The sequence below is a fragment of the Bradyrhizobium sp. Ken01 genome, assembly GCF_055807355.1.
Genome location: NZ_JBVVPC010000006.1, coordinates 1 through 55,184, shown reverse-complemented (window position 1 = coordinate 55,184; position 55,184 = coordinate 1). Strand labels below are relative to the sequence as shown.

Sequence of the window (55,184 nt, the reverse complement as noted above, 5' to 3'; positions counted from 1 at the left end):
TCACCCGGCGGAAGAAGGAGGCGAGCGGATCAAAGCCGCACGAATGGCCCGATCAGCCTGCCAAGCAGGCCGTTCATGCGCAGGTCGCCCGTCATTGCGACGAGGCAAACACATGGGCCCTCGTTGCCCACCACAGGCCGATGATCGATCTCGTCGTCGCCATAGTCGAAATCACCCGGACCGAACCGGCCGCCCTCGTGGCTGAAGCTGCCCTCGAGCACGAGGGTCAGTTCAGTTCCGGTGTGCGTGTGTTCGAGCATGCGGCTCCCCGGCGCGGAGCGAAGCAGAAATGCCCGCGCCGTCCCCGATCCTGACAACTCGATCGGTCGCATGCTCAGACCTGGAGCGATGCGCCTGCGCTTCCCGATGCGGTAGTTTCGCAGCGCCGCCGGAACATCCTGCTCGCTGCCGCCAGCGACCTCGGCAGTCGGCGTCGCTCGTCTTTCAGGAGCGTTGTGAATGCGCGACATCACCTGCTCGAACGCATCCGATGCGATCGGCACCGGCTCGACATCTTCAAGCGCCAGGCCGCCAAGTTGCTCGATGGCCTGCACGAACCGGCCGCACCGTGCGCAACCCGCAACGTGCACCCCCACCACCAATTGATGGGCTTCCTCCAACCTGCCGGCCGCAAAGTCGGCCAAAAGATCTTCCGGTGGATGATGGCTGATCGTCATGCTTCTTCGTCCAATATGTCTCTCAGGCGGTTCATCGCCAGCCTGATCCGCGACTTCACCGTTCCAAGCGGAATGCCGAGCAGGCTTGCGATTTCCGGGTGCGGCTTCTCCTCGATGAACGACAACCTCACCACCATGGATTGCTCCATCGAGAGCTGCTTGACCGCCGAATTGATCCGCGCGGCATCCTGCACGCGAGACATGACGGCATCCGCGGGTTCGGCGGGATCCGGCGTCTCGGGAAGCTCAGAGGTGCCCCGCAGGCGGTCTGCCCGCGCCCTGCTGCGGAACAAATCGATTCGCAAATTGCGCGCGATGGTGAATATCCATGCCGCGGCCCCGGCCGTCGCAGGATCGAACTGGCCTGCCTTCCGCCAGACGGCGATCAGGGTATTTTGAGCAATCTCCTCCGCCTCGTCTGAACTGCATCCGGCCTTCAGCATCAGTCCCTTTATGCGTGGCGCGAAGTGCCCGAACAGGCGCTTGAAGGCCTCCCGGTCTCCGGTCGAGGCGACGCGTCCGATCAGATCAGCCCAGTCCACCTTCGTGTTCGGCCCTTTGCTCGTGCCAGTCGACAGCCGCGCTTCAATCCTCCGGGGAAAACCGGCCTTCGCCCGGATTGGCGCATCTAAAGCTCGGATAGCAGCGATCATAGCGCCTCGACAAGCGACCTGTGGGTCTGGAAACGAACGGGGACAGGTCCTGGATCACCGCGGAATGATCATTGCGACAGGTTCCGGGGCCGTCCGCGCGCAGGTCCGCCGACCGCGCCGCCGTCTTGCCCCCGCGATGCGGCGTCGGCAGGCCGTGTCAAGTTGCATGGTTCCTCTCCAATGCAACCTGGATCAGGGCGTGATATCCTGGCCCTCGGGACGGGATTGACCGTCCCCATCTGGAAGGACATGGCCATGACGTTGTCATCATGCTTCGTTACGCGTCCCGCTGTCGCCATCTCATCGGTTGCACTGCTCCTGTGCGCCCTCGGCGGCACCGCGATGTCGCAACCGACGCCGACCACGACCGCCGCCGACACCCAGCTTCCCGGCGTCATGGTTGATGCGCCGAAGCATGTGGCGCGGCCACACCGGCCAGCGCATCACGCGACAGCTCGCGGGACCGGATCGCGCACGTCAGCCGCTTCGACGGCGTCACTGGCGCCGACCTCGGACGCCACGAAGCTTGCCAAGCTCGCCGCCGCCACGGGCAGCTGCGTCGGCGGTTGTCAATCGAGCTTCAAGGCGGGCGACAAGCCCTGGGTCGGTTGCAACGTTTCGGGTGGCGTCTATTCGTTCACGTGCCGCAACGTCGGCAACTACAAGACCTACGACGAGTGCAAGGAAGCGGGACGCGTCACCGGTTGGCGGTCCGGCGAAACCTCGGCATATTGCAGCAGCCTTGCATTGAAGTAGCAGCGCGGATGGCCTCTCCTCCGATTGCACGAGGCAAGTCGCAAGCGCGTCGACAATCAGCCCGTAATTGACGACACATATCATTCCAGCCGGTCAGTGTAGCCTGTTATCAGGTGGCTCGCTCATGGATCGTCTGCGCGTGGCGCCTATGTCCATTCGCGATTGTGAGGCTTGAGAACGAGCCACGCCCGCGCTCTCGTGCTATTGCTGCCTCCGCAATGACGCGAGGACACCCATGCTCCCCCTTCCAGCCGATATCTTCACCGAGCCCGAGGATGTCTCGCCCGACGGCCTTGCCAATCTCGGCCCGCTCCGCCGTCTCGCAGGCAGCTGGCAGGCCGACAAGGGTATCGACATCAATCCGAAGGCGCAGGGGCCGGAGCGGCGGACGTTCATCGAGCGCATCCGGATGGACCCGATCGATCCGCAGGCCAACGGGCCGCAGCTGCTCTACGGGCTGCGCTATCACATCCACATCAACACGCCCGAGGAAGACATCACCTTCCACGACCAGGTCGGCTACTGGTTGTGGGAGCCCGCGACCGGGTTGATCATGCAGACGCTGGCGATCCCGCGCGGGCAGGTGCTGCTGGCGTCGGGCAAGGCCGGGCCGGACGACAAAGCGATCTCCGTCACCGCCAAGCGTGGGGATACCGCTTACGGGATCTGCTCGACTGATTTTCTGGAACAAGCGTTCCGCACCGACGCTTACCGCTGCGACATCACCTTCAACGACGACGGCAGTTGGACCTATCTGATCCAGACCGAGTTGTTCGTGCGCGGCGCGCCGTTCAACCATCGCGACACCAACACGCTGAAACTCGTCGCGCCGCCAAAGCTCAATCCCCTCGCGGTGATCGTGAACGATCGCGCCACGGGGAATGAGAAGGGCAATGAGCCGGCCGCCTGAGCGCGGCCCGGAGATACGCATGAAGCCTTACGTCATCTGTCTGATGCATTCGAGTCTGGACGGCCGCACCCATCCGAGCCGCTGGCGCCCGAAGGGGGCAGGGACGGACTGGTTCGAGAAGATCCACGACGAGCTCGGCGGTGATGCCTGGGCGATCGGCCGCGTCACCGGCTCGGAGTTCGCCAAGGGCGAGCCCTATCCCACGACGGCGGACGCGAAATTTCCGCGCGAAAACTGGTTCGCGCGACGTGATGCGAAAACCTATGGCGTCGTCCTGGATGCGAAAGGCAAGATCGGCTGGGGCCGCTCCGATATCGGCGGCGATCCGATCGTCGTCGTGCTGACCGAGAGTGTCCCCGATTCGCATCTCGCGGGGCTCCGCGGCGAGGGCGTGTCCTATATCTTTGCCGGCAAGTCCGAGATCGACCTCGCGCTGACGCTGGACATTCTCAATCGCGAACTCGGCGTGAAGCGCCTGCTGGTGGAGGGCGGGGGCGTCGCCAACGGCGCGTTCCTGCGTGCCGGCCTGATCGACGAGTTCAACCTGATCCTCAGTCCCGCGATCGACGGAGCCAAGGGCGCGCCCTTCGTGTTCGATTCCACGGACTCCGACGGCGACCGGCGTGCACCGCTGAGCGCGATGAGGCTGGAGAGCACGCGGGATCTCGGCGGCGGCGTCCTGCTGCTGCGCTATCTGATCCAGAACGATCCGCAGGCCGTGGGCAAGTAGCAGCACCGAGATGTCGGCAACATCAGAGCATATCGTCATCGTCGGTGCCGGCGCGGCCGGCCTGATGGCGGCGCGCGAGCTGGCGCGCGCGGGCAGGACCGTGACGATCCTGGAGGCGCGCGAGCGCTGCGGCGGCCGCATCCATCCGCTGCCTGCTTCGGAGTTCGCCTACCGCGCCGACGGCGGCGCCGAATTCGTGCACGGCGAGGCGCCGGTCACGCGCGCGTTGCTGCGTGAGGCCGGGCTGTCCCTTCAGGAGATCGAGGGCGAGCGATGGGGCTTCGACGGCGCTGACATCGTGCGCGAGGATCGCCACGATCCGCATGAGGCTGAGCTGCACGCCGTGGTTCGGGAATTGAACGACGACCTCACGGTCGCCGATTTCCTGCGCCGGCATTTTGCCGGGGATGAGCACGCGCGGCTGCGCCATGCGATCGAGCGAATGGTCGAGGGCTACGATGCGGCCGATCCCGAGCGCGCCTCCACGCTGGCGCTGCGCGAGGAATGGATGGCTGGCGGGCACTCACCGCAGGCGCGGGTCAAGGGCGGCTATGGTGGGATGATCGACTTCCTGGCAGTCGAGTGCCGCAAGCTTGGCGTGAGTTTTCGCTTCGGCTGCGTGGTATCGGCGGTCGAGGAGGAGGGCGGTGCGACCGCCGTTCGCTGTGTCGGCGGCGACGTGCATGGCTGCGATCGCGTGATCCTCACTGTTCCGCTGCCGTTGCTGCGCGAGATCAGGCTGCCGAGCCACGCGCGCGCGAAGGCGGCGGCGGCCGACGACATCGGCTTCGGCAACGTGATAAAAATCCTGCTGCGCTTCAGGCGGCCATGGTGGCGCGAGCGCAAGGAAGAGCTCGCGGACATGAGCTTCCTTTTGTCCGACCAGGCCATTCCCGTATGGTGGACGCAATATCCGAACCGGCATCTCGTGCTGACCGGATGGTTCGGCGGCCCGCGCACGGCAGCGCTGTCGCGCCTCGACCCGCAAGGGCTGATCGATGCCGGGCTCGATTCGCTTGCGACCGTCTTCGGCCTGTCGCGTGAGGACCTCGCGCGCGAGCTCGTCGCGGCCGTTGCGACAAACTGGGCGCACGATCCCTACGCCCGCGGCGCCTATTCCTGGGCAACGCCGCGAACGCGCGAGGCGCAGACGATCCTCGCACGCGCCGATGGTCCGGTGCTGTTCTCCGGCGAGGCGCTCTATCGCGGAGCCGATATGGGCACGGTCGAGGCGGCGCTGGCGAGCGGTCAGCAGACGGCGGGGATGATCTTGCGAGGATAGGCTGGCGCGCAAAGAAAGGCCCGCATTTCGCGAGCCTTTCGCGTTGCTGCCTTTCGTCTTACCAGCGGCTGCCGCCGAAGCCGAACGTCACGCTCGGACCGCCGCCGCCATAATATCCGTACGGTCCGCCGCCGTAATAGCCGTGGTGCCGCGGATAGTAGCCGTAGCTCCGGTAGTGCGGACGATGAAATCCGTAATGGTGGTGAGGACGCCAGTGATGGCGATGTCCGTGATGGTGGTGCCTGTGCTGCGCGCTGATATCGGTCGACTGGGCCGCTGGCGCGTTGTGTTTCGCGCTTGAATGATTGGCCGCGTTCGCCGCCGACCCGCCGGCAAGCGCCGCAGCACCGACGGTCATCGCGACAAAGAGATACTTCATGTCATCACTCCAGTTGAATGTCGTGTGACAACACATGGTCATCCGGCACGTTCCGGCCAGTGCGGGCGTCGAAACGACGCAGTTTCATGGGCGTCCGGTTCGCGCGGCTACGTGCGTCTCGTGAGATCTATTGTCGCATCACGGGCGTGGCCGTAACTCCGCCATCACTCTGCCGCGAATGATGCAATCACGTCATCGGTGGTGACGATGCGCGCGAATTCGCCGTTGAGGTTCGACAGCGTCATCGCATGGATCTCCTCCGCAGAATGCCTGTCGCCATCCGGCCCGACCCGCTCGAACGTCCAGGTCGCGTCGCGCACCAGCCGTGCGTCGAAGCCGAGATTGCCGGCCATCCGCGTCGTCGTCTCGACGCAATGATTGGTGGTGGCGCCGCAAATGACGAGAGTGCCGATGTCGCCCGCGCGCAGGCGCCTTTCCAGATCGGTGCCGATGAAGGCGCTGTTGACGCGCTTGACGATCACGATCTCGCCCGGCCGCTCGCATGCCTCGTCCCTGACGGCATATCCGGAGCTCGTTGGCAGAAATGAGGAGGACGGCTTGGTGCCCTCATGACGAATGTGAAAGATTGGCGCGCCGCTGGTTCTGAACGCCGTCAGGAGATCGGCAATACGTGCCACTGCATCCGGGTTATTGCGCCGCTTGCCCGCCGCCTCCCATTCGTCGAACGCACGCTGGACGTCGACGACGATGAGGGCGGGAAGCGCGAGTGACATGAGGGGCGGCTTTCAGACTTACTTGCAGACTTACCTGCAGCGCCGACTATGCGAGGCGACAGTGACGACACGCAATGTCAATTTTCCCTCGTTTCGCGACGTGATTGCAGGCTACGCGCTCTCCCCCTCACGGATGCGGATCGGGAAAGCCGTGGCGTTCGGAGAGCGCGGCCAGGATGGCGTCCTTGTCAGCAATGAACGCGCGGCCCTGATAGCTGCCGGTCTGGTGCGGCGAGGTCGCTCCAACCGCCAGCACGAGCAGCGGTAACGACTGGTTCTCCTCGCCGGCCAGCGGGATCACGGCTTGCCGCGGGCGTGGCCACGGGATGCGCTCGATGTCGAGCTTGCCGGCGAGCTGCGGAAACGAGACCAGCACGCCCTCGATCAGCGCGCAATGCCAGCAATAGAAGCGGCGTCCAGGAAAAGTCGGGTCCTCGAACCCGGGACGCAGCAAAAACAGGCGGTCGCGCGTCATGGGTCGCTCCGAGGTATGGTGACCATCATATCGATGGTTGACGTCTGGCGGCAGAAGGCCTCGACTCACGATCGCGCGGCGGCCAGCGGCAGGCTGATATGAAAGACGGCGCCTCCGGTCGGCGCGTTCTCGGCCCAGATCCGCCCGCCGTGTGCCTCGACGATCGTGCGCGTGATCGAGAGGCCGATTCCCATGCCCTGCGTCTTGGTTGTGAAAAACGGCTTGAAGATTTCGGTTATCTTTTCTGTGCAGATGCCGTCGCCGGCATCTGCGATCGAGATCATGGCCTGATTGCCCGCTAGGCTGGTTCGACCGACGATGCGTCGCCGATCCTCCGGCAGATCGGCCACCGCTTCGATGGCATTCATGACCAGGTTCAGAATAGCCTGCTGGAGCTGCACTTTGTCGGCAGTTACGTGAATATCCGAGGCCGATCGGTCCGTCGCGAGCGCAACGTCGTAAGTCAGGGCTTGAACGGAGAGGAACCTAAACACGTCGCCGACCGCCGCGTTGAGGTCGAGCTCGCTCCGCTCTGTGCGGGCCCTCTTCAGAAATGAGCGCACCTGAACGACGATCTCGTTGGCGCGCTTATCGTCTCGGCGAATGTCACCCAGTATATCCCTGATCACGCCAAGGTCGGGTGCCGGTATCTGCAACAGCTGCTCGGCGGTCTCTGCATTGATCAGAATGGCGGCGAGCGGCTGGCTCAGCTCATGCGCGATTGTGACAGACATCTCGCCCGCGGTGGCAAGGCGATTCATGTGGGCAAGCTCCGACATGCGTTGGCGCGCTTCGACCTCCGCCAGGAATCGCAGCCTGCGCTCGCGCAGGAGGATGACGATCATCGTCGCCTGCACCAGCACCAAGCCGACACTGATCATGACGCGCCAGTAATACTGCTCCCAGAAGCTCGGTTCTCGGAAACGCACCTCGCTGCCCGGAGGCAGATGAGCTTCGTCCACATTCCAGAGCTTGAGCTGTCTCCAGTCGAAGATCGGCTTCACGTTGTCCCCGGCAACGGGCGGGATGCTCGACGGCGATTCGCCGCCGAGAATCCGCATTGCCAATTGGCCGGCTTCCCGTCCGATGGTTTCGGGCAGCAGCAGGAAGCCGCCAACTCCCGTCCGCCCGAGAAATGTATCGGAGGTGATGATGATCGGGCGGTTCGCGTGCTCGGCGACACGCGCAAGCGCCGCAGCCGGCAAATAGTGGGTACCTTCGCCGTCGGAATACATTGCCGAGGTCAGGATTGCAGAGCCAGGGGGCAAGGAGCCGACCCGTTCGCGCACTTCCCGCAGCACCATCCCGGACAGATCGACAATCTCGAGATCCGGCATCGCGGCCGCGAATTCCTGCTTCCAGTGGCCGTATGTCAGCGGATTTTTCCATGCATCGCCAACAAGGACGACGCCAGTCAGGTCGGGAACGACCGCGCGTGCCGCAGTCAGTAACTGCGCCGGAGACACCTTGGCAAAGATTGCGGTCGTGTCGGGTAGAAACAGCGCGCGCGTCTCGGGCAGATCGGGCACGAAGCCGTAAACCACGGGTGCCGCGGGCCAGATGTCGTGCTTGCGCCCCTGAAGGAATTTCGCCGACGCGACGCCGATGGAGACGATGACGTCGATCGACCGGTGCGCGTATTTGGTCTTGAGATGACCGACCAGACTCTCCTCGTAGTCCGGTCCCGGGAAACGGGCGAGATCGAGGCTTTCGCCGTAGATCACGGTATGGATCTGTCCATTTTCCTTCGCAGCCGTGCGGATACCGGCAAAAATCTCCGAATAGAACGGCGAACGAAAGTCGGCGTCTTCCAGCACCAGGATCGAGCGCTGCCCCGGACTGTCGGCCGCGGGGCATTCATGTGCCAGGGTTGCGAACAGGCAGACGATCAGGAGCCGCTTGATCGCCTTGACCATCCGCATTGCTGGACTCTGTGCCTGCCTGTGTTTGCAACGGGCGCCTCCTCGATGAGGACGCATCCGAGCATACCTGCCGGTTCCGAAGTTTCAATGAAAGGATTTGATCCGGCTGTGCCGCGCAGGCGGCGGTTCACCTCGCCCGCATGCGGAGCGAACAAGGTCCGCTATTTGAACGGATCCTGGATCGACGGAGCCGACTGCCTGATACGACGCACGCTCACGGGCGTGCCGTCGGAAACGAACAGCAGTTCGTAGCGGCGGCCCTCGCTGTCGGTGGCGGAGCAGGTGACGTCAGTCACCTTTCTGGCGGCGAAATTGCCGGTCTGGCGGCAGAGGCCTGTGGAGGTCTGCTCGGCCGGCACCGGCAACCCGTCGACCTTGGGGCGGTCCTTGGAATTGAGCAGCATGCGGTCGATCGGCAGCTCGTAGGAGTTGTCGTCGGCGCGCTTGCCGTTCTCGCCGGAGAACGACACGACGTGATTCTCGTCGGCGGGATCGTCGACCGCGACCGCGAAATTGACCCGGCCCTTGTCACCATGGGCATAGGCGACCGTCTTGCAGGCAAAGGTGCGGCCCGCGACCTTCAGCGTCTTGCAGTGGCCGGACATCAGCGCCAGCAGGTCGACGAAGGCGTTTGCGGCCTGAGGGTTGTTCACGGGAATCGACAAGGAAGACTCGGCAAAACAAGGGCTTGCCAAGGCGATGAGGGCGGCGGTGAGGACTGGTCGGCAGAGGCGCATCGGAAGGTTCACATGCCAGGGAACCACGGGAAAGTTCCGTCCGACAACCGTCGAACCGTAAATTGGTTGCGATCCCGTTTGTTCTGTCTGATTCGTCTGAAATACCACCGCGCCACCCCAACGGCGATTCGCCCATATCGCCCAACCCGTTCCCGGCCGGCACTTGCCGCCCGGCCGGTGTTTTTTTCGTGGCGGAGCTAGCCCATCGTCGCCTTCCAGCGCGTATCGCGCAGGGAGGGACGGCGGTGCAGGCGGGCATCGAGTAACGCGCGGGCGCGGGGCAGGTCGCCGCTGCGCATGAGGGCGACGACAAAAGTGTCCTCGATCAGTTCGCGTTGGGCGTGACTGCCGCCGAGACGCACGACCTCGCCGAGGACCGGCGCGAGCATTTGCACGCATGCCGCGTAATCCTCGTCCGCAAAGGTTGCCAGCGCGCGGCAGACCGCCGGCACCACGGGACCGGCCGGGAGCTTGCCGTCGGCGAGCCGCTGCTCGATCACGGCAAGACGCGCGGCGAGCGCCTCGCGATTTTGCGTCGCGGCCGCGAACAGCGCCATGTGGACGTCGGCGAAGGGCAGGCTCGATTTCGGAAACAGTTTTTGCGCGGCGGCATCGCCTTCGACCCAGAGCGCTTTCGGCACGGCGTGGCCGTAAGCCGACAGGCGCCAGAGCAGTGACGCGCCGTCGGTGACGACATTGAGCGGCGGCGCCTGTGTCGCCTTTGGCTGCAGCACATCGGCATAGATCGCAAGCGCCCGCGCGGCATCGCCATGCTCCAGTGCGCCGAGCGCCTGATGCCAGCGGATATGGCCGTACAAGATCCCGGCGCGGTCGTAAGAGGGGATCCAGTCGTCGACGAGCCGGTCGGCCGCTTCGATCGAACCGTCCTCGAACATCGCATGCAGCACGGCGTGCGCGGCATGGGCATTCTGCCGGCGCAGATCGAAGCCGCGCTCGGTGACGCCGCGGCCGCGACTGACATTGCCGTTCTCGGTCATCGCCCAGCCGTACATGGTGAGGAACCACCAATCCTCGCCATAGCGATGCGCGACGCGCTCGCACAGCTGCTGCCGCGCACGGTCGTGATCGGCCATACCGGAGAACGCGAACAGGCCGAACGCGCCGAGCGGCAGCGACAGCACTAGTGCGTCGCGCGGCCACGCCTCGACGTGCTTCATAGTCGCCGCGATTGCCTCGGGCAGCCGGCCCTCGATTGCGAGCACCAACGTCTCGACATGCGAACGCTCGCGTTCCGTGCCGCGGTTCGCCACGAGCTCGCGCGCGCGGGCTGCCTTCTGCCGTGCCAGATCGCCTTGCTGATAGAAGCCATGCAGGCGGGCGCGGGCGATATGGGCCAGCGCAAAATCCTGATCGGCCGCAATCGCGCGCTCCAGAGTCTCCGCCGTGCCGGTCCAGCCGGCGAGCATGAGGTCGACGCCCTCGCGATAGGCGGATGCCGCCTCGGGCGAAGAGGTGGAGATCGACAGGCCATAGCGATCTTCGAAGGCCATTCTTGTCTCCGGCTCAGGCGGTCCGCGCGCGACGTCCTTCAATCGGATAGGCCGGGTCGTTGTAGCCCGGCGTCGAGGGATGACCTGGCACGACCAGTCTGTCTATCAGCGCCTCGTCTTCCATAGTGAAGCGATAGTCGAGCGCGCCGGTGTAGCCGTCCCATTGCTCTTCGGTGCGCGGACCGGCAACGATCGAGGAGACAAAGGCGGAGTTCAGCACCCAGGCGACCGCGAACTGGCCTGCGGTGATGCCCTTTTTCTCGGCGTGGGTCTTGATCTCCTGCGCGAGCTGGAGCGATTCCGGCCGCCATTCGGTCTGCATCATGCGCGTGTCATTGCGGCCTGCGCGCGTCTCCTTGTCGGGAGCCGCGTCGGGCTTGTATTTGCCGGTCAGCACGCCGCGCGCCAGCGGGCTGTAGGGCACGATGCCGAGGCCGTAGTAGGAGCAGGCCGGAAAGTGCTCGACTTCAGGCATGCGATTCATGGCGTTGTAATAGGGTTGGCTCACCGCGGGCCGGTCGATTCCGAGCCGGTCGCAGATGTTGCAGATTTCGGCGACGCGCCAGGCGCGGTAGTTCGAGACGCCGAAATAGCGCACCTTGCCGGCGCGGATCAGGTCGCCCATCGCGCGCACCGTCTCCTCCAGCGGCGTCGCATGGTCTTCCTTGTGCAGATAATAGATGTCGATGTGATCGGTGCCGAGCCGCTTCAGGCTCTCATCCGCCGCCTCCAATACCCAGCGCCGCGACAGGCCGACACGGTTGGGATCCTCGCCCATGGGGTTCGCAAGTTTCGTCGCGAGCACCCAGGCGTGACGGTTGTTGCCGATGGCGCGTCCCACGACTTCTTCAGATGCACCCTTCGAATAGGCGTCGGCGGTGTCGATGAAGTTGATGCCGGCCTCGTGCGCCTTCGCGATGATGCGCTTTGAGGTGGCCTCATCGGTCGGCCCGCCGAACATCATCGTGCCCAAGCAGATCGGCGACACTTTCAGGCCGCTGCGGCCGAGTTGGCGATATTGCATGGGTCATTTCCTCAACGCTTGTTGACGCGCCAGCATAGCCGTCTCACTCCGTCATTGCGAGCGCAGCGAAGCAATCCCTGAGCGTCGTCCCGGCCTGGTGCGCAATTGCGCACTAGGCCGGGACGACGGCGGAATTTGTGGAGCGCAGTGAACGCAGCACCGCTACCCCGGCCCCTTCAAGATCTTGAACACACCATTGGCCATCACCACGCAGCGGCCGTCCACGCTGACCTCCGTGCTCATGAAGATCAGGCTGCGCGTCGAGCGCACCACGCGCGGGCGTGAAATCAGGATGTCGCCGATCTGGCCGGCTTCGACGAAATGAGTGTCGAGCTGCACCGTCGCCATGAACTCCTTGCCGGAGACGTAGCGGGCGGTCATGCCGCAGGTACGGTCCGCGAACGTCATCATCACGCCGCCCTGGACCATGCCGCGGCGGTTGTGGTGCTTGTCCTCGGTTGCAAGTGCGAATTCGTATTGGCCGTCGACCTTGCGCTCCCACAATGGGCCGATCAGGTGCATGAAGCCCGTGGTCTCCAGGATGGTCCAGCCGTCTGCTTTCAGCCTTGCGGCTGCCTTGTTGGTCATGTCGTCCATTCCTGAGCGCGTCGTGCGATCTCATTTCATCGGGGCCGGACGTGGTGTAGTCAAGCATCATGAGACCGTTCGACGATGCCACACGGCGGAATATCGCGGCTGCCTGCGCGGCCTTCACGCGGTTGCCGGAGGACGAGGTGCCAGCGGTGTTGAAGCGCGCCGCGGTGGCAATTGCGCTGACCGCGGCCAGCGAGGGCGATGACACGGCGTTGCTGCTCACGCTGCGCGCATCGCATCTGCGCGCCCATCGAGGTCAATGGGCCTTGCCCGGCGGACGCTGCGATGCCGGCGAGACGCCGGTCGAGGCGGCGCTACGCGAACTCGACGAGGAGCTTGGCCTTCACCTGACCGGCGTGGAGGTGCTCGGCACGCTCGATGATTATCCGACCCGCTCCGGCTATCTGATCACCCCGGTCGTGGTCTGGGCCGCCGATAGTGCCGCGATCAAACCGAACCCGGACGAGGTCGCCTCCGTTCATCGCATCGCGCTTGCGACGGTCGAGCGCGAAGATGCGTTCGATTTCGTCGCGATCCCCGAGAGCACGCGCCGTGTGATCCGCTTCCATCATCAGTCGAGCCTGATCCACGCACCGACGGCGGCGTTGATCTACCAGTTCCGCGAAGTGCTGGCAGGACGGCACACCCGCGTCAGCGAGCTGGAACAGCCGGTGTTCGCCTGGAAGTGACGGGAGGGGCGAAAACGAGGTAAACGACGTGTTAACGTGACGGTTACCGGATGCCTGCTAAGAGGGCAGCATGCATCAATCGATTCGAAATGCCGTGAGACTGGTTCCACTCGCGCTCGTCCTGCTCGCGCCTGCCGCGCGCGGTGGCGAATCCGACGCGCTGTCGCCAGCCGTCCGCAATGCCAAAGCCCAGATGTTGTCGCAGTTTTTCGCGCAAGGCGGCGCATCGCCCGCCGTGCTCGAATATCGCCGCAAGCTGCAGGAGTATCAGGCCGCGCGTGCTGCGTTCGACGAGGAAGCCGGCGCCTATTGGAGCCAGATCTCCGAGAAGCGGAAAGGTCGCAACGCCAAGCGGCGCGGTGGCCAGCAGGTCACGCTCGACGATTACGTGCTGGAGCATCCACCGCTCTATAACGGGCCGAAACGGCCGGTGAATCCGGAGCCGGAGGAAACCCCGGACCGCCCGACGAAAAAGCAGATCCCCGTGGTCGCCGATCTGCTGCGCGCGGTGCAGGAACTCTATCAGTTCACGCCGCAGCGGCCGTCCAGCGAAGTCGAGTTCAAGCGCGTCTATGCACGCTACGCGCTGGCCTCGGGGCTGACGCGCGAGCAGGCGGTGCGGGTCTATGCGTTCGAGACCGGCGGCACCGGCAGTTACGACGTGCAGGCGGGAATCGAGCATGGCGGCAAGCGCGCCATTTCGACTGCGATGGGTTACAACCAGCTGCTGACGACCAACAGCGTCGAGCTGCTGGCCGAGCAAGGCCATGAATTCATCCGCGCGCTCTCCGACAAGGTCGCGAGGGCCTCGGGCCCCGCGCGCCAGACGCTTGAGCACAAGCTTACCGTCCTGAAGAAGATGGTGGCGCATGCCAAATCGGTGCCCGACACCTGGTCGGAGCATGAGAAGATCGGCAACACCGCGCAGGGCTGGGCCATGCATGCCATGGTGCTCGACATCGATATCGGGCCGATGCTGCAGACTCACAAGCTGCTGACGTCGGTGCTGTTCGCGCGTGCCAAGGGCTATAGCCGCCCGCTCAGCGCGGCCGAGCTCGAGATGATGAACCTCACCGGCGACGGCACCGGCCTCGACATGGTGACGATGCCGCAGGCGATGCGCGAGCAGGTGCCGACCTCGAACTTCTTCCAGCGCGGCGGCTACGAGCGTAACCCGGTCGCGATCCGCCACAACACGGTGGCGAAGCTGCTGGCGGTGACGGATACGAGGATGGACAGCAACAGCAACAACGCCGGCGCGCGGGAGCTGGCGGGAGCGTTTTAGACATTCGCCCTGCCACATCTTCCACTGTCATGCCCCGGCTTGACCGGGGCATCCAGTACGCTGCGGCCTCTCGATTCAAGCACGCGATCTGTGGAATACTGGATCGTCCGCTTGCGCGGACGATGACGCCGAGCGCGCCGCGGCGCTCTCGCCCAGCTGACCGCCGCCCCTACTGATCCGACCCGAACCTGAACTTGCCGTCGCCTTCCAGGTACGGGCCGCTGCGCATGTAGAGCTGACCGTTGTGGCCGAGGAAGAACAGCGTGCCCTTCGGCACCTTCTTGGCGCCTTTCAGAAGTTCGCCGGCATTGCTGGTGCCCATCTTGTAGGAAAAGGTCTTGCCGTCCTTGTCATAGGCGTAGCCGGTGTCGGGCTTGAGCTCCCAAGGTGTTGCAGCGGTCTGCGCCAATGCGGGCGCAGCGAACGCGACGAGCACGGCCGTAACCAAAAAAGTCTTTGTTGAAAATGCCATTACCCTATCCTCCCCATCGAGGCTCCCGGTTCGAACAAATCACGAACGGCGCTTCCAGGTCAATTTGCGAAAGCGCCGCAGCGCTTCACGTCTTGCCGAGCAGTTTGTGATTTTCCCTTCGTCCCCGCGCGACTATGTTCCGCTTTCCGTCTAGAACGCAATTCGACAAAAACATTGGGTAGGGGATGATTCGAATGAACCTCGTCATGAAAGCTTGCTGGGCCGCCGGCCTGATGCTGACGGCGCTCGCGCCGGCCGCCCGGGCCGATGATTACCAGCTCAGCCACAACCAGAGGATTTCGTGCAGCCGCGGCCTTGCCCCGGGCAAGCTGAACACCGCGACCTGCAAGTCCTACACCTATCTCTTCAACACCAAGACCTCGGAATATTTCCGCTGCCAGGTCTCGCTGGCGCTGACCCGCGACAACAAGGAAGTCATCAACGTCCAGACCGACGGCGCCTGCACCAAGAAGCCGCGCATTTTCGACACCGACGGCCATTACGATTTCGACGCCACCGAGACCGAGCCGCCGAACACCAATTCGTTCTTCGGCCCCGGCGGCTACTCCGTCTGGGCTGCCGACGTCGGCGCGCAGAAGGTGCGCGGCTGCATCATCATCTCCTCCGGCCTCGGCTCCGACATCTCCAAATGCCTGGACATGACCTTCCAGTGAGGGGCTGACCGACCTGGCTGCGCCACCTCGCCACACCCTGCCGAGTTCCCCAAAAATCGAGCCAGGACAGCCATTTACCGCAGTCCTGTTTTGACTTTTGGATGGGTTGACCCGCACCCCTCATCCGGCCAACTTCCCGGCCGGTTTGGGGAGTGGAAAGATCATGAAACGGACGATTTTCGGCGTGACCGCGGCTCTTGCTCTGGCGGCGTCGGCACCTTGCGCGCAGGCGCAATCCTTCATCAACGTGCTGACCGGCGGCACCTCCGGCGTCTACTATCCGCTCGGGGTCGCGATCGGGAAGATCTACGGTGACAAGATTCCGAACGTGAAGACGCAGGTGCAGGCCACCAAGGCGTCGGTCGAGAATCTGATCCTGCTCCAACAAGGGCGCGGCGAGCTGGCGTTCACGCTGGGCGACTCGCTGAAAGCGGCCTGGGACGGCGAAGAGGAGGCGGGCTTCAAGTCCAAGCTCGACAAGCTCAGGACCATCGGCGCGATCTATCCGAACTACATCCAGATCGTGGCGACCGCCGAGAGCGGCATCAAGACGCTGGCGGACCTCAAGGGCAAGAGCCTGTCGGTCGGCGCGCCGAAATCGGGCACGGAGCTCAATTCGCGCGCGATCCTGGCGGCGGCCGGCATGAGCTACAAGGATCTCGGCAAGGTCGAGTATCTGCCGTTTGCCGAATCCGTCGATCTCATGAAGAACCGCCAGCTCGGCGCGACCTTGCAATCGGCCGGCCTCGGCGTGGCCTCGCTGAAGGATCTGTCGACCTCGAGCCCGATCACGGTGGTATCGGTGCCGAAGGAGACCGTCGACAAGATCGGACTGCCCTTTGTCGCGGCGACCATTCCCGCCAACACCTATACCGGGCAGGACAAGGACGTGCCGACCGCGGCCGTGGTCAACTATCTCGTCACCAGCTCGGCGGTGTCCGACGATCTCGCCTACCAGATGACAAAACTGGTCTACGAGTCGCTGCCCGAGCTCGCCAACGCGCATGCGGCCGGCAAGGAGATCAAGCTCGAGACGGCCGCCAGCGGCAGCCCGGTTCCGCTGCACCCCGGCGCGATCCGCTATTACAAGGAAAAAGGGCTGATCAAGTAATCAGCTTTCGTTATCGGGCGTCATGGCCGGGCTTGTCCCGGCCATCCACGTTCCAGGAGCAGGCGAGAAAGTCCGTGGATGCCCGGGACAAGCCCGGGCATGACGGTCTGGAGGCGTCGTGCAATGTTATAAGCGCTGGACGGTTGGGGTCATATCGATGTTGCAGGCAGAAGGCAGCGAAGCGCCCATCAAGGTCGAGTTCGACAATTTCGAGCACGGTTTCCCGGAAGGCTTTGGCCCGGGCTGGTGGGGCACGCTCGCGTACTGGATCGGCATCGCCTTCGCGACCTTCCAGCTTTATGTGGCGGCCTTCAACTATCTGCCGAGCCAGGTGGTGCGCGGCGTCCATGTCGGCTTCCTCATTCTCCTTACTTTCGGTCTGATCGGCAATTTCACCGCCAAAAGCGATTTCGGCCGCGCGATCGGCTGGCTGATCGGCGGCGCCGGCTTTCTGTGCGGGCTCTATCAATGGATCTTCTATGCGGATCTGATCGCACGTGACGGCGATCCGACGCGCCTCGATCTCGTGGTCGGCACGCTGCTTGCCGTCCTGATCTTCGAGGGCACGCGGCGGCTGATGGGCGCGGCGCTCCCGCTGATGTGCGGCGCCTGTCTCGTCTACTGGTTCTTCGGGCAGTATCTGCCATCGCCGCTCAACCATCGCGGTTACGATTTCGACCAGATCATTACGCATCTCTCCTTCGGCACCGAAGGCTTTTACGGCGTGCCGATCTACGTCTCGGCGACCTATATCTTCCTGTTCATCCTGTTCGGCTCGTTCCTGGAGCGCGCCGGCATGATCCAGCTCTTCACCGACGTTTCTCTTGGATTGTTCGGCAGGACCCGCGGCGGCCCCGCCAAGGTCGCGGTGTTCGCCTCGGGCATGATGGGCACGATCTCGGGCTCCGGCGTCGCCAACGTCGTCACCGTCGGCCAGTTCACGATTCCGCTGATGATCAGGTTCGGCTATCGCCGCGCGTTCGCGGCCGGCGTCGAGGCCACGGCCTCGATGGGCGGGCAGATCATGCCGCCGGTGATGGGCGCGGTCGCCTTCATCATGGCGGAGACGCTCGGCGTCCAATATTCGGAGATCGTGAAAGCGGCCGCGATTCCTGCGATGCTCTATTTCGCCTCCGCCTTCTGGATGGTGCATCTGGAGGCCGGCAAGCACGGGCTCACCGGCATGAAGAAGTCGGACACCCCGAGCGCCTGGAAGGCGCTGGTGAAGGGTTGGTACCTGGTGCTGCCGCTCGCGGCCCTCGTCTACATGCTGTTCGAAGGCTTTACGCCGCTCTATGCCGGCAGCATGGGCCTCGCGCTCACAGTGGGGTTGATCCTCGGCACCGCTATCACGACGGGCGCGTCTTCGATTGCCGTCCGCTATGTCTTCTGGATCGGGCTCGCGCTCGTCGTCGCTGCGCTCTCGCGCGACGGCCTTCAGATCGTGCCGGTCGCCTGTGTCGTCGTCGCGTTGATCGTGATCACTGCGTTCGTGCGCGGCGGATTTTCCGCCCTGCGCGCCTGCCGCGATGCGCTGGCCGAAAGCGCGAAATCCGCCATCACCGTCGGCATGGCCTGCGCTATCGTTGGCGTCATCATCGGCATGATGTCGCAGACCGGCGTCGGCACCATCTTCGGCGGCTGGGTGATCGGCCTCGGCGAGAAGAGCCTGTTCCTGGCGCTGATCATGACCATGCTGCTGTCGATCCTGCTCGGCACCGGCATCCCGACCATCCCGACCTACATCATCACGGCCGCGCTCGCGGCGCCCGCGCTGGCGAAACTCGGCGTGCCCCTGATCGCGAGCCATATGTTCGCGTTCTATTACGGCATCATGGCCGACCTCTCGCCGCCGGTCGCACTGGCGGCGTTAGCCGCGGCACCGATTGCGAAGGAGAATCCTGACAAGATCGGCTGGGAGGCGATGCGCATCGCGCTCGCCGGCTACGTCATCCCCTTCATTTTCGTCTATTCGCCGGCGCTGATGCTGCAGGCCGGCGACCCCATGGCCGCCAAGCTCGGCTTCTACGGCGCGGTGGCGCTGGCGGCCTTGAAGGCGCTGGTGGCGATCGCCCTGTTCGGCATGGTCGCGATCGGATTCCTGTTCACGCGCCTGACGTTCCTCGAACGTTTGGTCGCGCTCGGTGCCGCGGTCTGCCTGCTCGGCGATTTTCCGTTCAGCGACACCGCAGGCTTCCTGCTTGCCGCGGCGATCGTGCTGTGGCAGTGGCGGCGGCGTCCGCCGGCGCCGGTCGAGGCGGTGTGAGCCTCTGCTTCGTCACAGCCTCAGGCGTGAAGGCGCTGGCGCTGTCCGCGTTCACGCTGGTGTGGACGCATTCGATCGCGAAGGTCGACTGGCAGGAAGACTGGCGCGTCACCCCGGCCGGGCTCGAACTGGTGCAGGCGCGCGTGAAGGGCACCGGCCCCGGCATGGAGCCGCCGCCCGAGGCGCGCCTCGTCGACGGCTGGTTTCAATGGAGGCCCGCGCGCGCGCCGATGCCGGAGGTCGTGCTGGGCAATTCGGGCGCGGCTGGCGAATGGCGGCTCTGCCATGACGGCAAGTGCCGGACGTTGTCCGAGATTGTCGGTCATCCCATTGGTGCTAACGTCACAAAGATGAGTGTCTGCAAAGATCCGTAGCCTGGATGGAGCGAAGCGTAGTCCGGGGCCGCCGTTCCCGGATTACGCTTCGCTCCATCCAGGCTACAAGAAAAACACGGGAGAAACGCGATGGATCGGCTCAAGGGCAAGGTTGCGATGGTGGTGGGCGCCGGCTCGATCGGACCCGGTTGGGGCAACGGAAAGGCCACGGCGGTCACCTTTGCGCGCGAGGGCGCGCAGGTGTTTTGCGTCGATCGCAACGGCGCGGCCGCCGAGGAGACCGCGAAGATCATCACCGGCGAAGGCGGCCAGGCGAGCGCGTTCACTGCTGACGTATCTCGCGCGAGCGAGGTCGAAGCGATGGTCGCGGCGTGCCTGCAGGCCTACGGCCGCATCGACGTCCTCGACAACAATGTCGGCATCGCCGAGATGGGCAGCGTGGTCGAAGTGACCGAGGAGAGCTGGGACCGGGTCTTCAGCGTCAACCTTAAGAGCGCCTATTTCGCCATGAAGCACGTCATACCCGTGATGGTGAAGCAGGGCGGCGGCTCCATCATCAACATCTCCTCGATCGCCTCGATCCGCCACATGGGCATCTCCTACGTCACCTACGGCACTTCGAAGGCGGCGATGAACCAGATGACGCGCACCACCGCGATCGAATTCGCGCGCCACCATGTCCGCGTCAACGCGATCCTGCCCGGCCTGATGAAGACGCCAATGGTGGAGCACTCCGCCGGCCTCGCCGCCAGCTACGCCAAGGGCGACGTCGAAGCGATGTGGCGCGCGCGCGATGCGCAAGTGCCGATGGGTCACATGGGCGACGCCTTCGACGTCGCCAATGCCGCGCTGTTCCTGGCCTCGGACGAAGCGAAATATGTGACGGGGATCGAGCTCGTGGTGGACGGCGGAATTACGTGCAAGGCGGGGGCGTAGCTCCTTGCTCGTCGCCCTGGCGTAAGCCAGGGCCCATTACCACAAGGCTAGGTTTGGGCGAAGACTGCCGACTCAAGCCTATGTCAACAATTCGCATTCGGGGTAATGGGTCCTGGCTTTCGCCAGGACGACATTATTGCGCCAGTGCCAGAATCCCGCCGGCGAACGAATGCCATGCTGCCGTTTTGCTGATCGGCCAGTTCAGCACCTTCGCCGCCAGCATCGCGAGCGTGCCGGTGATGTAGACCGGGTGCACGCGGCCTTCGGTGCGCCAGTCGGGGATGGCGGATTTAACCCCCTGCGCTCAATTCTGCGCGATCGAGCTCTTCCTCGATCCGATGGAAGGCATCGTCGCCGATCACTTCCCTGGCGCGCAGCTCGAAGATCGATTTGCGCGCGGCCGCGATGCCACGGCGGCGTAGCGGATCGGCGGGCAGTTCGCCGTTGGTGATGCCGCCATGGGGGTCGTCGTCGGCCTGCATCAGGATGGCGCGATATTCGAGCCGCAGGATTTCCGCTTCCTCCGACGGATCGTCCTCGATCGCATCGAGCGCGGCGCGATAGGCGACGGCGCGGGCGCGCGCGACCTCGATGCCGACGGGATCGTCGTCCTTGAGGCCGAACGCCAGGATCAGCGGCCGCAGCGTCAGGCCCTGCACGACCAGCGTGCCGAGCACGACCGCGAACGCCGAGAAGACGATGAAGTCACGATGCGGAAAGTTTTCCGGCAAGGCAAAGGCGGTGGCGAGCGTGACGAGGCCGCGCATGCCACACCAGGAGATGATGAGGCCGCCCTTGGCCGAGGCGACCTGCTTCGGGTCCTTGGGGTGATAGATCCCGTGCGCCACCAGCGTGCGCAGCGTCGTCCGGTAGAACGTGATCCAGGCCAGCCGGACCAGGACCACGGTGAGCAGGATCCAGGCCGCGGCCGCGCAATATTCCCAGCGCACGTCCGCGTTCAGCCGCGTCCAGATCGGCCGCATCTGCATGCCGATCAGCATGAAGGCGAGCACGTTGAGCACGAACACCATGGTCTCCCACACCGCATAGGAAGGTACCCGCAGCCGCGCAGGCATGCGTGCCCCCGCCGTGCGCGCGATGGTGATGGCGTAGACCACAATGGTGAGGATGCCGGAGAGGCCGAGATGCTCGGCGGCAATCCAGACCATGAAGGTGGTGGCGAACTGTACGATGATCGCGCTCGGCGCTTCCTTCACGCGTTCCATGAACAGCGGGATGATGCGGCCAGCGACCAGCCCCGCGACGACGCTGCCGACCAGCGCCAGCGCCATGGTCGGCGCGACCTGATTCCATGTCAGATGTTCCGTGGCGACCGCGCCAACGGCGATGCGATAGATCAAAAGCGCGGTCGCATCGTTGAGCAGGCTCTCGCCTTCCAGGACCTTGACCATGCGGTAGGGCAGTTTCACCTGGCTCAGGATCGCGACTGCGGCGGCCGCGTCCGGCGGGGCGACGATGGCGCCGAGCGCAACCGCGGCGGCCCAGGGCATGTCAGGCATCAGCCGGTGCGCTGTGTAGGCCACAGCGGCCGTGGTCAGGCCGACGGCGGCGACCACCAGAGTGGAGACCGGAACCCAATTGTTGCGGAGATCGCGCAGCGAGGTGTCGAATGCGGCATCGAGCAGGACCGGTGCGACAAAAAGAGCCAGTGCCAGGTCGGGCTCCAGCGTCCAGGACGGGCTCGAGGGCACAAACGCGATCAGCGCGCCCCCGATCGCGAGAAAGGTCGGATAGGGGACCTTGATCCGCCGCGCCAGCGCCGATAATCCAACGGCGCCGAGCAGAAGCACGATGATCCATTCGAATGTCGACACGTTGATCCCCGAAACCGATTTGAGCGGCGCCACAAGCTAGCACCAATCCGGCCGTATGATGGATAGTGCGGCTGCAAGGCAAGACCTCAACCCGGACCTTAACTCAAGATTGAAACCCAAGATTTGCCGACTGTGACGAGCATGCGTTTTCTCATTCAATGGTCCGGCGCCGCGGTGATCATCGCGCTCTCGTTCGTCGTGGCTCATGCCGCGACCGGCGGCGAACCGGCCGCGGTCCCGCAGGTCGACATCGCGCCGTGCCTCGCGGCTGCCGCAGCCGACGACATCGACAAGGCCGCCCCGGCCTGCTCCGCCGTGATCGACAACGAGAAGACGGCGAAGGCTGACCTGATCAAGGCGCTGATCGCGCGTGGCGCGCTTTTTGCCCGGCGCGATCAGCTCGATCGTGCGATCGCCGACGACAGCCGCGCCCTGGAGCTCGATTCCGGTCTCGCCGATATCTTCAACGCGCGGGGCGAGCTCTGGCTGAGGAAGGGCGACAAGCCCAAGGCGGTGCAGGATTTCGGCGCGGCATTGAAGATCGATCCGAACCACGAGAAGGCCAAGGCCAATCACAAGACGATGGCGCGCGAGATCGAGCGGATCGGCGCGCAGATGGCGGTCGCGGGCAAGCCCAGCTTCATTTGCAAGAGTGCGCGCCGCCCCGTCGAGAAGGCGATTTGTGCCAACCGCGAGCTCGCCGACCTCGACCGTGAGATTTTTGCTTCCCATGCCCGCGCGCTGCGTGAAGTCCGCAATGCAGGCGAAGCGAAGGCGCTGCAGCGCGAGCAGGACGATTTCATCGCCCGCCGCAACGCCGGGTTCGGCCGGCCCGGCTACGATCTGAAGAAGGCGATGCAGGAGCGGCTGCAGCGGCTGAACGGGGTAGACGGGTATTGAGGCTTTAAGGCCTCGGCAACGTCATGGCCGGGCCTGCGCCCTGACTGGCTCAATTTGAACCCGTCGCCTCCCCGCCGCGACAATGGAGAAAGCCCTCGTTCCGGAGCCCTATGCCATGTGCGGCACGCATCCTTCCGCGCAAATGCTCTTGTTTGCAAAAATCTCGCTTCGCTCGCTCCTGCTCAGCGCGGCAATGAGCGTCGTCCTCGTCGCCCCTGCTTCGGCCGGCGTCGATTGCGTGATGGGCAGCAAGGCCGCACCGGCTGAGCTGATCCCGGCCTGCAGCGCCACCATTGACCAGGCCTCAAATCCATCCTCCGATCGCGCCGCGGCATTGCTGGTGCGCGCCGACGCCAATGCGCGGACTTCGGGCGGCCTCACGCAGGCGCTGCGAGATATCGATCGCGCCATTGCGCTCGATGACAAGAACGCAAAAGCCTGGCGCCTGCGGGGCGATCTCCTCCGGGAGGCCGGCGGCGATCTCAACCGCGCCGCGGCGGACCTCAGCAAGGCCATCGAGCTCGATCCGCAGGATTCGGAATCCTATGAGCTGCGCGGCGTCGTCTACACCAACCAGCGCCGGCTCGATCGCGCGCTTGCCGATTACGACCAGGCGATCAAGCTGAAGCCTGACAATGCACAGGCCTGGTCAGACCGCGGCGTGACCTATTATCTCGGCGGCGAAAACGAGAAGGCGATCCGCGATCTCAGCGAGGCGTTGCGGCTCGATCCGAACCGGCCGCGCAGCTACACCAATCGCGGCGCCGCCTACAAGAAGCTCGGCCAACTCGACAAATCGGTTGCCGACGACGGCGAGGCGATCAGGCTCGATCCGAAGGTGCCTGAATATTACGACAATCGCGGGCTGTCGCTGGCCGCGATGGGCGAGTACGACAAGGCGATTGCCGATTACGATCAGGCGCTCCGGCTGGCACCGCGGCCGAACTTCTTCACCAACCGCGGCGATTCCTACCACCTCAAGGGCGAGCTTGGCGCGGCGCTGAGCGATTACGAGGCCGCACTGAAACTCGATCCGAATTTCGCGCAGACCTACAATAACCGCGCCGTGCTCTACAAGAAGATGGGCGAGCGCAAGAAGGCGCTGGCCGACTACGAGACCGCGCTGCGGCTCGATCCCGGCAATGACAACGCCGCCGCCGGCCGCCGCGCTATGATCGCGGAGATTGCGAAATTCGGCGGCGAGCCGCTGCGGCCGCTCGCTGCGAATTCCGGCAATGGCCCGTCGTTCGATTGTGCCACTGCGAAGCGCGAGGTCGAGAAGGTGATTTGTGCCGATCCGCAACTGGGTGTGCTCGATCGTCAGATCGCCGAGACCTACGAGCGCGTGCTGAAATCGGCAGGGTCCCGCTCGGCCGGCGACCTCCGTCGCACCCAGCGCGACTTCCTCGCCACCCGCAATACGAGCTTCGGCCGCCCCGGCTATGATCTGAGGAAGGTCATGCAGGACCGCCTGCAGCGGCTGAACGCGATGGATAGCTGAGCATTGTTCTTTTCAGCTTGAACCGCGGCCCGTTCCCGGGACAATAACCCTCAAACAAGGCTGGTCCTTGATCCCTGTCATGGCGGGACGTTTGTCCTGCCACAAGGTCAGGGCCAGGCGAATAAAGGGAACGGGAGCGCGGGAATGAACGTCCGAGGAAACGTCCAAGGAAACATCGACGGAAAGAGCCTCTATCACGAGGTTTATGCGCGCTCGCTGGCCGACCCTGAGGGCTTTTGGGCCGAGGCGGCCAAGGAGATCGATTGGATCGAGCCACCGAAAAAGATCTTCGATCCCTTGCAGGGCGTCTACGGCCGCTGGTTCAGCGGTGGCGTCGTCAACACCTGCTACAACGCGCTCGACCGCCACGTCGAACGCGGCCGCGCCGACCAGATCGCGCTGATCCATGATTCGCCACTGGCAAATAGCGTCACCAAATTCACCTACGCCGAACTGCTGGCCGAAGTGCAGGCGCTCGCCGCCATCATGCAGGATTTTGGTGTCGCCAAGGGCGATCGCGTCATCCTCTATATGCCGATGGTACCGGAGGCCGTCGTCGCCATGCTCGCCTGCGCGCGCATTGGCGCGGTGCACTCCGTGGTGTTCGGCGGCTTTGCCGCGAAAGAGCTCGCCACCCGCATCGACGATGCGCAGCCAAAGTTGATCCTGTCGGCGAGCTGCGGCATCGAGCCCGGCCGGATCGTGCAGTACAAGCCGCTGCTCGACGAGGCGATCAGGCTTGCGGGCGCAAAGCCGAAGGCCTGCATCGTGCTGCAACGTCCGCAGTTCGTCTGCGCCCTCACGCCCGGCCGCGACTATGATTGGGCGGGCCTGCGCCGCAAGGCGATGAACGACGGCAAGCAGGCGCCTTGCGTGCCCGTCGCCGCTACCGATCCGCTCTACATCCTCTATACGTCAGGCACGACCGGCATTCCCAAGGGCGTCGTGCGCGATAATGGCGGCCATCTCGTCGCGGTGAAATGGTCCATGTTCAACCTTTATGGCATCAAGCCGGGCGAGGTCTGGTGGTGCGGCTCCGACATCGGCTGGGTGGTCGGCCACAGCTACATCGTCTACGGCCCGCTGCTGCACGGCGCGACCTCGATCATGTATGAGGGCAAGCCGGTCGGCACGCCCGATGCAGGCGCGTTCTGGCGCGTGATCAGCGAGCACAAGGCGGTCGCCTTCTTCACTGCGCCGACCGCGTTCCGCGCGATCCGGAAAGAAGATCCGGAAGGAAAATTCATCCGGCAGTACGACCTGTCGACGTTCCGCACGCTGTTCCTGGCCGGCGAGCGCGCCGATCCGCCGACGGTGGAATGGGCGGAGCAGCAGTTGAAAGTTCCGGTGATCGACCATTGGTGGCAGACCGAGACCGGCTGGTGCATCGCCGGAAATCCGGTTGGCTTAGGTCAGCTGCCGGTGAAGCACGGGTCGCCGACGGTGCCGATGCCGGGTTACCAGATCGACGTGGTCGACGAAGCGGCAAAGCCGGTCGGTCCGAACACCATGGGCTCGATCGTCATCAAGCTTCCGATGCCGCCGGGCTGCCTGCCGACGCTGTGGAATCAGGACGAACGTTTCAAAGAAGCCTATCTCACCGAATTCCCCGGCTACTACAAAACTTCGGATGCCGGCTACAAGGACGAAGACGGCTATGTCTTCGTCATGGGCCGCACCGACGACATCATCAATGTCGCCGGCCATCGGCTCTCCACTGGCGGCATGGAGGAGATCCTGGCTTCGCATCCCGATGTCGCCGAATGCGCTGTGCTTGGTGTCAAGGACGCGATCAAGGGCGAGGTCCCCTGCGGCTTCCTGGTGCTCAAGGCCGGCGTGAAGCGCGCTCCCGCCGAGATCGAGAAGGAGATCATTGCGCTGGTGCGCGACAAGCTCGGTCCCGTTGCCGCGTTCAAGCTCGCCATCACCGTCGGCCGCCTGCCCAAGACGCGCTCCGGAAAGATCTTGCGCGGCACCATCAAGAAGATCGCAGATGGTGAAGCCTGGACCATGCCGGCGACGATCGAGGACCCCAAGGTGCTCGACGAGATCGGCGATGCGCTGAAGGGGCGGGTGTGAAGTTTGCAATGGGGCTTGAATAGGCCGCATTTTTCCGCTCAATCCTCATCCTGAGGAGCGCGCCTGGCGCGCGTCTCGAAGGATGAAAGGCCCCGCTGTTGCCGCTTGGCCTGCATGGTTCGAGACGCCCGCTGCGCGGGCTCCTCACCATGAGGATGAAAGGCCTGCCATGAATTCGAAGCCGTTTCTAGCGATTGCATTTGCGGGCCTCATTCTCTCCGCCTGCTCCGCGCGCTACCAGACGCCGGTGGCGATGGGCGGCGATGATGACGACGCGGTCTGCCAGAGCCGGGGTTATGCGGCTGGCTCCCCGGAATACGTGGCCTGCCGCAAGGACCGCGACGTCCAGCGCAGCGCTGCGACCACCCGCGCCGACCGCCGCCAGCGCGACCTCGGCGAATACATGCTGAACCATCCGGACCGGCCATGATGTAAGCTGCGGCATTATCCTGCCGCGACACATCTGCAACGCCGCAGCCAAATCGCAATCGCATTTGTCCTGATTTGATCGGCATCAAATCCTTCACCATCGCCTTTCTGCTCTGACGCTGATGTCGCGCAACGAAGCGCGCATGTGGCTGAAGGGGAATGCAATGGACGGTATGATAAGAAACGTGGCGCGGCTCGCGGCGCTAGGTGCGGCGCTGGCGGGGGCTCTTGCCTCGGCACAGGCCGCCGATTTGCCGATCTATAAAAAGACGCCGCCGCCGGTAGAAGCCTTCAATCCCTGGATGGTACGTTTGCGGGTACTAGGCGTGTTGCCGGATGCCGGCGGCTCGACCGTCAATGTCGCCGGCGTTCCGTCGCTGTCGTCGCCGAATTCGGGCCTCTCGATCAGCGATCAGGTCGTGCCTGAGCTCGACATCAGCTATTTCTTCACCAGGAACATCGCGGCCGAGCTGATCCTCGGCGTGACCCGGCATTCGATCAGCGGCACCGGCTCGCTCGCAAATCTGCCGATCGGCAAGACCACGCTGCTGCCGCCGACGCTGACCCTGCAATATCACTTCGACAATTTCGGCGCGTTCAAACCATATGTAGGCGCCGGCGTGAACTACACCGTGTTCTTCAACAATGCCGCAGCCAACACGCCGGCCGCGATCGTCGGTCCGCCCGCGATCGTCGCCACCGCCACGAGCCTGCATGTCAGCAACGCCTTCGGTGGCGCGGTGCAGTTCGGCTTCGACTACATGCTCGATCGGCACTGGGGCCTCAACGTCGACGTCAAGAAGCTCTGGTTGCGGCCGGACTATTCGGCGACGGTCAGTGGTCTGCCGGTTACCGGCACCGCGTATATCGACCCGTGGCTGGTCGGCGGTGGTGTGACGTATAAGTTCTGAAGTTTGGCGGGAGCACGCTGCCGCGCGACCGCGGACAGTCACAAACAAAAACGCGGCGGGTTGGCCCGCCGCGTTCGCATGCGATGATGAACGGGGAGCGAAGGATTACTCCTCCTCCTGGTCCTGCTTCTTGCCGCCGAGCGTCTTCAGCTTGGCGAACACGGCATCGACGTTGAGATCGTCGCTGGATCTCTCCGCGGGTTCGTACTCGTCCTTCTTGGTGGTTTCGGAGGCCGGCAGCAGGGTGGCGCCGCCATAGGCCGCGTCGATCGGCTTTTCCTTGGCCGCGCGCGCGACCTCGAAATCGAGCTCGATCTGCGAGCAGAGGCCGAGGGTGACGGGATCAATCGGCGTCAGCTGGGAGGTGTTCCAGTGGGTGCGATCGCGGACACTGGCGATCGTGCTCTTGGTCGTGCCGACCAGGCGCATGATCTGGGCGTCCTTGAGCTCGGGATGGTTGCGCAGTAGCCAGAGGATGGCGCTCGGGCGCTCGTGGCGGCGCGAGACCGGGGTATAACGCGGGCCCTTGCGCTTGGGCTGCGGCGGCAGCACCACCTTGCTCTCCTGGAGGCGGAGCCGGTAGTCCGGGTTGTTCTCTCCCTTCTCGATCTCCTCGCGGGTCAGCTGGCCATTGGAAAGGGGATCCATGCCCTTGATGCCCTGCGCGGCGTCGCCATCGGCGATCGCGCGCACCTCGAGGGGGTGCATTTTGGTGAAATCGGCGACCTGATCGAAGGTCAGCGCGGTGTTGTCGAGCAGCCAGACGGCGGTCGCCTTGGGCATCAGAGGTGCGTTGCTCATGGCAAATCTCCTTTGTGCTTCGCCCACCCCTTTGGAGGCGAAACCGGTGGTCATCAGCGATGACTGGGAATTCGGGCTATATAAGCCCGGAGGGGGTAGCCACGCAATGGTTCTGCTATAGATAGTGCCTTGACAGCGCCCGAAAGGGGGCCCAATTCCCTCTGAAGTCCCTGTAAGACCGTACCCAAGCCCTATTCATCCATCGACCGCTGCCCGCCCATTTGGCGAGGTGATTCGGTCCCGAGATCGCTCAATGTCAGCCAAACCAGACCTCAAGATCGTGCTTTGTTCTCCCCGTGGCTTCTGCGCCGGGGTGGTCCGGGCGATCGACACCGTGGAACGGGCGCTCGATAAATACGGCGCCCCCGTCTATGTTCGCCATGAGATTGTGCACAATAAGTACGTCGTCGATGGGTTGAAGAAGAAGGGCGCGATCTTCGTCGAGGAACTCGCCGAAATCCCGGAGAACACCACCGCGCCGGTGGTGTTCTCGGCCCATGGCGTGCCGAAATCGGTTCCGGCCGACGCCACGTCCCGTAATTTGTTCTCGCTGGATGCGACCTGCCCTCTTGTCACCAAGGTGCACCGCGAGGCCGCGATCCATTTCAAGCGCGGCCGCGAGATCTTCCTGATCGGCCATTCCCATCATCCGGAGGTGGTGGGCACGCTCGGCCAGCTCCCGACCGGCGCCGTGACCCTGATCGAGACCGCCGAGGACGCCAAGACCATCGCGCCGAAGGACCCGAACAACCTCGCCTTCGTGACCCAGACCACGTTGTCGATCGACGACACCGCGGAGATCGTGGCGCTGCTGAAGGAGCGCTTCCCGAACATCAACGGGCCGCACAAGGAAGACATCTGCTACGCCACCACCAACCGCCAGCTCGCGGTGAAGAAGGTGGCGCCGGTGGTCGACGCCTTGATCGTGGTCGGTGCGCCGAACTCGTCGAACTCGCAGCGCCTGCGCGAAGTCGCCGAGCGTGAGGGCTGCCCGATCGCCGTGCTGGCGCAGCGCGCCACCGAAATCGACTGGAAGCGGTTCGAGAACATCACCAGCCTCGGCATCACCGCGGGCGCCTCGGCACCGGAAGTGATCGTCGAGGAGATCATGGACGCGTTCGCCGAGCGCTTCACACTGCATGTGGAGACGGTCTCGGCTGCGGAAGAGAACGAGTTCTTCCCGCTGCCGCGCCAGGTGCGCCCCGAAGCCGCCGCCGAGTAGACCTTCATGGCGGTCTACACCGACGTTGCCGCCGACGAGCTTGCGGACTTCCTCAACCAATACGATCTCGGCGAGTTGCTCTCCTACAAGGGCATCGCCGAGGGCGTCGAAAATTCCAACTTCCTGCTGCATACGACCAGGGGATCGTTCATCCTCACGCTCTACGAGAAGCGCGTGGCGAAGAACGATCTGCCGTTCTTCCTCGCGCTGATGACGCATCTGGCCGAGCACGGCGTCAACTGCCCGCTGCCGGTGAAGGGAACGGACGGCGAGGCGCTGCGCGAGCTGTCGGGCCGGCCGGCCGCGATCATCACCTTTCTCGAAGGCGTCTGGCCGCGCAAGCCGAACGCGGCCCATTGCGCCGGCGTCGGCGAGGGGCTCGCCAGGATGCATCTGGCAGGTGCGAATTTCGCGATCAGGCGTGCGAACGCGCTGTCGGTCCCGGGCTGGCGGCCGCTGTTCGATGCCGCGTCACAGCGGGCCGACGAGGTGCAGCCCGGCCTGCGCGCGTTCCTGAGCCACGAGCTCGACTACCTCGAGAGCGGGGTCTGGCCGACGCAGCTGCCCGAAGGCGTGATCCACGCCGACCTGTTCAACGACAACGTCTTCTTCCTGGGCGACAAGCTCTCCGGGATCATCGACTTCACTTTCGCCTGCAATGATATGCTGGCTTATGATGTTGCGATCTGCCTCAACGCCTGGTGCTTCGAGCCGGATCATTCCTTCAACGTCACCAAGGCGCGGGCCTTCCTCAATGCCTATGGCCGCGTGAGAAAGCTGTCCGAGGCGGAAGAGGCCGCGCTGCCGCTGCTCGCGCGCGGCGCCGCGATGCGCTTCCTGCTGACGCGGCTGGTCGACTGGCTCAACGTTCCGCCCGGCGCGCTGGTTCGGCCGAAGGATCCGCTGGAATATGTCCGCAAGCTGCGCTTCCACCAGAGCGTTTCCAGCGTGCGCGACTACGGGCTGATGCCGTCGGGGCTGGTGGCGTGAGCGAGCTTCCCAACGTCACGATCTACACCGATGGCGCCTGCTCGGGAAATCCGGGACCCGGCGGCTGGGGCGCGATTCTGAAGTTCGGCGACAAGGAAAAAGAACTGAACGGTGGTGAGCGCCACACCACCAACAACCAGATGGAATTGATGGCGGCGATCTCCGCGTTGGAAGCGCTGAAGAAGCCGTGCACCGTCGATCTCTATACCGACAGCCAATATGTCCGTCAGGGCATCACCGGCTGGATCCACGGCTGGAAGCGCAACGGCTGGCGCACCGCCGACAAGAAGCCGGTGAAGAATGTCGAGCTATGGCAGCGCCTCGATGCTGCACTGAAGGCTCATGACGTGCGGTGGCACTGGGTCAAGGGCCACGCAGGGCATCCCGAGAACGAACGCGCCGATCAGCTCGCGCGCGACGGGATCGTGAAGGCGCGGTTGCAGCAGAGGGTGGCGGAGTAGCGCGCGGTCGGCGCTCCTTATGCTCCGCCGTCATCGCCCGGCTTGACCGGGCGATCCAGTAAGCAGCGGCCTCTCGATTCAACAACAACTGTCTCTGGAATACTGGATGCCCCGCTTTCGCGGGGCATGACAGTGTCGTTTGTGGCTGAAAGCGGTCGCCGCTTACAGCTGTCCCAGCAGCGTATCGCCGCCGGACACTTCGACCTTGCCCGGCATCGCCTCGAGGTTCAGCTTCTTGACCACGCCGTCCTCGACCAGCATCGAATAGCGCTTGGAGCGGATGCCGAGACCGTTGCCGGAGGCGTCGAGCTCCATGCCGATCGCCTTGGCGAAGTCGGCATTGCCGTCGGCGAGGAAGATGGCCTCGTCGCGCTGGTCGGTGTCGCGCTTCCACGCGTTCATGACGAAGGCGTCGTTGACGGAGACGATGGCGATGGTGTCGACGCCCTTGTCCTTCATGGCGTAGGCGTTGAGGAAGATGCTCGGCAGATGCATCTTGTGGCAGGTGCCGGTATAGGCGCCGGGCACCGCGAACAGCGCCACTTTCTTGCCCTTGAAGATATCGTCGGTGGTCTTCACCTGCGGGCCTTCCGCCGTCATCACGCGGAATTTCGCCTCGGGCAGCTTGTCGCCAGTTTGGATCGCCATCGTCAGTCTCCCTGAAAATCGGTCCCGCTTTTTAGACCGTGCGGCGGGCCTGCACAATATTGCCGGCGCCGATAGTGACACGGGAAGCGGTGAGGGCGGGACCCTTCACCGTTATGTCATCAGCCGGCGAACCCGCCGCCGTCGAGGAAGGCCTGCTCGTCCGACGTGGTGTCGCGGCCGAGCAGGCGGTTGCGGTGGGGGAAGCGGCCAAACCGCCGGATGATATCGGCGTGCTCACGCGCGTATTTCAGGTTCTCGGCATTTTCGGTGTTTTGAAACAGCGCGACGCAATGCAACTGGTCGGGCAGGTGCTCGGAATGCATGAAGGGCAGATAGAGGAATTCGAGCAGGACCGGATCGATCCTTTGATCTGCACCCCGCGCAATGGCGCGGCGGGCGACGTCGCGCGCCAGCGCGTCGCTGGCAAAGGCCTGCGCCGTGCCCCGAAACATGTTGCGCGGAAACTGGTCGAGCACGATGACGAGCGCGAGTGCGCCCTCGTCGGTCGCCTCCCATGACGAGAGTTCGCCGGCGACCGTCTTCTGCCACAGGGCGAGAAAGCGGCGCCGGACCTCCGCGTCGAATGCGTCGTCGCGCTCGTACCATGCATCGCGGCCGGCCTCGCGCCAGAAGGCGAGGATGCCGGCTGGATTGATGTTGCCGTTGTCAGTCATGAACGAAAGAGGGGCTTACGCCGCCTCCGCCTTCTTCTCGTCGCGCAGCTGCCGGCGCAGGATCTTGCCGACATTGGTCTTCGGCAGGTCGGTGCGGAATTCGATGTGCTTGGGCACCTTGTAGCCCGTCAGCTGCTCCTGGCAGAACTTGACCAGAACCTCCGCCGTGAGGTTCGGGTCCTTCTTGACCACGAACGCCTTCACCGCCTCTCCCGACTTGGAATCGGGAATGCCGATGACGGCGCATTCGAGCACCCCCGGGTTGCTCGCGATCACTTCCTCGATCTCGTTCGGATAGACGTTAAAGCCGGAGACCAGGATCATGTCCTTCTTGCGGTCGACGATCTTGGTGTATCCCCGCTCGTCCATGATGCCGATGTCGCCGGTGCGGAAATAGCCGTCCGCGGTCATCACCTTGGCGGTCTCCTCCGGCCTGTTCCAGTAGCCCGACATCACCTGCGGACCCTTGGCGCAAATCTCGCCGGGCCGGCCGAGCGGCATCTCGTTGCCGTCGTCGTCGCGGATCGAGATCCAGGTCGAGGGCACGGGGATGCCGATGGTGCCGTTGAACTCGGGATCGGTCGTGGTGTTGCAGGTCAGCGTCGGAGATGTCTCCGACAGGCCGTAGCCTTCGGCGATGGAGCAGCCCGTGATCGCCTTCCACTGCTCGGCGACGGGGCGCTGCACCGCCATGCCGCCACCGTTCGAGATCTTCAGCTTGGAGAAGTCGAGCTTCTTGAAGTCGGGATGATGCATCAAGCCGTTGTAGAGCGTGTTCACGGCCGGGAAGTTGTTGACCTGGTACTTCGCCAATTCCTTGATGAAGCCCGGGATGTCGCGTGGATTGGGGATCAGGAGATTGCAGCCGCCGGCGCGCACCGCGAGCAGGTAGCAGGCCGTCAGCGCGAAGATGTGATAGAGCGGCAGCGCGCAGACCACCATGAGTTGATCGACATGCGGCGGCGCGGCCATCGCCGGCTGCAGCCAGGCGTCGTTCTGCAGGACGTTGGCGACGATGTTACGATGAAGCAAGGTGGCACCCTTGGACACGCCGGTGGTGCCGCCGGTATATTGCAGGAAGGCGACGTCGCCGGGCGACAGCTTCGGCTTGTTGAAGGCCAGAGAGCGGCCGGCGGAGATCGCGTCGTTGAAGGACACCGCGCCTGGCAGCGACCAGGCCGGCACCATCTTCTTGACGCGGCGGACGACCAGATTGACGATCACGCCCTTGAAGCCGAGCAGGTCGCCCATGCTGCCGACGATGACGTGCTTGACCTGCGTCTTCGCGATCACCTGCTCGACGGTGTGGGCGAAATTCTCCAGCACGATGATGGCTTCGGCGCCGGAATCCTTGAGCTGGTGCTCGAGCTCGCGCGGCGTGTAGAGCGGATTGACATTGACCACCGCGAAACCGGCGCGCAGCACGGCTGCGGTCGCGACCGGATATTGCAGCACGTTCGGCATCATGATCGCGACGCGGGCGCCGCGTTGCAGGCCTCGCCCTTGCAGGTAGGAGGCCATCGCCAGCGACATCTGGTCGAGGTCGCGATAGCTGATCGACTTGTCCATGCAGATGAACGCCTTGCGGTCGGCGAACTTGGCGAAGCTCTCCTCCAGGAGGTCGACCAGCGATGAATATTGCGTCGGCTCGATATCGGCGGGGACGCCGGGCGGATATTGCTTAAGCCAGATGCGCTCCATGGAAACTCCCCTCATTGACCAGAGCCCGTTGTGTCTCGGGCTTGCCTCATTGCCGTCAGTATCGAGCCTGCCGGAACGGGTGGCAAGCGGTCGAGGCTTAGGACAAACGTCAGGGAGTGGCTATCGGAATCCTCACAAGCGGCTTGCCGCAACTGCGAAGTGCGGCGCGGTCTCGCCTCGCGACCGCCGTTAACTGTTGTTGGCCGGCTTGGGGGGCTTGGTCGCGGCTTTGGGCTTGGCGGGCTTGGCCGCTTCGCCGCTCACCGCAGGCTTTGTCACCGCATCGGGCTTGGCTGCGGCATGCTTGGCACCGGCTGGCTTGGCTGCGGATTTGCCGTCGGCCGGCTTGGCGGCCGCCGCCGGTTTGGCATCGGGCTTCGCCGCCGCCGTCTTGGCGTCCTTCGGCTTGTCTGCCGCGTCGGGCTTTTTGGCGACGCGCGACTTCTTGCCACGCGGCTTTGGCGTGGCCTGCTGGTCGGCATCGGCCGCGACCGCCGCGATCAGCGCGGTCCCGGTGCGGGTCGGACCGGTATAGACCAGCACGGGCTCGGCCGCCGCCGGGGCCGAGGCCATCAGCTCTGAGGCCTTCATCAGGGGCGGCTGAAGCCCGGCCGTGAAGAAGGTGACCTGGGCTTCGCCGCCCGTGGCCGAGGCGGAGCCGGACGTGCCGCCATTGGTCGCGATCAGCGCGTCGTCATCGTCGCTGGCCGGCCGCTTGCGATGGCCGCCGCACATGTCGTCACGCAGGTTCGGCGGCGAGGCATCGACCGGCACCAGCTTGTCGACGGTGCCGAGCGAGGGGCGGAGCCAGGTGAGATTGTCTTGCGAGAAGCCGCGCTCCAGCAGCTGCGCCGCCTTCACCGCGCGCGCGGTGCCGGAGTTGGCGCCCAGCACGACGGCGATCAGCCGGCGGCCGTTGCGAGTGGCCGATGCGACGAGATTGTAGCCGGAGGCGCAGATGAAGCCGGTCTTGAAACCGTCCGCGCCGGGATAGCGGCCGATCAGCTTGTTGAAATTGCCGGTGACGCGCTTGCCGAAGCGGATTGCCGGAATGTGCACGAAGTACTCGTACTCGGGCAGGTCGCGCAGGAACGAGCGCGCCAGAATGCCGAGATCCCGCGCGGAGGTGATCTGTCCGTCGGCGGGCAGGCCGTTCGGATTGACGTAGCTCGTCTGCGTCATGCCGAGCTTCTGCGCGGTGTCGTTCATCAGCGCCGAGAAGCCGTCGATCGAACCGCCGACGCCTTCCGCGAGCACGACGGCCATGTCGTTCGCCGACTTCACCATCATCATCTTGAGTGCGTTGTCGACGGTAAGCTGCGTCCCCGGGCGAAAGCCCATCTTCGAAGGCGACTGCGAGGCTGCCGTCGGCGATACAGTGAGCAGTGTGTCGAGTGTGAGCTTGCCGTCCTTGACCGCCTTCAGCGTCACATAGGCGGTCATGATCTTGGTGACGGAAGCCGGATACCAGGGAATGGTCGCGTTTTCGGCCTGCAGCACCTTGCCGCTATCGGCCTCGATCAGGAGCAGCGCTTCTGCATTCGCCGCGCGCGGCGCCAGTAATGCGGCACACGCGAGTCCCGCAGCAAGCAGGTTGAACAGGGATTGACGAAGCAGCGGGCGAAGAGCGTGCACTATCCGATTCCGGTCCTTGGAGACCCGCCGGTTCCGGTCGGCTCTCGTGATCTGATGTTCGGTTCTGAAATCCAGCGCCGCCGCTTGCGGCGCCGCAAACCTATACCGGCTGGTGCGTCGGGAATAGGGGCATCAGCGGCGTATTCCGCAATGAAATGGGCCGAATTTCGACGATATGATGGGGACTTGCTAAGGCGACTTGTTAAGGCGATTTGGCGGCCGTCGCGGCAGCCTCAGCCGCTGTCACGCTGGCCCGTGCGTTCTCCTGAACCATGAACTGAGCCCTGGCGAGGTCGGCGAAATGGCCGCCTTTGGCCACGAGTTCATCAAAAGTTCCGCTTTCGATCACACGCCCGTTCTCGAACACCAGGATCCGCGTGGCATTGCGGATGGTGGAGAGACGATGGGCGATCACGAAGGTGGTGCGGCCCTTCATCACTTCGTCGAGAGCGGTATTCACCTTGGCCTCAGTGACGGCGTCGAGTGCGCTGGTCGCCTCGTCCAGGATCAGGATCGGCGGATCCTTCAGCAGTGCACGGGCGATCGAAAGCCGCTGGCGCTCGCCGCCGGACAGCATGCGGCCGCGCTCGCCGGCATTGGTCTCGAAGCCGCCGCTGCGCTCGATGAATTCGAGCGCCTGCGCACGCTCCGCCGCCTTGCGCATCTCGGCCTCGGTGGCGTCCGGCTTGCCGACGCGCAAATTCTCCGCGATCGAGCGGTTGAACAGCAGTGCCTCCTGAAAGACCACGCCGATGTTCCGCCGCAGCGAAGTCAGCGTCACCCCGCGCACGTCCATACCATCGATCCTGATGAAGCCGGACTGCGGATCGAAGGCGCGATGCAGCAGTGCAATCGCGGTGGATTTTCCGGCGCCGGTCGCGCCGACCAGCGCGATGGTCTGGCCGGGAAGCGCGGTGAAGGAGAGGTCCTCGACCGCCGGCCGTTTGCCGTCATAGGAGAAGGTGACGTCGTTGAATTCGACGAGGCCGGAGAGCCGACCCGCATCGATCGCGTCGTGCCGGTCGTGCACCGCAGGCACCGCATCGAGCACGTTGAAGAACTCGCGTAAGCGCGGGGCTTCCATGAACACGTTGTTGATGAAGCTCACGACCTGCTCCAGCTTCTGGATCAGAAGCGTCGCAAAGCTCACGAACATCACGATCTCGCCGACCGAGGTCAGCCCCTGGTCGTGCAGCGCGATGCCGAAAGTGAAGATCGCGAGCACCGTGATCGTGGTGGAGGCCCGCGTGATCACGGTGACGAGCGCCCACCAGGACAGCACCGGCATCTGGGCTGCAAGCAATTGGTCGGCAACGGAGCGCAGGCCCTGCACCTCGGATTCGACGCGGACGAAACTCTGCACCAGCGCGACATTGCCGAGCGCATCCGAAGCGCGTGCGGAGAGCTCGCTGTATTGCTCTTCGACGGCCATCTGCATGCCGAATGTCTTGCGTACCACGAAGGTGGTCAGCGCGGTGAAGACGATGCAGAGCACGAACAGCAGGATTGCAAGCCGCCAGTTCAGGTAGAGCGACAGCGGCAGCAGCACCACGACCGAGAGGATGGCGGCAAAATGCTCGCGGAAGAAGCCCAGCCACAGCCGCCACAGCGCATCGGTGCCGTTGAGCATGACCTTCATCAGCCGGCCCGAATGGGTACCGGAGTGGAAGGTCAGCGGCAGTTGCAGGATGTGCTCGAAATAGTCCGTCAGGACGGCCTGCCGCTGGCGGTGGGAGAGCCGGTCGGCCTGCAACGCTACGAGCGCGCTGCAGGCGATGGTGAACAGCCCGAACGCGACCCAGGCAACTAGGAACGGCCACGCCGAATTGGAGCCTGCGACCGTCTTGCCGGAGAGCACGTCGACAATCCGGCCGAACAGCACCGGTTCGGCGAATTGCGAGCCGGCAAGCAGGAGATTGACGATCGCGAGCAGCCAGCCCAGCCGTGCCTCCTTGCCGAGCAGCTCGAGAACGCGGGTGTAGAGGCGGAGAATGGGCATGGGACGACAAGCTCGGGCGGCTGGAACGGAGTGAGCGCATACTCTAATCAGGGATCGCCCGTGAGATATAGCGGAAGCTGTCGGTTTTGCTCAGTTGATCAACCGCCCTGCGACTGGCGGCAAGAACCCGCCGTCGAAAATGTCGCCCGCCGCGGGCCGTTTGCGGAATTTGAAATCCTGCCCGATCTGGTCGATCGAGCGATCCATGCGCGCCGGGTCGATGTCGCCGAGGCCGTTGCGACGGACCTCGTCGGTCAGGATGTTGTCGACGAGGACGGTGCGCAGGCGCTCCAGCTCGAGTTCGCGGTCGCCGTCCTCGATGCGGCTCGCGGCCTCGTCCGCCGCGCGCGCCGGGTCCTTCACGGTCGCGTTGATGCCGGCGATCAATGCGCGAACGAATCCCTTCACGGTGTCCGGCTTGGCCGCGGCGAAAGCCGGGTTGACCACGACGGCAAAGCCATAGGCCTCGCAACCATAGTCGGCATAGCGAAGCGCGACGAGATCGCCGCCTGGTACGCCGCGGTCGCGCAGGTTCACTGCCGAGAGATAGCTGAAGCCGGCGACGGCATCGACCTGTCCCGCGGAGAGGATCGGCTCGCGTACCGCGGCGCTGATCTTGCGGAATTTGACGTGAGCCGTGTCGATGCCGTTCTGCTGCGCCAGCGCCGGCCACAGCCGCATCGACAGATCGCTATCGGCAACGCCGACGGTCTTGCCGTCCAGGTCGGACAAGAGGTGGATGCCACGGCTCCTGCGGGCGACGATCGCGTAGGGCGCGCGGTTGAACAGCACGAACACCGCCTTGACCGGTGTCGCATCCTTGTCGCGGAAGCGGATCAGCTCGTTGATGTCGACGAGCGCGAGCTCGCTGTCACCCTTGGCGACGCGCGCAAGCGCCTCCGGCGATCCGGCCGCGCTGCTGAAGGAGACGTTGAGACGTTCGGCGCCGAAGCTTCCGTCCTTTGCGGCGAGAAAGAACGGCGCCATGCTCGCATCGATCGGGCGGTCGAAGGTGAAGTGGATCGCAATAGAGGGTGCGGCGGTCTCGGTCCCCGAGACATCGCGTGCCGTCAGCGCGGCAAGCAAGATTGCAAGGGCCGGCAGGCAGCGAAGGGCAGTGGTCCTGAATCCGAACATCGGTCGCGCCGGTCCCGCATTATTGTGGTTTTGTGACGCTCGCAGCGTCAGCGGGCGGAGCACTCTGTTTGCGCTAATATGAACGGCGGATGAGCGGCGGTTGCGTCACGATCACGCAACCCCGTTCAGCTTGTGTTGGGGTTGGGGAACCCAACATGGGATGCGGGTGTTTGAGAGACACGAGCCTGTCATCAGGCACCATTCGAGGTCCCAAGGAGGGTCCAGGACATGTTTGATAGATTTTCGGGATTTGTCGGCCGTAAGGCCGTTTTCTGTACCGCCGCGGTGCTGGCGCTGACCGCAATGGCTCCGACCGCTTCATACGCGGGCGGCCGTCATTGGCATGGTGGCGGCGGCGCGGCCTTTGCCGGAGCGGCCATTGCCGGTGCTATCGGCACCGGCCTCGCAATCGCAGCGACCCGTGACGCCTACGCTTATGATGCTCCTGCCTATTACGGCGGCGGCCCGGTCTACTACGACGACGGTCCGGTCTATTACGGCGGCGACTCGTATATCGGTCCGCGCCCGTATCACCGTTGCGGCGGCCCATACCAGTCCGCGCAGGGCGGCCAAGGTAACCTTTCGACTTGCTACTAGCTTTGGCTAGCAAGTGTGGACCAGCCGGCCGTCGCTCTTGCCGCGACGGCCGGCTTTTTGCTTTTGTTGTCGTGCGTTAACGTCCCCGCTATGGGTTTAGAGTAGCTTTGCGTACATGAGTGATTCGCTTGAGCGGCTATATCTGGCTGTGCTCGCGGCCAGGGACCTTGATCCGGCAACATCGCGCACCGCGCGGCTGTTTCAGCGCGGCCCGTCAAAAATGGCGAAGAAGCTTGCTGAAGAGGCCATCGAGGTCGTCATCGATGCGGTCAACGGCGATAGCGAAGCCGTGATCCGGGAAAGCGCCGATCTACTCTACAATCTGACCGTGCTCTGGGCCTCCGCCGGCGTGCGCCCCGAGGACGTCTGGCGCGAGATGACGCGGCGTGAAGACATGCTCGGCATCGCCGAGAAGCTGCCGAAGTCGGCGATGAAACTGCCCAAAGTTGCGTCACCGCGTGTCGCCGCGAGGCGGCCAATCGTCGCGCTTGAAGGCCGCAGCGCGCGCAAGCGCCACTAGTATTGGCACAAATCGGTCCCATCTCGGCATGGACAAATCCGTCCCATGGTGCTTCATCGCGGCGCCATGCTGAAACGTATCTACGACTGGTGCATCGACGCCGCTCACAAGCCTTACGCGCTCTGGATCATGGGCGCCGTGGCTTTCGCTGAAAGCTCCTTCTTTCCCGTCCCCCCGGACGTGATGCTGATCCCGATGTCACTGGCGCGTCCGCAACGCGCTTGGGTCTATGCGGCGATCTGCACTGCGACGTCGGTGCTGGGTGGTCTGTTGGGCTACGCCATCGGTGCGCTGCTCTTCGATTCGGTCGGCCATTGGCTGATCGAGGTCTATGGCCTCGGCGGCAAGGTCGACGCCTTCCGCGCCTCCTATGCCGAATGGGGCGCTGTGATTATCCTGCTCAAGGGCCTGACACCGATCCCCTACAAGCTCGTGACCATCACGTCCGGCTTTGCCGGCTACAATATCGGGCTCTTTATCCTATGCTCGATCGTGGCGCGTGGCGGGCGCTTCTTTATCGTGGCGATCCTGCTCAACCGCTACGGCGACTGGATCCGGGTCAAGATCGAGAAGCATCTCGGATTGGTGGTGGCAATCGGCGCCGCGGTGCTCGTGCTCGGCTTTGTCGTCGCAGTCAAATTGATCTAACCCCAAAGGCGCTTTGCCGCCGCGCCTCGTTCGGCTACGGTTGCCGTCATGATGCTTCGATCCGGCAATCCGGTCTTGCGGCTGGGCACGCTGACATTTGCGGTGCTTTCGCTCCTGCTGGGTACCGGCGGTGCCGGATGGCCGCAATCCGCGCCGCCGGCGCTCGGCTTGCAGGAGCAAGGACCGCAGGCCGCACCGGCGCCCTCGACAGCCCCTTCGTCGCCGCCGGCGCATGAAGAAAATCCCGGGCTGATCAACGAAATGGGCAAGCTCTTCGACAAGCTGCCTCGATCCTGCCGCCGATCAAAAGCCCGAGCGAGACCATGAACGACTTGTCGCGCCTGGCCAAGCCGTCGACCATGGTGTCGGGACGCGTGGCCTGCCCGGCCTCGTCGAATGGCGCGCCCGACTGCAAGCTCGCCGCCGACAAACTCTGCCAGAGCAAGGGCTACACGGAAGGCAAGAGCCTGAATGCCGACTCCGCGGAAAAGTGCTCGGCCAAGGTTCTGATCCCGGGCAGGCAACGCAAACCGGATGACTGCCGCACCGACACCTTCGTCACCAGCGCGCTGTGCCAGAACTGAGGACGCGCGCGAGCAAGCAAGGAGCGCCCATGAGCCGCACGGAGCAGGACTTCCTCGGACAGCGTGAGATCGCCGACGACATCTACTACGGCGTCCAGACCATCCGCGGGAAGGAGAACTTCCACATCACCGGCATTCCGATGAACCAGGAGCCTTACTTCGTGAAGGCGCTCGGTTACGTCAAGAAGGCCGCCGCCATGGCCAACCGCGATCTCGGCGCGGTGGACACCAAGGTCGCGGAAGCGATCATCGTGGGCTGCGATCGCGTCATCGCCGGCGATATGATGGACCAGTTCGTCACCGACTTCATCCAGGGCGGGGCCGGCACCTCCACCAATATGAACGCCAACGAGGTGATCGCCAATCTCGCGCTGGAATCGCTCGGCTTCGCGAAGGGCGACTACCAGCACGTCAGCCCCAACGATCACGTCAATTACGGCCAGTCGACCAACGACACCTATCCGACCGCCTTTCGGCTGGCGCTGATCCTGCGGCTCGAGAGCTACATGACGGCGCTGCGCCAGCTCCAGGAGGCGTTCTTCGCCAAGGGCCGGGAGTTCGAGCGCGTGCTGAAGATGGGCCGCACGCATCTCCAGGACGCGGTGCCGATGTCGCTCGGCGCCGAATTCCGCGGCTGGGGCACCACCATGGGCGAGGAGGTCGATCGCATCTCCGAGGCCCGCGCGCTGCTGCGCGAGATCAATCTCGGGGCGACCGCGATCGGCACCTCCGTCACCGCGGCGCACGGCTATCCCAAGCTCGCGGTCCGGCATTTGAGCGCGCTCACCGGCGTCGACTTCATCCTTGCGGGCGACCTCGTCGAGGCGACGTCGGATACGGGCGCCTATGTGCAGCTCTCCGGCGTCCTCAAGCGCACCGCGAGCAAGCTGACCAAGATCTGCAACGACATCCGCCTGCTCGCCTCGGGCCCGCGTGCCGGCTTCAACGAGATCAACCTGCCGCAGCTTCAGCCGGGCTCCTCGATCATGCCCGGCAAGGTCAATCCTGTGATCCCCGAGGTCGTCAACCAGACCAGCTTCCTCGTGATCGGGCTCGACACCACCGTGACGCTCGCGGCATCCGCCGGACAGCTCCAGCTCAACGTGATGGAGCCGGTGATCTCGTTCGCGCTGTTCTTCTCGATCCGCACCATGGAGCGGGCGGTCAACAGCCTGCGCGAGAACTGTGTGGTCGGCATCACCGCCAACGCGGAGCACACCCGCAACATGGTGCTGAATTCGCTCGGCATCGTCACGGTGCTGAAGCCGCTGCTCGGCTACAAGCAATGTGCCGAGATCGCGCGCGAGGGCTACAAGAGCGGCAAGTCGCTGCACCAGATCGTCGTGGTCGAACGCAAGCTGCTGACCCAGGAGAAATGGGACGAGATGTTCTCGTTCGAGCGGCTGATCAATCCGGATTTGCTTGCGTGATGTCGTCGGTCCGCGCTGAATTCCGCGCCTTGGAATTGCGGTAACGGCGTCCTCCACGGCGCCAAAACGCAATACTTGACAGTGGAAAGATTGCCTTGTTGGTATGGCCCCCAACTTCGATGTGACCGTCAATAGAGGATCGTCTCGCAATGTCCATGCCTGCCCTGTTCAAGGGACGCCTGTCGATCCCCGTGATCGGTTCGCCGCTCTTCATCATCTCGGTGCCCGATCTCGTGATCGCGCAGTGCAAGGCGGGCGTGGTCGGCTCGTTTCCGTCGCTGAACGCGCGGCCGCCGGAGCTGCTCGACGAGTGGCTGGCGCGGATCACCGAAGAGCTCGCGGCCTACGACCGCGCGCATCCGGACAAGCCGTCGGCGCCGTTTGCGGTCAACCAGATCGTGCACAAGTCGAACAACCGGCTCGACCACGACATGCAGCTCTGCGCCAAGTACAAGGTGCCGATGATCATCTCCTCGCTCGGCGCACGTGAGGAGCTGAATCAGGCCGTGCACGGCTGGGGCGGCATCGTCTTCCACGATGTGATCAACCAGAAGTTTGCGCACAAGGCGATCGAGAAGGGCGCCGACGGCCTGATCCTGGTCGCAGCGGGCGCCGGCGGCCATGCCGGCACGATCTCGCCGTTGGCGTTCGTCGCCGAAACGCGAAAATGGTTCGACGGCCCGATCGCGCTGTCGGGCGCGATCGGCAACGGCAAGGCGATTCGCGCCGCGCGCATTCTTGGCGCCGACTTTGCCTATATCGGCTCGGCCTTCATCGCCACCAAGGAAGCCAATGCGGTCGAGAAGTACAAGGAGATGATCGCGGGCGCGACGGCCGACGACATCGTCTATTCCAACCTCTTCACCGGCGTGCACGGCAACTATCTGAAGCCGTCGATTCTCGCCGCCGGTATGGATCCGGAGAACCTGCCGACGTCAGATCCCTCGAAGATGAACTTCGGCACCGACGCCTCCGGCGAGCGCGCCAAGCCAAAAGCCTGGAAGGAAATCTGGGGTTCAGGCCAGGGCGTCGGCAGCATCGACGGTATCGTGCCAGCCGCCGAAATGATCGCGCGCTTCAAGAAGGAATACGACGAGGCAATCGATCCGCCGTTGTGAGCTTCGTCGTCCCGGCCTTGTGCGCAATTGCGCACTGGGCCGGGCGCCAGCTCTTGCTGAGCGCCGGATGTGCATCACGGAGAAACGATGACCCCCATCTACCGTGTCGACGGCGACAGCGTCGTCACCAGCCCGGATGCCGCGGGCCCGTGGGACCGGCGTATGCAGCACGGTTCGGCGCCGGCCTCGCTGGTGACGTGGGCGGCTGAGCGCATTCCGACGCCAGTTGCAATGGACATCGCGCGCGTCACCATCGACCTGATGCGCCCGGTGCCGGTGGCCCCACTCACGATCTCGACCGAGATCTTGCGCGAGGGCCGCAAGATCCAGCTCTGTGGGGTCAAGCTGCTCGCCGACGGCGTACAGGTGGTCGGCGCCACCGTGCTCAAGATCAAGCGCCAGGCGCTGACCCTGCCCGAGGATATCAAGGCACTGCCTGTTACGCTGCCGTCGCCGGAGGACTCGCTGCTCGAGGACGGTCATGCCGCCACCAGCCCGTTCGTACGTTCAGTCTCGATGCGCGCCGCGCGCGGCCGCTTCGGGCAAGCCGGCGCCGGCGCGATCTGGTTTCGCGTCGATCATCCCCTGATCGCAGGCGAAGCGATCTCGCAGGCGATGCGCGCCGTGGTCGCGGCCGATTTTTCCAACGGCACCGCCTCGTCGCTCGATTTCCGCGCCTGGACCTATATCAACGCCGACCTCACCGTGAGCTTTGCGCGCCAGCCGATCGGCGAATGGATCCTGCTCGACGGCGATTCCTGGATCGGTCCCGATGGCGCCGGGCTTGCGATGTCGCGGCTCGCCGACCGGCAGGGCTATTTCGGCCGAGCCGTGCAAAGCCTGGTGATCGAGAAGCGGTGAGGGCGGCGTGAGCTGCGTGGCGTCCCGGGCAGGAGCTACCCCACCATCCGGTCCCGCCCGCTCCAGAATTCCGCGCGCAGCACTTTCTTGTCGACCTTGCCGACGCCGGTCATCGGCAATTGCCTGACGAACTTGATCTGCTTGGGCGCGTGAGCCGAACCCTTTCGCGTTTTCACCATGTTGATCAGCTCGTCGGCATCGGGCCTAGCGCCTTCACGCGGCACGACGATGGCAGTCACGGCTTCACCCCATTTCTCGTCGGGAATGCCGACGACAGCGACCATGGCCACATCGGCGTGCTGTGACAGCACGTCCTCGATTTCCCGCGGAAAGATGTTGAAGCCGCCGGACACGATCATGTCCTTCTTGCGGTCGAGGATGAACATGTAACCGCGTTCGTCCTTGCGCGCGATGTCGCCGGTATGGACCCATCCGTTCTTGAGCGTCTCGGCGGTGGTGTCGGGCCGCTTCCAGTACTCCGCCATCGCGTGGGGGGCGCGCACGCAGATCTCACCGGCTTCGCCCGTCTCCACTTCCTGATCGTTGTCGTCGAGGATCCGGACCTCGCAGGCCGCGATCGGGAAGCCGCAAGACAGGAACAGTTCGGGCGTCTTGGGATCGTGATCCGCTTTGCGCAGCACCGAGATTGGATAGCATTCGGTCTGACCGTAGAGTTGTGAGAACACCGGCCCGATCCGTTCGATGCCCTCGATCAACCGGCTCGGCGACATCGCGGAGGCGCCGTAGAGCACCAGCTCGAGCGAGGAGAGATCAGTCCTGCTCAATGCGGGATGATCGAGCAGCACATAGATCATGGTCGGCACGAACAGCGTGAAGTTGATGCGCTCGCGCGCGATCGCCGCCAGTACCGCCTCAGGATCAAAACCCTTCAGCATGTGAACGGTGCCGCCCCGCATCAGGGTCGGCAGCACTTTCGTGCCGGCAACATGGCTGATCGGTGCCACCGCGAGGTAGCGCGCGCCATTGGGGATTTCGAAGTCGGCAAGGATCGCGGCCGCGGCTCCGGCATTTTCGCGGTGGTAGCGCAACGCGCCCTTGGATTTGCCGGTCGTGCCACCGGTGTAATTCAGCGTCGAGAGATCGTCGGGTCCGGCGAGGCAATGCGCGCTGGCATGGCCTTCGATCTCGATCGCCTGCAAGAGGTCGACGCCATAGTCGGCCGGTCCCATGGTGAAGACCGCCTTGAGCCAGCCCGCTTGCGCAGCGAGCTCGCCGCCGCGATCGCGGAAGGCGGCCGCATCGACCACCAGCACCTCGGCCTCGGAATCCTCGAGCTGGAACATCTGGTCTCCCCGCGATCCCAAAGGATGCAGCCAGGTGACGCAGAGCCGCGACAATTGCGCGGCGACGCCGGCGCACCAGGTGTCGGCGCGGTTCGCGGTGAGGAAGGCGACCCGCGCGCCGGGCTGCAATCCAAGCCGCATGAACACGGCCTGGATGCGCCCGATCAGGTCGATGGTGCCCTGATAGCTCAGCGATCCGCCGGGCCAGGCGAAAGCAGTTCGGCCCGGATAGCGCGACAGTGCCCGCAGCGCCTGCGCGCAACTCGGCGACGATGCGTGGAGCGGATCGGACATATGTTTCCTCGCTGCTTTGTCATCGGCTTCTGGCGTGCCAATGTTTACGCGACGCTAGCACAGGGAATGCGGGATGGAACGACAAAGCCCGCGCGAGGGAGGCATGCGTGACGTCAGATCGGCTGCAACGTTTCCATGGTCGTCTCGCGCTGCCGCTGATTGCCGCGCCGATGTTTCTGGTGTCGGGCGTCGAGCTCATGGTCGCCGCCTGCCGCAACGGCGTGATCGGCAGCTTCCCCAGCGCGAATTGCCGTAGCACCGAACAGCTCGATGAATGGCTCACCAACATCGAAGCGCGGCTGCTGCGGCATGAAGATCAAACCGGCCGTAAGGCCGCGCCGCTTTGCCCAAACCTGATCGTGCACCGCTCCAATGCACGGCTGGAGCAGGATCTCGCCGTATTGCTGCACCACAGGCCGGAGATCGTCATCACCTCGGTCGGCTCCCCCATGCCGGTGCTGAAGCCGCTGCACGACGCCGGCGCATTGGTGCTTGCGGATGTTGGCTCGATCCGGCACGCCGAACGCGCGGCGGAAGCAGGTGCCGATGGACTCGTGCTGCTCACTGCGGGCGCGGGCGGGCAGACCGGCTGGCTCAACCCGTTCGCCTTCGTCCGCGCGGTGCGCGCGTTCTACGATGGCATCATCGTGCTCGCGGGTGGCATCAGCGATGGCCACGCATTGCGCGCGGCCGAAGTGCTCGGCTGCGATCTCGGCTACATGGGCACGAAGTTCATCGCGACCCACGAGAGCATGGCGGATGATCGTTACAAGCGGCTTCTGGTCGAGAGCAGCGCCGACGATATCCTGCTGACCACCGCGTTCACGGGACTTCAAACCAGCATGCTGAAGCCGTCGATCGTCGCCGCGGGTCTCGATCCCGACGACCTGCCGGCGCGCGGGGCCATCGACATCGCCAAGGACATCGACGTTACCGCACGGGAGAACCGGCCAAAGCGCTGGCGCGATATCTGGAGCGGTGGGCACTCGACATCCGGCGTGACCGATGTGCTCGCGGTTGACGATCTCGTCGCATCAACGCTCGCGGAATACCGTGAGGCGGTGGAGCGGTAGACCCGTGTCCCTTTCCGGAAGAACCGGGAGAGGGAAGGAGATACCGTCGCATCGGTCAAAGTTAATCCCGCATGGCTCCGCAGCCCCACACTTAACGGCAGATTAACCATCGATCGCCCAGAATCCCCTCAGGCGCCAATCAGGACCGAGAGGGACAGGCGATGGACTTCGACTTTCTCAACGCCAAGACGGCGGCTTCGCTGGATGAAATTCGCATTCGCGTAGCCCATGCGCTCGCCCGCCATCCGCTGTGCCGCAACGTGCGCTTCGACATCGTCAGCGTCCCCCGCACCCGCCGGGGCGGCAATTGGACCGTGGCGCTGCAGTCGGTCGAGCCGCGTGGAGTCTGGGAGGCCTCGGAGATCGTGGCCGACATCCAAGACGCTTACGATCTGGCGCTAGCTGCCTGATTTTGCTGAGCTTTCTAGATCATGTCGCCGCAGTCCGCGCGATTGCCGCCGCGATGGCACGGTTAAGCCTTAATTTTCGCCCAGTTTCCGGGCAGTGATCACGTGGACTTGAAGCCGGTTGCGGAGAGACGTTTGTCGAAAGCCATCACCATCGTCGTGCTGACCTGCTTCCTTGTCCTCGGCGCCGCCACTACCGCCATTCTCGGTCGCGACAGCGTGCCCAGCGTCAGCGCCGAAATGATCACGCAGGCGCCGCCACCCAAGCCGCTTGCAACCAATCGGGCCGCCAAGGCCGACCGTCTGGTTCCGACGCTGGCGTTAGCCTCGGCTGCCATCGACCCGGTCCAGGTACCGGCCGACAAGCTCTCGCAAATGCCCGTGCTGACCGAGCCGCTGCGCCAGGCGTTTGCCGCCGCCACGCCATCCGATTTCCCGATGCCCAAGGCGAGTGTGAACGAGGCTCCGGCCGCTGCAGAGATTCCTGCCGTCGAAGTCCCCGTCAAGCCGAAGGTCGTCGTCAAGCCGCAGCCGCAGAAATCTTATTCGCTGCTGTCCGACGTGCAGATTGCGGGCATCAGGGACCGCCTGAAGTTGTCGTCGTCGCAGGAATATTACTGGCCCTCGGTCGAAACCGCGCTGCGCAACGTTGTCCGCAAGATCTCGGCAAACAAGCTGTCCAATCCGAACGTGCAGGGCGTGCCGATTGATCCCAATTGCGACGAGGTCCAGCAGTTGAAGTCGGCCGCGATGCCGCTGCTGTTCCAGCTGCGTGACGACCAGAAAGAGGAAGTGCGCAAGCTCGCCCGCATCATCGGGCTTGAGAAGGTGGCGCAGCAGATCTGACGCGCAAGTTCCGTCCGGAACTGCGCCTGTATCGGGAACATCAGGCAATCGACAAGCGTTGCTCGCTCCAAAGAGGGAGTGGACCAATGCGCGCCTCGACAGCTTATTTCGTCGGTGCAGGAACCATCGTCGCAGCCATCGCCATTGGTCTCGGCGGCGGCATTGTCGCCGGCAATATCATGAATCCGGTGTCGCCCAAGCAGGGGCCTGATACCAGCAAGATCGCGCAGCGCGCTGACGCCAAGCCCGCCACGACGGACGCGCCATCCGAGCGCCTGCAATATCTCACCGGCTCGCAAGCCTTCGGCGCCATGGTCGCCGCGCCAGCGCAGGCCGAAGCCAAATCCGAGTCCAAGCCTGAGGCAAAGTCCGAAGCGGTGAAGCCCGACACGCAGACCACTCAAGCCAACACTGAACAGCCAGCGCAGCAGCCTTCGCAAGCGGCCGCGGTGGAGCCCCCGAAACCGCCACCGGCATCGCCTCCGCAAGTCGCAAAGCCTGCCGAGCGACAAGCATCGACAGAGCCGTCATCCTCATCCGACAACGCCTATGCCAAGGCCAGGGATTCTGACGTCAAGCGCGCCACGTCTGAACGGCGCCGGACGGAGCGCCGTGAGCGCTGGGCCGAGCGCCGTCGTTACGATTCCCGCGAGCCGCGTGCGATGCGCGACCGCACCGATTGGGACGACGTCGCGCGAAACATCCGCGAAGATGCCGATGCGCGCGAGGTCCCGAGCAGGCCGCGCGGCGGCTTTCCGCAGATCAGGCTATTCGGCGACGACGATTAGCTCCACGGCAGCGTGACCCTGACGCCACGATATGAGTGCGTTTCGCCCTGTCCCGGGGGCGCGCACCGAAAAGGCATTGTCACCTGCTTTGCGATTGAATAGTATTTCAACGTTTCTTCGTGGTTGTACGGTGCATCGATATTGCCGTTGCGCCGGATTGCATCGCCAGGGACGCCGTCCCTGCGAATTTCGATCGTGGCATTTCCATAGGAGCTTTTCATGTTGACCGCTCATGTTGCCCTCGTCACCGAACAATCGAAGATCACGCCGGCACAGCTCGCGAAAGTCGCGGGCGCCTTGTCCAAGCAGGTCTCCCGCGATTTCGGCCCGATCTGGAAAATCAATGCAGACGTTGCCGCGTACGAGAAACTGGAAGAGGTGCCGCTCGACTATTGGCCGATCATCATCAAGGACAATATCGGCGACCCCACGGCCGCGGGCTATCACGAGGACGAACATGGCCAGCCTTACTCGCTCGTCCAATACGACGAGGCATGGTCGCTGACCGCAAGTCACGAATGCCTGGAGATGCTGGCCGATCCGTTTGGCCGGCGCACGGTCGCCGGAGACTCGCCAGTGAAAGGACAAGGGCGCGTCAAGTTCCTGGTCGAGGTATGCGATCCCTGTGAAGCCACGGATTGTGCCTACACCATCAACGGCGTGCTCGTTTCCGATTTCTACACCCCGAACTATTTCGATCCGATGCGGGTGGATGGCGTCCGGTACAGCTACAGCGGCAAGCTGAAGGCGCCGCGGCAAGTCCTGAAGGATGGCTATTTGAGCTGGTACGAGCCATCGACCAAGACATGGTGGCAGCGGAACTGGTTCTCCGGCGCCAAGGCAGTCGACGGTGCGATCAAGGATTTCCAGCCGAGCGGAAGCAACGTGCGCGCCGCCATCGATCGTCACACAGAAGCCGCGCGGGCGCGCGCACACGATAAGCGCGGCCCGAATACCAAGCTCGCCATGCGCGCGCTCAAGGGCAAGCCGGCCAGGAATGATCCATTCAAGAGCCGGGCCGACGCACTGCGGGCCGCAATCAAGGCGGTCGGCGGCTGAAGGCTTGTCGTCGCTCCGGTCGTCATTAAGTGTGATCCTGGACTGCTGACTGACTTTATGACCAGGTATCACGCATGAACGCCGAGGATGAGGAGGCCCGCAAACGCAGGGCCGAGGAGTTGCGCGCGGCTATACGCGGCGCCGGAAGCGGGAAAAGACCCGACCGTGCGCCGACGCCGCGCGAGATCACCGACGAGGCAGCCCGCAAGGCACGACAGGACGCCGGCGTGGTTGCGCCGGACAAGGATGGTTCCGACGATTAGGCGGTGTCGGCAATGAAGGCATCCGGTTGGCCAGCACGCAGCCGGCCGAGTGGGCGCCTACGAAGATACTGTCGCACATTCATGGCGCTCCGCGGGGACCTTCCGCGGAGCGCCTGCAAGATTGTGCTTTGGCGAGGCGGCCTGCCGGGCACCTTCGCCCGCAAAGGGGGAGAAGGAAGTACGCTCACCCGCCGTGTGACTCCACGACTTTGCGGCAGCCGTCCGAAAGCTTCGACTTGTTCTCGCGCAGGCAGGCATTCATCTGCGGCGGCTTGCCGATGTGTTCGGCGCAGAATTTGCTCGCGTCGCTTCGGCACGTCATCTGCTCCTGCGGCGTCGGACCGGATTGCGCAACGGCGGTCTGGGCGGTAGCGGCGAGCAGCAGCACGGCAAGAACCGAAATCTTCATAAAACACCTCCTTGGGAATGTCGTTGGTCCCGCCTGGGATCAAGCGGGCCGGACCATCTCGCGAGCGCCGGGCGCGGGTCCATGCCATATTCATGGCATCGGCTAGCCCGTCCCGCCGCCGTACCCCCATTTTCATGGCATGTATCAGCGCGCCGTCTTTTGTCATTCAGGCTGCACGTCGGCGGCGAGACCCGGTGATTGCATCGGGACGCCGAACGGGAGCAGGAGAGCAAGATGTCGAAAAGAGCGGGAGCGCTGAGCGCCGGGCTGACGATTTTGGCGCTGGCAGGTGTGGTGATGGTTTCGCTGGGCACGAGCCCGGCGCAGGCGGTGGTCTATTGCAAGACGGTCGGCATACCCAAGGGCTGCGTGGTGCGGCCGACAGCGGCAGTGGTGGTTGCGCCGGCCGCCGCGGTCGCGGTCGCGACACCCGGGGTCGGTGCGCCCGGTGTCGGCGTGCGCGCGGGCACGCCGATGAATCGCGGTGGTCCGGTCAACCGCGTCGGCGTGCGCTGAGAAAGACGAAAGAGTTCGGGCGAAGGAGCGTTGCGGACGACCCCCCCCCCGTCTTCCGCAGGCAAATCATCCGGCCCGTCCCTCTCTCCGCGCGTCCCACACGTTCGGAGAGGGGGCTTTTCAGCCGACGGCGGCACCGCTGTCGGGGAAAATCTGCGGCAATTGCAGCCGCACGCGCGTGCCTGAGGAATCCGAGCTCAGATCGAGCATCGCTCCGCAGCGCGCGGCACGGCTCCTCATGTTGCGAAGGCCGCGCGCGGTCTGGCTCGCGTCGGTGGCTCCGCCGCTGCCGACCGACGCAGCACCGTTCGCAAAGCCCTTGCCGTCATCCGCGACCTTGATCACACCGTACGGTCCCTGACCTTCGTCGACCGTCTCGATGGTGACCGCGATGCGGCGGGCCTCTGCGTGCTTGACCGCATTGGTCACGGCCTCGTCGAGGATGCGCACGATCTGGATGACATGCCATGGCCTGAGCTCGGGATGCAGCGGCAGCCCCTGCGGCGTGGCCACGTGCCAGTCCAGCGCGATGTCGTGCGGTCGCAATTGCGCGGTCGCGCGCTCGCGCCAGGAGCCGAGTGCGAGCATCAGGTCGCCGCCGATGTCGTCCATGGAGTCGATGACGAGGCGGAGGTCCTTCAGCGCGGCACGGGCGGCGTCGGTGATGGTCGCACCCTCGTGCCCGCGCTCGGACAGTGCCACGATGCTGATGAGCTGGCCACCGAGGCCGTCATGCAGGTCGCGCATCAGCCGCGTGCGCTCATTGGCGAGCGCGGCGGCCCGTGCACGCTCCTCCTCGCGGGCAAAGCTCGCCTTCAGCCGCTCCTCAGCCTCGCGTATGCGCGTCACGAGCTGGTCGGCAAAGCTGTCGACCTGGTTCAGCGCGCGCGCGAACCGCCAGGTCAAGCCGGCGCCGATCGCGACCAGCATCGCCGAATAGGACAGGCGCGAGAGGAAGATGCGCTCGTCGGTCACGATCTCGAACACCGACAGGATGTCATGGACCCAGCAGATCAGCACGATCGTCACCGCGCAGCCGAGCGTGAAGCTTGCCGCGTCCTGCCGCCGCACCACCGCGGCGGTAGTGACGCAGGCCATCAGGAGCAGGCAGAGACCGACAGTGGGAATCCCCAACAGGAGAAACAGAATGCGCGGCAGCGGCGGGCCGGCGATCAGTCCGACACCGAACACGACGAGCCCCGGCGCGAACAGCAGCATGCCGTAACGCGGCCAGCGCCAGCCGAAGAACAGCACGCCGAAGACGACGACCAGGGCGCTCTCGATCGGTGCGGACGCGAGCAACACCGCGGCGAGCCGGGACGTGTTGACGGGGGGCACCGGTGGCGGCGCGAAGGCCTGCACTACGCCGAATACCATCGCCACGGCCAGGACGCCGTAAACCGGCTCGCGGCGGCGCATCAGCCACATGATCGCCAGGATCACGGCGAGGATCGACTGCCAGGCCGAGAACACCACCGGCAACGTGACGAACATCAACGTGCGTGTCTCGTAGGCCGGCCGCAAGGCCGCATCCGGCCCGACATAGACGGTGTCGAGGAAGCCCTTGAGCGGTCCCCAAACCAACAGCCGCACGGTGATCTCGTTCGCACCCTCGCGCAGCAGCGAGGACGGGATCGCCCCGATCTGCGGAGTGTTGCGGTCGGGCCGGTTGGCGTTGGCATCGCGTCGGGAATCCAGGATGACGACGCCGTTGATTGAGACTTCCACCGCGTTGCTGAAGCGCGGCAGGAATACCGACCATCCCGACGCCACATCGCCGCGGCGGAACGTGAAGGCGCCGGTATAGAGCGGCGGGTCGGCTAGGGAATAGCGTGAGGACGTGAAATGCGGCAGCGTTACGGGACGCGCCACGCCGTCCTCGCGCAGCGAAAATTCGCCAAGTGCAAAGTCGTCGGGGTCGCTGGGCTGGAGCAGCCGCAGCCCGAGGACGGTCGCGACCACTATGAGCGCCTGGAGCAGCAGATAGGGCACGAGGCGCGAGACCAGCAGCCGGCGCCGCGCGGGTTTGACCGTTGCCTTCGCCGCGATCTCGCTCACAGCTTGATCAGGCCCTGCTGCACCGCTTCGAACACCGCTTCGCTGCGGGTGTGCACCTCGAGCTTGCGATAGATGTTCTTGATGTGGCCGGGCACGGTCTGCCTGGAGAGGCCGAGATGGCTCGCGATCTCGGCGTAGCTGAAACCCTTGGCGATGCCCCAAAGGATGTCGATCTCGCGTGGGGTGAGCCTTGCGGTGTTGAGCGCGGGACCCGGCGGAGGCTCGGCTGAATTCTGCGCGGTACCTTGCGTTCTGCGCACGATGAAGCGGGCGATCGAGGCCGAGATCGGCGAATGGCCGGCGACCAGATCGCGCACGGTGGTGGCGATATCAGTGGGGAACGCATCCTTCAGGAGGTAGCCGGTGGCGCCGACCGTGATCGCGGAGATCACACTCTCCTCGTCGCCGAGCGCGGAGATCACCATGATCTCGGTGTCGGGAAAACGTTGCCTTGTCTCGCGGATCAGCTCGACGCCGTGGCCGTCGGGCAACCGCAGATCGGTAAGCAGCACGCGCGGCGCCCGCTCGCCGAGTCCGGCGCGGGCCTCCGCGAGCGTGCCGGCGCTGCGCACCTCGTAGCCGGCCTTGACCAGCGCGTCGTGGAGCCGCCAGCAGGTCGGCGCGTCGTCCTCGACGAGGAGGATGGTGATGGCTTCACCCGTCTCGCCCTGTTTGGTCATGATCATCGTCCTGCACCGCGTGTCCCCCGCGGCGCAGGGCCAAGTTTAGCTGCGGTGCGGGCGCCGCGACACCCATAATCATGGGGGCGCAAGATCTTGGGTGCGCAAGGCATCGGTCTGGCGTTCCCGACGCGATGCCTACTGCTTCGTCGCGGTCGGCTTGTCCGGCGGTATGGGCGGGCTCGGCAGTCGCTGCACCAGATGCGCGCGGTATCGGCATTGTTCTTGTAGAACTGCTGATACGGCCCCTTGATCACGTCGAGCTTCGTCGGCCGCAGCCATTCCGCCGAAGGTTCGGCCTGACGCCCACGGCGGCACCGGGAAGTGAGATAGGCCACAGACGGGTTGACTTACGGGAGGAGACCCTCGAAATCTTCCCGGAGCCAGCCCAGGGCCTCCTTGACGGATTGAAGCCTGCACCATGGTCGGATTGATCCTCCCGGCTCCGATGTCACGCCTGCAGCGTCTGGCCGGCCGCGTTGCGCTGGCGGCTGCCCTGATGCTGGTCGCGGCCTCGACTGCGCAGGCCGACAAGCGGGTGGCGCTGGTCCTTGGCGTGTCCGACTACCAGAGCGTTGCGCGGCTGGCTAATCCCGACAACGACGCGGCTGCCATCAGCGACGCGTTCAAGCGGATGGGGTTCGATATCGTGGA

At 64.5% G+C, this 55,184-nt stretch carries 57 protein-coding genes and 1 pseudogene; 34 read left to right on the top strand and 24 right to left on the bottom strand.

What is annotated here, in order from left to right; genetic code table 11:
• Positions 1 to 29: 29 nt before the first annotated feature.
• A complete protein-coding gene (locus tag AC0L3S_RS08565; protein ID WP_473278727.1) occupies positions 30 to 677 on the bottom strand; it encodes a ChrR family anti-sigma-E factor in 648 nt (215 codons plus the stop codon).
• Positions 674 to 1,219, bottom strand: coding sequence for a sigma-70 family RNA polymerase sigma factor (locus tag AC0L3S_RS08560; RefSeq protein ID WP_473278878.1), 546 nt, complete (start codon positions 1,217 to 1,219; stop codon positions 674 to 676). The genes AC0L3S_RS08565 and AC0L3S_RS08560 overlap by 4 nt, the downstream gene beginning before the upstream one ends.
• A gap of 366 nt (positions 1,220 to 1,585) precedes the next feature.
• On the opposite strand from AC0L3S_RS08560, the gene AC0L3S_RS08555 reads away from it, so the two are divergent.
• The 4 genes from AC0L3S_RS08555 (at position 1,586) to AC0L3S_RS08540 (ending at position 5,008) form a co-directional block, all read left to right on the top strand.
• Positions 1,586 to 2,086, top strand: coding sequence for a hypothetical protein (locus AC0L3S_RS08555; RefSeq protein ID WP_473264371.1), 501 nt, complete (start codon positions 1,586 to 1,588; stop codon positions 2,084 to 2,086).
• A 235-nt stretch (positions 2,087 to 2,321) separates the two neighbouring features.
• Positions 2,322 to 2,996, top strand: a complete 675-nt coding sequence (locus tag AC0L3S_RS08550; RefSeq protein WP_473264370.1) for an FABP family protein — start codon at positions 2,322 to 2,324, stop codon at positions 2,994 to 2,996.
• Between the two features lie 19 nt (positions 2,997 to 3,015).
• Positions 3,016 to 3,726 (top strand): RibD family protein, encoded by a 711-nt coding sequence (locus tag AC0L3S_RS08545; protein ID WP_473278726.1) that lies wholly within the window; start codon positions 3,016 to 3,018, stop codon positions 3,724 to 3,726.
• A 10-nt stretch (positions 3,727 to 3,736) separates the two neighbouring features.
• Complete coding sequence (locus AC0L3S_RS08540; RefSeq protein WP_473278725.1) at positions 3,737 to 5,008, top strand: flavin monoamine oxidase family protein; 1,272 nt, start codon at positions 3,737 to 3,739, stop codon at positions 5,006 to 5,008.
• Between the two features lie 58 nt (positions 5,009 to 5,066).
• Here AC0L3S_RS08540 and AC0L3S_RS08535 read toward each other — a convergent pair whose 3' ends face one another.
• From AC0L3S_RS08535 to AC0L3S_RS08500, 8 genes are all read right to left on the bottom strand, one after another.
• Positions 5,067 to 5,387 (bottom strand): hypothetical protein, encoded by a 321-nt coding sequence (locus AC0L3S_RS08535; protein WP_473278724.1) that lies wholly within the window; start codon positions 5,385 to 5,387, stop codon positions 5,067 to 5,069.
• A 164-nt stretch (positions 5,388 to 5,551) separates the two neighbouring features.
• Entirely contained in the window at positions 5,552 to 6,121 is a 570-nt protein-coding gene (locus AC0L3S_RS08530) for a cysteine hydrolase family protein (protein WP_473278723.1), read from the bottom strand.
• Positions 6,122 to 6,248: 127 nt separating this feature from the next.
• Positions 6,249 to 6,596, bottom strand: coding sequence for a DUF3088 domain-containing protein (locus AC0L3S_RS08525; protein ID WP_473278722.1), 348 nt, complete (start codon positions 6,594 to 6,596; stop codon positions 6,249 to 6,251).
• A 65-nt stretch (positions 6,597 to 6,661) separates the two neighbouring features.
• A complete protein-coding gene (locus AC0L3S_RS08520) occupies positions 6,662 to 8,518 on the bottom strand; it encodes a sensor histidine kinase (RefSeq protein ID WP_473278721.1) in 1,857 nt (618 codons plus the stop codon).
• 161 nt (positions 8,519 to 8,679) lie between these two features.
• The gene (locus tag AC0L3S_RS08515; RefSeq protein ID WP_473264492.1) at positions 8,680 to 9,255 is read right to left on the bottom strand and encodes a hypothetical protein; all 576 of its coding nucleotides are present in this window, start codon (positions 9,253 to 9,255) and stop codon (positions 8,680 to 8,682) included.
• Between the two features lie 197 nt (positions 9,256 to 9,452).
• Complete coding sequence (locus AC0L3S_RS08510) at positions 9,453 to 10,766, bottom strand: tetratricopeptide repeat protein (RefSeq protein ID WP_473264364.1); 1,314 nt, start codon at positions 10,764 to 10,766, stop codon at positions 9,453 to 9,455.
• Between the two features lie 13 nt (positions 10,767 to 10,779).
• Positions 10,780 to 11,790 carry an aldo/keto reductase gene (locus AC0L3S_RS08505; RefSeq protein ID WP_473278720.1) on the bottom strand — a complete coding sequence of 337 codons (1,011 nt, stop codon included), beginning with the start codon at positions 11,788 to 11,790 and terminating at the stop codon, positions 10,780 to 10,782.
• Positions 11,791 to 11,952: 162 nt separating this feature from the next.
• Positions 11,953 to 12,378, bottom strand: coding sequence for a PaaI family thioesterase (locus tag AC0L3S_RS08500; RefSeq protein ID WP_473278719.1), 426 nt, complete (start codon positions 12,376 to 12,378; stop codon positions 11,953 to 11,955).
• A 65-nt stretch (positions 12,379 to 12,443) separates the two neighbouring features.
• On the opposite strand from AC0L3S_RS08500, the gene AC0L3S_RS08495 reads away from it, so the two are divergent.
• Both AC0L3S_RS08495 and AC0L3S_RS08490 read left to right on the top strand, forming a co-directional pair.
• A complete protein-coding gene (locus tag AC0L3S_RS08495; protein WP_473266252.1) occupies positions 12,444 to 13,073 on the top strand; it encodes an NUDIX hydrolase in 630 nt (209 codons plus the stop codon).
• A gap of 70 nt (positions 13,074 to 13,143) precedes the next feature.
• Positions 13,144 to 14,358 carry a hypothetical protein gene (locus AC0L3S_RS08490; RefSeq protein ID WP_473278717.1) on the top strand — a complete coding sequence of 405 codons (1,215 nt, stop codon included), beginning with the start codon at positions 13,144 to 13,146 and terminating at the stop codon, positions 14,356 to 14,358.
• Between the two features lie 169 nt (positions 14,359 to 14,527).
• Here the strand turns inward: AC0L3S_RS08490 and AC0L3S_RS08485 are convergent, their stop codons facing one another.
• A complete protein-coding gene (locus AC0L3S_RS08485) occupies positions 14,528 to 14,830 on the bottom strand; it encodes a hypothetical protein (RefSeq protein WP_473266245.1) in 303 nt (100 codons plus the stop codon).
• Between the two features lie 194 nt (positions 14,831 to 15,024).
• Here AC0L3S_RS08485 and AC0L3S_RS08480 point away from each other — a divergent pair, with 194 nt between their 5' ends.
• From AC0L3S_RS08480 to AC0L3S_RS08460, 5 genes are all read left to right on the top strand, one after another.
• Positions 15,025 to 15,504: a hypothetical protein gene (locus tag AC0L3S_RS08480; RefSeq protein ID WP_473266244.1), complete on the top strand. Its 480-nt coding sequence runs from the start codon at positions 15,025 to 15,027 to the stop codon at positions 15,502 to 15,504.
• 163 nt (positions 15,505 to 15,667) lie between these two features.
• Positions 15,668 to 16,615, top strand: coding sequence for a TAXI family TRAP transporter solute-binding subunit (locus AC0L3S_RS08475; RefSeq protein WP_473278716.1), 948 nt, complete (start codon positions 15,668 to 15,670; stop codon positions 16,613 to 16,615).
• Between the two features lie 157 nt (positions 16,616 to 16,772).
• Positions 16,773 to 18,881, top strand: a complete 2,109-nt coding sequence (locus AC0L3S_RS08470; RefSeq protein WP_473278715.1) for a TRAP transporter permease — start codon at positions 16,773 to 16,775, stop codon at positions 18,879 to 18,881.
• Positions 18,842 to 19,255 (top strand): DUF1850 domain-containing protein, encoded by a 414-nt coding sequence (locus tag AC0L3S_RS08465; RefSeq protein ID WP_473266251.1) that lies wholly within the window; start codon positions 18,842 to 18,844, stop codon positions 19,253 to 19,255. Before AC0L3S_RS08470 ends, AC0L3S_RS08465 begins: the two co-directional genes overlap by 40 nt.
• A gap of 90 nt (positions 19,256 to 19,345) precedes the next feature.
• Positions 19,346 to 20,152: an SDR family NAD(P)-dependent oxidoreductase gene (locus tag AC0L3S_RS08460; protein WP_473278714.1), complete on the top strand. Its 807-nt coding sequence runs from the start codon at positions 19,346 to 19,348 to the stop codon at positions 20,150 to 20,152.
• Between the two features lie 133 nt (positions 20,153 to 20,285).
• Here AC0L3S_RS08460 and AC0L3S_RS08455 read toward each other — a convergent pair whose 3' ends face one another.
• Both AC0L3S_RS08455 and AC0L3S_RS08450 read right to left on the bottom strand, forming a co-directional pair.
• Complete coding sequence (locus AC0L3S_RS08455; protein ID WP_473278712.1) at positions 20,286 to 20,408, bottom strand: hypothetical protein; 123 nt, start codon at positions 20,406 to 20,408, stop codon at positions 20,286 to 20,288.
• A 34-nt stretch (positions 20,409 to 20,442) separates the two neighbouring features.
• Positions 20,443 to 22,020, bottom strand: coding sequence for a cation:proton antiporter (locus tag AC0L3S_RS08450; RefSeq protein WP_473278711.1), 1,578 nt, complete (start codon positions 22,018 to 22,020; stop codon positions 20,443 to 20,445).
• A 108-nt stretch (positions 22,021 to 22,128) separates the two neighbouring features.
• Between AC0L3S_RS08450 and AC0L3S_RS08445 the strand changes: the two genes are divergently transcribed.
• The 5 genes from AC0L3S_RS08445 to AC0L3S_RS08425 all read left to right on the top strand — a co-directional run bounded on the left by AC0L3S_RS08445 (position 22,129) and on the right by AC0L3S_RS08425 (position 27,807).
• Positions 22,129 to 22,887 (top strand): tetratricopeptide repeat protein, encoded by a 759-nt coding sequence (locus AC0L3S_RS08445; RefSeq protein ID WP_473278710.1) that lies wholly within the window; start codon positions 22,129 to 22,131, stop codon positions 22,885 to 22,887.
• A gap of 115 nt (positions 22,888 to 23,002) precedes the next feature.
• Complete coding sequence (locus AC0L3S_RS08440; protein WP_473266250.1) at positions 23,003 to 24,388, top strand: tetratricopeptide repeat protein; 1,386 nt, start codon at positions 23,003 to 23,005, stop codon at positions 24,386 to 24,388.
• 144 nt (positions 24,389 to 24,532) lie between these two features.
• Positions 24,533 to 26,467 (top strand): propionyl-CoA synthetase, encoded by a 1,935-nt coding sequence (locus tag AC0L3S_RS08435; RefSeq protein ID WP_473278709.1) that lies wholly within the window; start codon positions 24,533 to 24,535, stop codon positions 26,465 to 26,467.
• Between the two features lie 169 nt (positions 26,468 to 26,636).
• Positions 26,637 to 26,897, top strand: coding sequence for a hypothetical protein (locus AC0L3S_RS08430; RefSeq protein WP_007597509.1), 261 nt, complete (start codon positions 26,637 to 26,639; stop codon positions 26,895 to 26,897).
• A gap of 163 nt (positions 26,898 to 27,060) precedes the next feature.
• Positions 27,061 to 27,807 carry an OmpW/AlkL family protein gene (locus tag AC0L3S_RS08425; RefSeq protein ID WP_473278708.1) on the top strand — a complete coding sequence of 249 codons (747 nt, stop codon included), beginning with the start codon at positions 27,061 to 27,063 and terminating at the stop codon, positions 27,805 to 27,807.
• A gap of 105 nt (positions 27,808 to 27,912) precedes the next feature.
• Here AC0L3S_RS08425 and AC0L3S_RS08420 read toward each other — a convergent pair whose 3' ends face one another.
• Positions 27,913 to 28,608: a DUF1013 domain-containing protein gene (locus tag AC0L3S_RS08420; protein WP_007597507.1), complete on the bottom strand. Its 696-nt coding sequence runs from the start codon at positions 28,606 to 28,608 to the stop codon at positions 27,913 to 27,915.
• A gap of 253 nt (positions 28,609 to 28,861) precedes the next feature.
• On the opposite strand from AC0L3S_RS08420, the gene ispH reads away from it, so the two are divergent.
• Genes ispH through rnhA form a run of 3 tightly spaced genes read left to right on the top strand, consistent with a single transcriptional unit; the run spans position 28,862 to position 31,281 of the window.
• On the top strand, positions 28,862 to 29,830 hold the full coding sequence (ispH, locus tag AC0L3S_RS08415; RefSeq protein WP_007597506.1) for a 4-hydroxy-3-methylbut-2-enyl diphosphate reductase: 969 nt from the start codon (positions 28,862 to 28,864) through the stop codon (positions 29,828 to 29,830).
• Between the two features lie 6 nt (positions 29,831 to 29,836).
• Positions 29,837 to 30,820, top strand: coding sequence for a homoserine kinase (locus tag AC0L3S_RS08410; protein ID WP_473278707.1), 984 nt, complete (start codon positions 29,837 to 29,839; stop codon positions 30,818 to 30,820).
• Positions 30,817 to 31,281, top strand: a complete 465-nt coding sequence (gene rnhA, locus AC0L3S_RS08405; RefSeq protein ID WP_270165637.1) for a ribonuclease HI — start codon at positions 30,817 to 30,819, stop codon at positions 31,279 to 31,281. The genes AC0L3S_RS08410 and rnhA overlap by 4 nt, the downstream gene beginning before the upstream one ends.
• A gap of 162 nt (positions 31,282 to 31,443) precedes the next feature.
• On the opposite strand, the gene AC0L3S_RS08400 is transcribed toward rnhA, so the two are convergent.
• The 6 genes from AC0L3S_RS08400 to AC0L3S_RS08375 form a co-directional block, all read right to left on the bottom strand.
• Positions 31,444 to 31,929 carry a peroxiredoxin gene (locus AC0L3S_RS08400; RefSeq protein WP_007597501.1) on the bottom strand — a complete coding sequence of 162 codons (486 nt, stop codon included), beginning with the start codon at positions 31,927 to 31,929 and terminating at the stop codon, positions 31,444 to 31,446.
• 119 nt (positions 31,930 to 32,048) lie between these two features.
• Entirely contained in the window at positions 32,049 to 32,603 is a 555-nt protein-coding gene (locus AC0L3S_RS08395) for a DUF924 family protein (RefSeq protein WP_473278706.1), read from the bottom strand.
• 15 nt (positions 32,604 to 32,618) lie between these two features.
• Positions 32,619 to 34,304 carry a long-chain-fatty-acid--CoA ligase gene (locus AC0L3S_RS08390; protein WP_473278704.1) on the bottom strand — a complete coding sequence of 562 codons (1,686 nt, stop codon included), beginning with the start codon at positions 34,302 to 34,304 and terminating at the stop codon, positions 32,619 to 32,621.
• A 189-nt stretch (positions 34,305 to 34,493) separates the two neighbouring features.
• The gene (locus AC0L3S_RS08385) at positions 34,494 to 35,939 is read right to left on the bottom strand and encodes a D-alanyl-D-alanine carboxypeptidase family protein (protein ID WP_473278703.1); all 1,446 of its coding nucleotides are present in this window, start codon (positions 35,937 to 35,939) and stop codon (positions 34,494 to 34,496) included.
• Between the two features lie 202 nt (positions 35,940 to 36,141).
• A complete protein-coding gene (locus tag AC0L3S_RS08380; RefSeq protein WP_473266220.1) occupies positions 36,142 to 37,938 on the bottom strand; it encodes a glucan ABC transporter ATP-binding protein/ permease in 1,797 nt (598 codons plus the stop codon).
• A gap of 90 nt (positions 37,939 to 38,028) precedes the next feature.
• On the bottom strand, positions 38,029 to 39,075 hold the full coding sequence (locus tag AC0L3S_RS08375) for an ABC transporter substrate-binding protein (RefSeq protein WP_473278702.1): 1,047 nt from the start codon (positions 39,073 to 39,075) through the stop codon (positions 38,029 to 38,031).
• A gap of 228 nt (positions 39,076 to 39,303) precedes the next feature.
• On the opposite strand from AC0L3S_RS08375, the gene AC0L3S_RS08370 reads away from it, so the two are divergent.
• The 7 genes and pseudogenes from AC0L3S_RS08370 (at position 39,304) to AC0L3S_RS08340 (ending at position 44,833) form a co-directional block, all read left to right on the top strand.
• On the top strand, positions 39,304 to 39,672 hold the full coding sequence (locus tag AC0L3S_RS08370; RefSeq protein WP_473278701.1) for a hypothetical protein: 369 nt from the start codon (positions 39,304 to 39,306) through the stop codon (positions 39,670 to 39,672).
• A gap of 115 nt (positions 39,673 to 39,787) precedes the next feature.
• Positions 39,788 to 40,192, top strand: a complete 405-nt coding sequence (hisE, locus tag AC0L3S_RS08365; RefSeq protein ID WP_473266216.1) for a phosphoribosyl-ATP diphosphatase — start codon at positions 39,788 to 39,790, stop codon at positions 40,190 to 40,192.
• A gap of 45 nt (positions 40,193 to 40,237) precedes the next feature.
• A complete protein-coding gene (locus tag AC0L3S_RS08360; protein WP_081747784.1) occupies positions 40,238 to 40,840 on the top strand; it encodes a YqaA family protein in 603 nt (200 codons plus the stop codon).
• Between the two features lie 48 nt (positions 40,841 to 40,888).
• Positions 40,889 to 41,424 (top strand): annotated as a pseudogene (locus AC0L3S_RS08355) (hypothetical protein).
• Positions 41,425 to 41,453: 29 nt separating this feature from the next.
• Complete coding sequence (locus AC0L3S_RS08350; protein ID WP_473266212.1) at positions 41,454 to 42,854, top strand: aspartate ammonia-lyase; 1,401 nt, start codon at positions 41,454 to 41,456, stop codon at positions 42,852 to 42,854.
• A gap of 149 nt (positions 42,855 to 43,003) precedes the next feature.
• Positions 43,004 to 43,972 carry an NAD(P)H-dependent flavin oxidoreductase gene (locus tag AC0L3S_RS08345; protein WP_473266210.1) on the top strand — a complete coding sequence of 323 codons (969 nt, stop codon included), beginning with the start codon at positions 43,004 to 43,006 and terminating at the stop codon, positions 43,970 to 43,972.
• Positions 43,973 to 44,059: 87 nt separating this feature from the next.
• Entirely contained in the window at positions 44,060 to 44,833 is a 774-nt protein-coding gene (locus tag AC0L3S_RS08340; RefSeq protein WP_473278700.1) for a thioesterase family protein, read from the top strand.
• Between the two features lie 35 nt (positions 44,834 to 44,868).
• Here the strand turns inward: AC0L3S_RS08340 and AC0L3S_RS08335 are convergent, their stop codons facing one another.
• Complete coding sequence (locus tag AC0L3S_RS08335) at positions 44,869 to 46,431, bottom strand: AMP-binding protein (RefSeq protein ID WP_473278699.1); 1,563 nt, start codon at positions 46,429 to 46,431, stop codon at positions 44,869 to 44,871.
• Between the two features lie 107 nt (positions 46,432 to 46,538).
• On the opposite strand from AC0L3S_RS08335, the gene AC0L3S_RS08330 reads away from it, so the two are divergent.
• The 6 genes from AC0L3S_RS08330 to AC0L3S_RS08305 all read left to right on the top strand — a co-directional run bounded on the left by AC0L3S_RS08330 (position 46,539) and on the right by AC0L3S_RS08305 (position 50,867).
• Positions 46,539 to 47,504 (top strand): NAD(P)H-dependent flavin oxidoreductase, encoded by a 966-nt coding sequence (locus AC0L3S_RS08330; protein WP_473278698.1) that lies wholly within the window; start codon positions 46,539 to 46,541, stop codon positions 47,502 to 47,504.
• 161 nt (positions 47,505 to 47,665) lie between these two features.
• Positions 47,666 to 47,914, top strand: a complete 249-nt coding sequence (locus AC0L3S_RS08325; protein ID WP_007615367.1) for a hypothetical protein — start codon at positions 47,666 to 47,668, stop codon at positions 47,912 to 47,914.
• A gap of 132 nt (positions 47,915 to 48,046) precedes the next feature.
• Complete coding sequence (locus AC0L3S_RS08320) at positions 48,047 to 48,757, top strand: hypothetical protein (protein WP_473278697.1); 711 nt, start codon at positions 48,047 to 48,049, stop codon at positions 48,755 to 48,757.
• 86 nt (positions 48,758 to 48,843) lie between these two features.
• Complete coding sequence (locus tag AC0L3S_RS08315; protein WP_473278696.1) at positions 48,844 to 49,545, top strand: hypothetical protein; 702 nt, start codon at positions 48,844 to 48,846, stop codon at positions 49,543 to 49,545.
• A gap of 219 nt (positions 49,546 to 49,764) precedes the next feature.
• Positions 49,765 to 50,604 (top strand): hypothetical protein, encoded by an 840-nt coding sequence (locus tag AC0L3S_RS08310; RefSeq protein ID WP_473278695.1) that lies wholly within the window; start codon positions 49,765 to 49,767, stop codon positions 50,602 to 50,604.
• Between the two features lie 74 nt (positions 50,605 to 50,678).
• A complete protein-coding gene (locus AC0L3S_RS08305) occupies positions 50,679 to 50,867 on the top strand; it encodes a hypothetical protein (RefSeq protein ID WP_473278694.1) in 189 nt (62 codons plus the stop codon).
• A gap of 184 nt (positions 50,868 to 51,051) precedes the next feature.
• On the opposite strand, the gene AC0L3S_RS08300 is transcribed toward AC0L3S_RS08305, so the two are convergent.
• Complete coding sequence (locus AC0L3S_RS08300) at positions 51,052 to 51,276, bottom strand: cysteine rich repeat-containing protein (RefSeq protein WP_473278693.1); 225 nt, start codon at positions 51,274 to 51,276, stop codon at positions 51,052 to 51,054.
• Positions 51,277 to 51,510: 234 nt separating this feature from the next.
• On the opposite strand from AC0L3S_RS08300, the gene AC0L3S_RS08295 reads away from it, so the two are divergent.
• On the top strand, positions 51,511 to 51,792 hold the full coding sequence (locus AC0L3S_RS08295; RefSeq protein WP_473266194.1) for a hypothetical protein: 282 nt from the start codon (positions 51,511 to 51,513) through the stop codon (positions 51,790 to 51,792).
• A gap of 120 nt (positions 51,793 to 51,912) precedes the next feature.
• Here the strand turns inward: AC0L3S_RS08295 and AC0L3S_RS08290 are convergent, their stop codons facing one another.
• Both AC0L3S_RS08290 and AC0L3S_RS08285 read right to left on the bottom strand, forming a co-directional pair.
• Complete coding sequence (locus AC0L3S_RS08290) at positions 51,913 to 53,850, bottom strand: ATP-binding protein (RefSeq protein WP_473266192.1); 1,938 nt, start codon at positions 53,848 to 53,850, stop codon at positions 51,913 to 51,915.
• Positions 53,847 to 54,530 (bottom strand): response regulator, encoded by a 684-nt coding sequence (locus AC0L3S_RS08285; protein ID WP_473266191.1) that lies wholly within the window; start codon positions 54,528 to 54,530, stop codon positions 53,847 to 53,849. The genes AC0L3S_RS08290 and AC0L3S_RS08285 overlap by 4 nt, the downstream gene beginning before the upstream one ends.
• A gap of 421 nt (positions 54,531 to 54,951) precedes the next feature.
• Between AC0L3S_RS08285 and AC0L3S_RS08280 the strand changes: the two genes are divergently transcribed.
• Positions 54,952 to 55,184: caspase family protein (locus AC0L3S_RS08280; RefSeq protein ID WP_473266190.1), on the top strand; the 233-nt coding region annotated here is incomplete at its 3' end.

Bases quoted from the DNA above. Each gene is read 5' to 3' on its own strand.
- AC0L3S_RS08565 (WP_473278727.1), bottom strand. From the start codon at position 677: ATGACGATCAGCCATCATCCACCGGAAGATCTTTTGGCCGACTTTGCG.
- AC0L3S_RS08555 (WP_473264371.1), top strand. From the start codon at position 1,586: ATGACGTTGTCATCATGCTTCGTTACGCGTCCCGCTGTCGCCATCTCA.
- AC0L3S_RS08550 (WP_473264370.1), top strand. From the start codon at position 2,322: ATGCTCCCCCTTCCAGCCGATATCTTCACCGAGCCCGAGGATGTCTCG.
- AC0L3S_RS08545 (WP_473278726.1), top strand. From the start codon at position 3,016: ATGAAGCCTTACGTCATCTGTCTGATGCATTCGAGTCTGGACGGCCGC.
- AC0L3S_RS08540 (WP_473278725.1), top strand. From the start codon at position 3,737: ATGTCGGCAACATCAGAGCATATCGTCATCGTCGGTGCCGGCGCGGCC.
- AC0L3S_RS08535 (WP_473278724.1), bottom strand. From the start codon at position 5,387: ATGAAGTATCTCTTTGTCGCGATGACCGTCGGTGCTGCGGCGCTTGCC.
- AC0L3S_RS08530 (WP_473278723.1), bottom strand. From the start codon at position 6,121: ATGTCACTCGCGCTTCCCGCCCTCATCGTCGTCGACGTCCAGCGTGCG.
- AC0L3S_RS08525 (WP_473278722.1), bottom strand. From the start codon at position 6,596: ATGACGCGCGACCGCCTGTTTTTGCTGCGTCCCGGGTTCGAGGACCCG.
- AC0L3S_RS08520 (WP_473278721.1), bottom strand. From the start codon at position 8,518: ATGCGGATGGTCAAGGCGATCAAGCGGCTCCTGATCGTCTGCCTGTTC.
- AC0L3S_RS08515 (WP_473264492.1), bottom strand. From the start codon at position 9,255: ATGCGCCTCTGCCGACCAGTCCTCACCGCCGCCCTCATCGCCTTGGCA.
- AC0L3S_RS08510 (WP_473264364.1), bottom strand. From the start codon at position 10,766: ATGGCCTTCGAAGATCGCTATGGCCTGTCGATCTCCACCTCTTCGCCC.
- AC0L3S_RS08505 (WP_473278720.1), bottom strand. From the start codon at position 11,790: ATGCAATATCGCCAACTCGGCCGCAGCGGCCTGAAAGTGTCGCCGATC.
- AC0L3S_RS08500 (WP_473278719.1), bottom strand. From the start codon at position 12,378: ATGACCAACAAGGCAGCCGCAAGGCTGAAAGCAGACGGCTGGACCATC.
- AC0L3S_RS08490 (WP_473278717.1), top strand. From the start codon at position 13,144: ATGCATCAATCGATTCGAAATGCCGTGAGACTGGTTCCACTCGCGCTC.
- AC0L3S_RS08485 (WP_473266245.1), bottom strand. From the start codon at position 14,830: ATGGCATTTTCAACAAAGACTTTTTTGGTTACGGCCGTGCTCGTCGCG.
- AC0L3S_RS08480 (WP_473266244.1), top strand. From the start codon at position 15,025: ATGAACCTCGTCATGAAAGCTTGCTGGGCCGCCGGCCTGATGCTGACG.
- AC0L3S_RS08475 (WP_473278716.1), top strand. From the start codon at position 15,668: ATGAAACGGACGATTTTCGGCGTGACCGCGGCTCTTGCTCTGGCGGCG.
- AC0L3S_RS08470 (WP_473278715.1), top strand. From the start codon at position 16,773: ATGTTGCAGGCAGAAGGCAGCGAAGCGCCCATCAAGGTCGAGTTCGAC.
- AC0L3S_RS08460 (WP_473278714.1), top strand. From the start codon at position 19,346: ATGGATCGGCTCAAGGGCAAGGTTGCGATGGTGGTGGGCGCCGGCTCG.
- AC0L3S_RS08445 (WP_473278710.1), top strand. From the start codon at position 22,129: ATGCGTTTTCTCATTCAATGGTCCGGCGCCGCGGTGATCATCGCGCTC.
- AC0L3S_RS08440 (WP_473266250.1), top strand. From the start codon at position 23,003: ATGTGCGGCACGCATCCTTCCGCGCAAATGCTCTTGTTTGCAAAAATC.
- AC0L3S_RS08435 (WP_473278709.1), top strand. From the start codon at position 24,533: ATGAACGTCCGAGGAAACGTCCAAGGAAACATCGACGGAAAGAGCCTC.
- AC0L3S_RS08430 (WP_007597509.1), top strand. From the start codon at position 26,637: ATGAATTCGAAGCCGTTTCTAGCGATTGCATTTGCGGGCCTCATTCTC.
- AC0L3S_RS08425 (WP_473278708.1), top strand. From the start codon at position 27,061: ATGGACGGTATGATAAGAAACGTGGCGCGGCTCGCGGCGCTAGGTGCG.
- AC0L3S_RS08420 (WP_007597507.1), bottom strand. From the start codon at position 28,608: ATGAGCAACGCACCTCTGATGCCCAAGGCGACCGCCGTCTGGCTGCTC.
- ispH (WP_007597506.1), top strand. From the start codon at position 28,862: ATGTCAGCCAAACCAGACCTCAAGATCGTGCTTTGTTCTCCCCGTGGC.
- AC0L3S_RS08410 (WP_473278707.1), top strand. From the start codon at position 29,837: ATGGCGGTCTACACCGACGTTGCCGCCGACGAGCTTGCGGACTTCCTC.
- AC0L3S_RS08400 (WP_007597501.1), bottom strand. From the start codon at position 31,929: ATGGCGATCCAAACTGGCGACAAGCTGCCCGAGGCGAAATTCCGCGTG.
- AC0L3S_RS08395 (WP_473278706.1), bottom strand. From the start codon at position 32,603: ATGACTGACAACGGCAACATCAATCCAGCCGGCATCCTCGCCTTCTGG.
- AC0L3S_RS08390 (WP_473278704.1), bottom strand. From the start codon at position 34,304: ATGGAGCGCATCTGGCTTAAGCAATATCCGCCCGGCGTCCCCGCCGAT.
- AC0L3S_RS08380 (WP_473266220.1), bottom strand. From the start codon at position 37,938: ATGCCCATTCTCCGCCTCTACACCCGCGTTCTCGAGCTGCTCGGCAAG.
- AC0L3S_RS08375 (WP_473278702.1), bottom strand. From the start codon at position 39,075: ATGTTCGGATTCAGGACCACTGCCCTTCGCTGCCTGCCGGCCCTTGCA.
- AC0L3S_RS08370 (WP_473278701.1), top strand. From the start codon at position 39,304: ATGTTTGATAGATTTTCGGGATTTGTCGGCCGTAAGGCCGTTTTCTGT.
- hisE (WP_473266216.1), top strand. From the start codon at position 39,788: ATGAGTGATTCGCTTGAGCGGCTATATCTGGCTGTGCTCGCGGCCAGG.
- AC0L3S_RS08360 (WP_081747784.1), top strand. From the start codon at position 40,238: ATGGTGCTTCATCGCGGCGCCATGCTGAAACGTATCTACGACTGGTGC.
- AC0L3S_RS08350 (WP_473266212.1), top strand. From the start codon at position 41,454: ATGAGCCGCACGGAGCAGGACTTCCTCGGACAGCGTGAGATCGCCGAC.
- AC0L3S_RS08345 (WP_473266210.1), top strand. From the start codon at position 43,004: ATGTCCATGCCTGCCCTGTTCAAGGGACGCCTGTCGATCCCCGTGATC.
- AC0L3S_RS08340 (WP_473278700.1), top strand. From the start codon at position 44,060: ATGACCCCCATCTACCGTGTCGACGGCGACAGCGTCGTCACCAGCCCG.
- AC0L3S_RS08335 (WP_473278699.1), bottom strand. From the start codon at position 46,431: ATGTCCGATCCGCTCCACGCATCGTCGCCGAGTTGCGCGCAGGCGCTG.
- AC0L3S_RS08325 (WP_007615367.1), top strand. From the start codon at position 47,666: ATGGACTTCGACTTTCTCAACGCCAAGACGGCGGCTTCGCTGGATGAA.
- AC0L3S_RS08315 (WP_473278696.1), top strand. From the start codon at position 48,844: ATGCGCGCCTCGACAGCTTATTTCGTCGGTGCAGGAACCATCGTCGCA.
- AC0L3S_RS08310 (WP_473278695.1), top strand. From the start codon at position 49,765: ATGTTGACCGCTCATGTTGCCCTCGTCACCGAACAATCGAAGATCACG.
- AC0L3S_RS08305 (WP_473278694.1), top strand. From the start codon at position 50,679: ATGAACGCCGAGGATGAGGAGGCCCGCAAACGCAGGGCCGAGGAGTTG.
- AC0L3S_RS08300 (WP_473278693.1), bottom strand. From the start codon at position 51,276: ATGAAGATTTCGGTTCTTGCCGTGCTGCTGCTCGCCGCTACCGCCCAG.
- AC0L3S_RS08295 (WP_473266194.1), top strand. From the start codon at position 51,511: ATGTCGAAAAGAGCGGGAGCGCTGAGCGCCGGGCTGACGATTTTGGCG.
- AC0L3S_RS08285 (WP_473266191.1), bottom strand. From the start codon at position 54,530: ATGACCAAACAGGGCGAGACGGGTGAAGCCATCACCATCCTCCTCGTC.